Source organism: Nocardia sp. NPDC057353, assembly GCF_042667085.1.
GTDB lineage: Bacteria > Actinomycetota > Actinomycetes > Mycobacteriales > Mycobacteriaceae > Nocardia.
The window spans coordinates 1-56,819 of the sequence record NZ_JBHVAK010000017.1 but is presented as its reverse complement, the minus strand read 5'-3'; the positions used below and the strand labels follow the sequence as shown (position 1 = coordinate 56,819).

The 56,819-nt window shown below is 72.3% G+C and carries 50 protein-coding genes, 1 pseudogene and 1 riboswitch (1 of these 52 running past the window's edge); of the genes and pseudogenes, 28 read left to right on the top strand and 23 right to left on the bottom strand.

What is annotated here, in order from left to right; all coding sequences use genetic code 11:
- The 9 genes from ACFUUZ_RS11460 to mnhG all read left to right on the top strand — a co-directional run.
- A protein-coding gene (locus tag ACFUUZ_RS11460; protein ID WP_378695022.1) for a wax ester/triacylglycerol synthase family O-acyltransferase crosses the window boundary here: on the top strand, positions 1-587 show its end. Its footprint begins 820 nt before the window's first position; only the last 587 of its 1,407 coding nucleotides appear in the window; its start codon lies beyond the left edge, outside the window; it ends in the stop codon at positions 585-587.
- Positions 588-658: 71 nt separating this feature from the next.
- Positions 659-1,093, top strand: coding sequence for a hypothetical protein (locus ACFUUZ_RS11455; protein ID WP_378695020.1), 435 nt, complete (start codon positions 659-661; stop codon positions 1,091-1,093).
- 177 nt (positions 1,094-1,270) lie between these two features.
- On the top strand, positions 1,271-3,703 hold the full coding sequence (locus tag ACFUUZ_RS11450; protein ID WP_378695018.1) for an AAA family ATPase: 2,433 nt from the start codon (positions 1,271-1,273) through the stop codon (positions 3,701-3,703).
- Between the two features lie 138 nt (positions 3,704-3,841).
- A complete protein-coding gene (locus tag ACFUUZ_RS11445; RefSeq protein WP_378695016.1) occupies positions 3,842-6,664 on the top strand; it encodes a Na+/H+ antiporter subunit A in 2,823 nt (940 codons plus the stop codon).
- Positions 6,661-7,041 carry a Na(+)/H(+) antiporter subunit C gene (locus ACFUUZ_RS11440; RefSeq protein ID WP_378695014.1) on the top strand — a complete coding sequence of 127 codons (381 nt, stop codon included), beginning with the start codon at positions 6,661-6,663 and terminating at the stop codon, positions 7,039-7,041. Before ACFUUZ_RS11445 ends, ACFUUZ_RS11440 begins: the two co-directional genes overlap by 4 nt.
- Complete coding sequence (locus tag ACFUUZ_RS11435; RefSeq protein ID WP_378695013.1) at positions 7,038-8,642, top strand: Na+/H+ antiporter subunit D; 1,605 nt, start codon at positions 7,038-7,040, stop codon at positions 8,640-8,642. Before ACFUUZ_RS11440 ends, ACFUUZ_RS11435 begins: the two co-directional genes overlap by 4 nt.
- Positions 8,639-9,175 (top strand): Na+/H+ antiporter subunit E, encoded by a 537-nt coding sequence (locus tag ACFUUZ_RS11430; RefSeq protein ID WP_378695011.1) that lies wholly within the window; start codon positions 8,639-8,641, stop codon positions 9,173-9,175. The genes ACFUUZ_RS11435 and ACFUUZ_RS11430 overlap by 4 nt, the downstream gene beginning before the upstream one ends.
- Positions 9,172-9,432 carry a monovalent cation/H+ antiporter complex subunit F gene (locus ACFUUZ_RS11425; protein ID WP_378695009.1) on the top strand — a complete coding sequence of 87 codons (261 nt, stop codon included), beginning with the start codon at positions 9,172-9,174 and terminating at the stop codon, positions 9,430-9,432. The genes ACFUUZ_RS11430 and ACFUUZ_RS11425 overlap by 4 nt, the downstream gene beginning before the upstream one ends.
- Positions 9,429-9,764 carry a monovalent cation/H(+) antiporter subunit G gene (gene mnhG / locus ACFUUZ_RS11420; protein WP_378695007.1) on the top strand — a complete coding sequence of 112 codons (336 nt, stop codon included), beginning with the start codon at positions 9,429-9,431 and terminating at the stop codon, positions 9,762-9,764. The genes ACFUUZ_RS11425 and mnhG overlap by 4 nt, the downstream gene beginning before the upstream one ends.
- 7 nt (positions 9,765-9,771) lie before the next feature.
- Here the strand turns inward: mnhG and ACFUUZ_RS11415 are convergent, their stop codons facing one another.
- The 5 genes from ACFUUZ_RS11415 to ACFUUZ_RS11395 all read right to left on the bottom strand — a co-directional run bounded on the left by ACFUUZ_RS11415 (position 9,772) and on the right by ACFUUZ_RS11395 (position 14,097).
- On the bottom strand, positions 9,772-11,091 hold the full coding sequence (locus ACFUUZ_RS11415) for a DUF5933 domain-containing protein (RefSeq protein ID WP_378695140.1): 1,320 nt from the start codon (positions 11,089-11,091) through the stop codon (positions 9,772-9,774).
- Positions 11,092-11,158: 67 nt separating this feature from the next.
- Positions 11,159-12,316 (bottom strand): glutamate--cysteine ligase, encoded by a 1,158-nt coding sequence (locus tag ACFUUZ_RS11410; RefSeq protein ID WP_378695005.1) that lies wholly within the window; start codon positions 12,314-12,316, stop codon positions 11,159-11,161.
- 12 nt (positions 12,317-12,328) lie between these two features.
- Positions 12,329-13,012: a superoxide dismutase family protein gene (locus ACFUUZ_RS11405; protein ID WP_378695003.1), complete on the bottom strand. Its 684-nt coding sequence runs from the start codon at positions 13,010-13,012 to the stop codon at positions 12,329-12,331.
- 101 nt (positions 13,013-13,113) lie between these two features.
- A complete protein-coding gene (locus tag ACFUUZ_RS11400; protein ID WP_378695001.1) occupies positions 13,114-13,707 on the bottom strand; it encodes a LytR C-terminal domain-containing protein in 594 nt (197 codons plus the stop codon).
- A gap of 66 nt (positions 13,708-13,773) precedes the next feature.
- Positions 13,774-14,097, bottom strand: a complete 324-nt coding sequence (locus ACFUUZ_RS11395) for a DUF3263 domain-containing protein (protein WP_378694999.1) — start codon at positions 14,095-14,097, stop codon at positions 13,774-13,776.
- Between the two features lie 127 nt (positions 14,098-14,224).
- Between ACFUUZ_RS11395 and ACFUUZ_RS11390 the strand changes: the two genes are divergently transcribed.
- The 6 genes from ACFUUZ_RS11390 (at position 14,225) to ACFUUZ_RS11365 (ending at position 20,057) form a co-directional block, all read left to right on the top strand.
- A complete protein-coding gene (locus tag ACFUUZ_RS11390; protein WP_378694998.1) occupies positions 14,225-14,812 on the top strand; it encodes a peptide deformylase in 588 nt (195 codons plus the stop codon).
- On the top strand, positions 14,812-15,786 hold the full coding sequence (locus tag ACFUUZ_RS11385) for a GNAT family N-acetyltransferase (protein WP_378694997.1): 975 nt from the start codon (positions 14,812-14,814) through the stop codon (positions 15,784-15,786). Before ACFUUZ_RS11390 ends, ACFUUZ_RS11385 begins: the two co-directional genes overlap by 1 nt.
- Before the next feature lie 10 nt (positions 15,787-15,796).
- Entirely contained in the window at positions 15,797-16,612 is an 816-nt protein-coding gene (locus ACFUUZ_RS11380) for an exodeoxyribonuclease III (RefSeq protein WP_378694995.1), read from the top strand.
- 95 nt (positions 16,613-16,707) lie between these two features.
- A complete protein-coding gene (locus ACFUUZ_RS11375; protein WP_378694993.1) occupies positions 16,708-17,334 on the top strand; it encodes a TetR/AcrR family transcriptional regulator in 627 nt (208 codons plus the stop codon).
- Positions 17,335-17,360: 26 nt separating this feature from the next.
- Positions 17,361-17,470, top strand: a riboswitch (TPP riboswitch).
- Positions 17,458-19,083 carry a phosphomethylpyrimidine synthase ThiC gene (gene thiC / locus ACFUUZ_RS11370; RefSeq protein WP_378695138.1) on the top strand — a complete coding sequence of 542 codons (1,626 nt, stop codon included), beginning with the start codon at positions 17,458-17,460 and terminating at the stop codon, positions 19,081-19,083. (Overlaps the previous riboswitch by 13 nt.)
- 179 nt (positions 19,084-19,262) lie before the next feature.
- On the top strand, positions 19,263-20,057 hold the full coding sequence (locus ACFUUZ_RS11365) for a thioesterase family protein (protein ID WP_378694991.1): 795 nt from the start codon (positions 19,263-19,265) through the stop codon (positions 20,055-20,057).
- A 21-nt stretch (positions 20,058-20,078) separates the two neighbouring features.
- On the opposite strand, the gene ACFUUZ_RS11360 is transcribed toward ACFUUZ_RS11365, so the two are convergent.
- Complete coding sequence (locus ACFUUZ_RS11360) at positions 20,079-20,711, bottom strand: TetR/AcrR family transcriptional regulator (RefSeq protein WP_378694989.1); 633 nt, start codon at positions 20,709-20,711, stop codon at positions 20,079-20,081.
- Positions 20,712-20,798: 87 nt separating this feature from the next.
- Here ACFUUZ_RS11360 and ACFUUZ_RS11355 point away from each other — a divergent pair, with 87 nt between their 5' ends.
- Positions 20,799-21,869 (top strand): epoxide hydrolase family protein, encoded by a 1,071-nt coding sequence (locus tag ACFUUZ_RS11355; protein ID WP_378694988.1) that lies wholly within the window; start codon positions 20,799-20,801, stop codon positions 21,867-21,869.
- Here ACFUUZ_RS11355 and ACFUUZ_RS11350 read toward each other — a convergent pair.
- Entirely contained in the window at positions 21,866-22,312 is a 447-nt protein-coding gene (locus ACFUUZ_RS11350; RefSeq protein WP_378694986.1) for a VOC family protein, read from the bottom strand. The two genes, ACFUUZ_RS11355 and ACFUUZ_RS11350, sit on opposite strands and share 4 nt — an antisense overlap.
- Positions 22,313-22,470: 158 nt before the next feature.
- On the opposite strand from ACFUUZ_RS11350, the gene ACFUUZ_RS11345 reads away from it, so the two are divergent.
- On the top strand, positions 22,471-23,097 hold the full coding sequence (locus tag ACFUUZ_RS11345; protein WP_378694985.1) for an NAD(P)-dependent oxidoreductase: 627 nt from the start codon (positions 22,471-22,473) through the stop codon (positions 23,095-23,097).
- Here ACFUUZ_RS11345 and ACFUUZ_RS11340 read toward each other — a convergent pair.
- Entirely contained in the window at positions 23,094-24,458 is a 1,365-nt protein-coding gene (locus ACFUUZ_RS11340; protein WP_378694983.1) for an FAD-binding protein, read from the bottom strand. The two genes, ACFUUZ_RS11345 and ACFUUZ_RS11340, sit on opposite strands and share 4 nt — an antisense overlap.
- 162 nt (positions 24,459-24,620) lie before the next feature.
- Here ACFUUZ_RS11340 and ACFUUZ_RS11335 point away from each other — a divergent pair, with 162 nt between their 5' ends.
- Positions 24,621-25,751 carry a response regulator transcription factor gene (locus tag ACFUUZ_RS11335; protein ID WP_378694981.1) on the top strand — a complete coding sequence of 377 codons (1,131 nt, stop codon included), beginning with the start codon at positions 24,621-24,623 and terminating at the stop codon, positions 25,749-25,751.
- Here ACFUUZ_RS11335 and ACFUUZ_RS11330 read toward each other — a convergent pair.
- On the bottom strand, positions 25,748-26,836 hold the full coding sequence (locus tag ACFUUZ_RS11330) for a GTP-binding protein (protein ID WP_378694979.1): 1,089 nt from the start codon (positions 26,834-26,836) through the stop codon (positions 25,748-25,750). The two genes, ACFUUZ_RS11335 and ACFUUZ_RS11330, sit on opposite strands and share 4 nt — an antisense overlap.
- 51 nt (positions 26,837-26,887) lie before the next feature.
- Between ACFUUZ_RS11330 and thiD the strand changes: the two genes are divergently transcribed.
- A complete protein-coding gene (gene thiD, locus ACFUUZ_RS11325) occupies positions 26,888-27,760 on the top strand; it encodes a bifunctional hydroxymethylpyrimidine kinase/phosphomethylpyrimidine kinase (RefSeq protein WP_378694977.1) in 873 nt (290 codons plus the stop codon).
- A 6-nt stretch (positions 27,761-27,766) separates the two neighbouring features.
- Here thiD and ACFUUZ_RS11320 read toward each other — a convergent pair whose 3' ends face one another.
- Positions 27,767-28,465: a TetR/AcrR family transcriptional regulator gene (locus ACFUUZ_RS11320; RefSeq protein ID WP_378694975.1), complete on the bottom strand. Its 699-nt coding sequence runs from the start codon at positions 28,463-28,465 to the stop codon at positions 27,767-27,769.
- A 74-nt stretch (positions 28,466-28,539) separates the two neighbouring features.
- Between ACFUUZ_RS11320 and ACFUUZ_RS11315 the strand changes: the two genes are divergently transcribed.
- The 4 genes from ACFUUZ_RS11315 (at position 28,540) to ACFUUZ_RS11300 (ending at position 33,100) form a co-directional block, all read left to right on the top strand.
- Positions 28,540-29,193, top strand: coding sequence for a class I SAM-dependent methyltransferase (locus ACFUUZ_RS11315; RefSeq protein ID WP_378694973.1), 654 nt, complete (start codon positions 28,540-28,542; stop codon positions 29,191-29,193).
- Between the two features lie 66 nt (positions 29,194-29,259).
- Positions 29,260-30,510, top strand: coding sequence for a glycosyltransferase (locus tag ACFUUZ_RS11310; protein WP_378694971.1), 1,251 nt, complete (start codon positions 29,260-29,262; stop codon positions 30,508-30,510).
- Positions 30,507-32,669, top strand: a complete 2,163-nt coding sequence (locus ACFUUZ_RS11305; protein WP_378694969.1) for a glycosyltransferase family 39 protein — start codon at positions 30,507-30,509, stop codon at positions 32,667-32,669. Before ACFUUZ_RS11310 ends, ACFUUZ_RS11305 begins: the two co-directional genes overlap by 4 nt.
- Before the next feature lie 104 nt (positions 32,670-32,773).
- Positions 32,774-33,100, top strand: coding sequence for a DMT family transporter (locus ACFUUZ_RS11300; RefSeq protein WP_378694967.1), 327 nt, complete (start codon positions 32,774-32,776; stop codon positions 33,098-33,100).
- Here ACFUUZ_RS11300 and ACFUUZ_RS11295 read toward each other — a convergent pair.
- Positions 33,078-33,812: an SDR family oxidoreductase gene (locus ACFUUZ_RS11295; protein WP_378694965.1), complete on the bottom strand. Its 735-nt coding sequence runs from the start codon at positions 33,810-33,812 to the stop codon at positions 33,078-33,080. The genes ACFUUZ_RS11300 and ACFUUZ_RS11295 overlap by 23 nt on opposite strands.
- A gap of 47 nt (positions 33,813-33,859) precedes the next feature.
- On the opposite strand from ACFUUZ_RS11295, the gene ACFUUZ_RS11290 reads away from it, so the two are divergent.
- Positions 33,860-34,153 (top strand): winged helix-turn-helix transcriptional regulator, encoded by a 294-nt coding sequence (locus tag ACFUUZ_RS11290; RefSeq protein WP_378694963.1) that lies wholly within the window; start codon positions 33,860-33,862, stop codon positions 34,151-34,153.
- On the opposite strand, the gene ACFUUZ_RS11285 is transcribed toward ACFUUZ_RS11290, so the two are convergent.
- From ACFUUZ_RS11285 to ACFUUZ_RS11240, 10 genes are all read right to left on the bottom strand, one after another.
- Positions 34,154-35,116, bottom strand: coding sequence for a linear amide C-N hydrolase (locus ACFUUZ_RS11285; RefSeq protein ID WP_378694962.1), 963 nt, complete (start codon positions 35,114-35,116; stop codon positions 34,154-34,156). It abuts the gene before it with no gap.
- A gap of 102 nt (positions 35,117-35,218) precedes the next feature.
- Positions 35,219-36,382: a hypothetical protein gene (locus ACFUUZ_RS11280; RefSeq protein ID WP_378694960.1), complete on the bottom strand. Its 1,164-nt coding sequence runs from the start codon at positions 36,380-36,382 to the stop codon at positions 35,219-35,221.
- Positions 36,375-41,624, bottom strand: a complete 5,250-nt coding sequence (locus ACFUUZ_RS11275; RefSeq protein ID WP_378694958.1) for an ATP-binding protein — start codon at positions 41,622-41,624, stop codon at positions 36,375-36,377. Before ACFUUZ_RS11275 ends, ACFUUZ_RS11280 begins: the two co-directional genes overlap by 8 nt.
- Before the next feature lie 87 nt (positions 41,625-41,711).
- Entirely contained in the window at positions 41,712-42,317 is a 606-nt protein-coding gene (locus ACFUUZ_RS11270) for a TetR/AcrR family transcriptional regulator (RefSeq protein WP_378694956.1), read from the bottom strand.
- A gap of 4 nt (positions 42,318-42,321) precedes the next feature.
- Complete coding sequence (locus ACFUUZ_RS11265; RefSeq protein WP_378694954.1) at positions 42,322-43,092, bottom strand: enoyl-CoA hydratase family protein; 771 nt, start codon at positions 43,090-43,092, stop codon at positions 42,322-42,324.
- On the bottom strand, positions 43,092-44,252 hold the full coding sequence (locus ACFUUZ_RS11260) for an acyl-CoA dehydrogenase family protein (protein ID WP_378694952.1): 1,161 nt from the start codon (positions 44,250-44,252) through the stop codon (positions 43,092-43,094). The genes ACFUUZ_RS11265 and ACFUUZ_RS11260 overlap by 1 nt, the downstream gene beginning before the upstream one ends.
- On the bottom strand, positions 44,249-46,246 hold the full coding sequence (locus tag ACFUUZ_RS11255; RefSeq protein ID WP_378694950.1) for an acetyl/propionyl/methylcrotonyl-CoA carboxylase subunit alpha: 1,998 nt from the start codon (positions 46,244-46,246) through the stop codon (positions 44,249-44,251). The genes ACFUUZ_RS11260 and ACFUUZ_RS11255 overlap by 4 nt, the downstream gene beginning before the upstream one ends.
- A 58-nt stretch (positions 46,247-46,304) precedes the next feature.
- Positions 46,305-47,903 carry an acyl-CoA carboxylase subunit beta gene (locus ACFUUZ_RS11250; RefSeq protein ID WP_378694949.1) on the bottom strand — a complete coding sequence of 533 codons (1,599 nt, stop codon included), beginning with the start codon at positions 47,901-47,903 and terminating at the stop codon, positions 46,305-46,307.
- Entirely contained in the window at positions 47,900-49,093 is a 1,194-nt protein-coding gene (locus ACFUUZ_RS11245; RefSeq protein ID WP_378694947.1) for an acyl-CoA dehydrogenase family protein, read from the bottom strand. The genes ACFUUZ_RS11250 and ACFUUZ_RS11245 overlap by 4 nt, the downstream gene beginning before the upstream one ends.
- On the bottom strand, positions 49,048-50,760 hold the full coding sequence (locus ACFUUZ_RS11240; RefSeq protein WP_378694945.1) for an acyclic terpene utilization AtuA family protein: 1,713 nt from the start codon (positions 50,758-50,760) through the stop codon (positions 49,048-49,050). Before ACFUUZ_RS11240 ends, ACFUUZ_RS11245 begins: the two co-directional genes overlap by 46 nt.
- A gap of 115 nt (positions 50,761-50,875) precedes the next feature.
- Between ACFUUZ_RS11240 and ACFUUZ_RS11235 the strand changes: the two genes are divergently transcribed.
- Together ACFUUZ_RS11235 and ACFUUZ_RS11230 are read left to right on the top strand one after the other, a co-directional pair.
- On the top strand, positions 50,876-51,028 hold the full coding sequence (locus ACFUUZ_RS11235) for a hypothetical protein (RefSeq protein ID WP_378694943.1): 153 nt from the start codon (positions 50,876-50,878) through the stop codon (positions 51,026-51,028).
- A gap of 177 nt (positions 51,029-51,205) precedes the next feature.
- Complete coding sequence (locus ACFUUZ_RS11230; protein WP_378694941.1) at positions 51,206-51,697, top strand: DinB family protein; 492 nt, start codon at positions 51,206-51,208, stop codon at positions 51,695-51,697.
- A gap of 45 nt (positions 51,698-51,742) precedes the next feature.
- Here ACFUUZ_RS11230 and ACFUUZ_RS11225 read toward each other — a convergent pair whose 3' ends face one another.
- Entirely contained in the window at positions 51,743-52,321 is a 579-nt protein-coding gene (locus ACFUUZ_RS11225; protein WP_378694939.1) for a hypothetical protein, read from the bottom strand.
- A 430-nt stretch (positions 52,322-52,751) separates the two neighbouring features.
- Between ACFUUZ_RS11225 and ACFUUZ_RS11220 the strand changes: the two genes are divergently transcribed.
- The gene (locus ACFUUZ_RS11220) at positions 52,752-54,062 is read left to right on the top strand and encodes a lipase family protein (protein WP_378694937.1); all 1,311 of its coding nucleotides are present in this window, start codon (positions 52,752-52,754) and stop codon (positions 54,060-54,062) included.
- Between the two features lie 11 nt (positions 54,063-54,073).
- The gene (locus ACFUUZ_RS11215) at positions 54,074-55,612 is read left to right on the top strand and encodes an LVIVD repeat-containing protein (protein ID WP_378694935.1); all 1,539 of its coding nucleotides are present in this window, start codon (positions 54,074-54,076) and stop codon (positions 55,610-55,612) included.
- Positions 55,613-55,830: 218 nt separating this feature from the next.
- Here ACFUUZ_RS11215 and ACFUUZ_RS11210 read toward each other — a convergent pair.
- A pseudogene (locus ACFUUZ_RS11210) lies at positions 55,831-56,709 on the bottom strand (adenylate/guanylate cyclase domain-containing protein); the annotation flags it as partial.
- Between the last annotated feature and the right edge of the window lie 110 nt (positions 56,710-56,819).

Here is a 56,819-nt window from a genome sequence, read left to right as displayed (position 1 = left end):
CGCTCCGCGGCTACCTGGCCGAGCGCGGCGAGCTGCCCGCGGACAAGTCGCTGCTCGCCACCATCCCGGTCTCGGTGCACGAGTCGTCGCGGCACACCAGGGGGATCAACAAGGTCTCCTCGCTCTTCTGCCAGCTCGGCACGGATATCGCCGACCCGGTGGAGCGGCTGAAGCGGGTGGCCGAGGCGAACCGGGCCGCCAAGGAAGAGCACGAGGAACTCATCGGCCCCGACTTCCTGCAGGACTGGACGCAGTACGCGCCGCCGAACACCTTCCGGGTCGCCATGCGGCTGTACTCCTCGCTGGAGCTCGCCGAGCGGCACCCGGTGGTGCACAACCTGGTGGTCTCGAACGTGGCGGGACCGCCGATGCCGCTGTACTTCCTCGGGGTGCGGCTGGTCAGCTCCTTCCCGTTCGGCCCGGTCTTCCACGGCTCCGGGCTGAACATCACCGCGCTCTCCTACGACGGCAAACTCGACTTCGGCGTAATCGCCTGCCGGGAGCTGGTTCCCGAGCTCGCCGAGCTGACCGACCGGATCCCCGCCGAGGTCGAGGCGCTGCGCGCGGCGGCAGCGCAGACGGCCTGAGCGGCACCCGGTACAGTGCTGCCGACGCGCCGGAGCCGCCGGCGCCGCGGACGACCCACGGGGGATCCACCATGAAGCGCATCTCCGCCGCCGTGCTCGCCGCCGGTGTGCTCACCCTCGTCGTCAGCGGTTGCGGGCAGGACGAATCGACCGACGCCAGCGGGCTGCGCAAGGGGAACACCGACGTCGTCGCGAGCAGTACGACGACCGCCGCCGCGGCGCCGAGCAGCACCGCGCCGAGCCCGACGACGGAGCCGGGCAGCACCGAGCGCAGCACCCCCGCGGCCGCGCCGAGCGGGTCGCCCGCGGAGATCACCTGCGGCGAGTTCCGCAAGCTCGACACCGAGCAGGAGAAGGTGGTGATCGAGCAGATCCTCGCCGCGAACCCGGACAGCCCGTTCGCGGGCAGCCCGAATGTCGCGCTCGGCACCGCCAAGCTGGTCTGCCTCTCCGGCAGCGTCGCGGACGAGCCGGTCGCCTCGGCGGCGGGGCTCGTCGCCGAGTAGGTCCAGGGCCGAGTCCGAGCGCGGTCGCCAACAGGCAGGCAGCGATCGCGGCCGGGTCGCCGGGCCGGGAGAATTCGCGGCGCGGAGCCTCCCGCAGCGGGCCCGGAGCAGCGGGGATTCGCGCGGCGAGCGCCGCGGCCCGGCGGCCGTACCCGCGCAGCGGGTAAGAATGGGGCGGTGGCCGACCTTTCGCTGACCGCCCGTCTCAACCCCTCCGCGGCCGACGCCCGCAGGGGGGTGGTGCGGCTGCATCCGGAAGCGCTGGCCGCGCTCGGGCTGCGCGAGTGGGACGGGATCGCGCTGACCGGCTCCCGGCGCACCGCAGCGGTGGCCGGGCTGGCCCCGGCGGGCACCCCGCCCGGGGTGGCGCTGCTGGACGACGTCACGCTCTCCAATGCCGGGCTGCGCGAGGACGCCACCGTGGTGGTCGCGCCCGCGACGGTGTTCGGCGGCAAGCAGATCCGGGTCAGCGGCTCGCTGCACGCCACCCGCTCGATTCCGGCGAACACGCTGCGCCAGGCGCTGCTCGGCAAGGTGGTGACGGTCGGCGACGCCGTCTCGCTGCTCCCCCGCGACCTCGGCCCCGACATCAGCTCGGCCGCCACCACCCAGGCGCTCTCCCGCACCTTCGGCATCGCCTGGACCACCGAGCTGCTCACCGTCACCGCCACCGAACCGGCGGGGCCGGTGAGCGTGCAGCCGAATTCGGCGGTGGACTGGGGGCCGGGGGTCGTGACCGGCGCCGACCCCGGTTCAGCGCAGCCGGGCAACGGTTCGTGGCCCCTGTCGGGTGAGCCCGACTCGTGGCCACCGCCCGGCGGATCCGGCCCGCGGTCGCCGTCGGGCGAACTCCTCCCGTGGTCACCGGGCGGACCTGGCTCGCCGTCACCGAGCGGACCTGGCTCGCTGTCACCGGGCGGCCACGGCTCGCCGTCACCCGGCGGCCACGGCTCGCCGTCACCCGGCGAGCACGGCTCGCAGCCCGAGCCGGGTGAGCACCGGGTCGGTGCGGACCTCGTGCCGCGCCCTGCGACGGTGACCAGGGGCAGGCCGGCACCGGCCGCCGCCGATCTGATCGGCGTGCAGGGGCAGTCCGGCAAGCTCGCCGAGTGGCTCGCGCTCGCCCTCGACGAGCCGGAGCTGCTCCGCACCCTCGGCGCCTCCCCGCACCTCGGGGTGCTGATCACCGGCCCGCACGGGGTCGGGAAGGCGACGCTGGCCAGGGCGGTCGCCGCTCCGCGCCGGGTGGTCGAGCTGGACGGCCCGTCGATCGGCGCCACCGAGAGCGGCGCCCGGCTGCGCACGGTGGCCGCCGCCGTCGCCGAGGTGAGCTCGGGGCAGGGCGGCATCCTGCTGATCACCGATATCGACGCGCTGCTGCCCGCCACCGCCGAGCCGGTCGCGACGCTCATCCTGGACCAGCTCCGCGCCGTCGTCGCCACCCCGTGCGTCGCCTTCCTCGCCACCACCGCGCACCCCGGAGAGATCGACGCCAGGCTGCGCGCCCCCGACCTCTGCGACCGCGAGATCGCGCTGCCGCTGCCCACCGCGGCGGTCCGCGAGGCGCTGCTCGACTTCCTGCTCCGCGCCGTGCCGACCGGCGAGCTCCGGCTGGCCGAGATCGCCGCGCGGACCCCCGGTTTCGTCGTCTCCGACCTGGCCGCGCTGTGCCGCGAGGCCGCGCTGCGCGCCGCCTCCCGCACGGGCCGCGAGCACACCGACCCGCGGCTGCTGCAGGCCGACCTGGTCGGCGCGCTGGAGGTGATCCGCCCGCTCTCCCGCTCCGGCAGCGAGGAGCTGGCGATCGGCAGCCTCGGCCTGGACGACGTCGGCGACATGGCGCAGACCAAGCAGGCGCTCACCGAGGCGGTGCTCTGGCCGCTGCGGCACCCCGACTCCTTCGCCCGGCTCGGCATCGAGCCCCCGCGCGGCGTGCTGCTCTACGGCCCGCCTGGCTGCGGCAAGACCTTCCTGGTCCGCGCCCTGGCCAGCAGCGGGCAGCTCAGCGTGCACGCGGTGAAGGGCGCCGAGCTGATGGACAAGTGGGTCGGCGCCTCGGAGCGCGCGGTCCGCGAACTCTTCCAGCGGGCCCGCGATTCCGCGCCTGCGCTGATCTTCCTGGACGAGGTGGACGCGCTCGCCCCGCGCCGCGGCCAGAGCAGCGACTCCGGGGTCGGTGACCGGGTGGTCGCCGCGTTGCTCACCGAGCTGGACGGGGTCGAGCCGCTGCGCGAGGTCGTTGTACTCGGCGCCACGAACCGCCCCGAGCTGATCGACCCGGCGCTGCTCCGCCCCGGCAGGCTGGAGCGGTTGGTCTTCGTCCCGCCGCCGGACGCCGAGGCCAGGGTGGCGATCCTGCGCACCGCGGGCCGCGCCGTGCCGCTCGCGGCCGATGTCGACCTGACCGAGCTGGCGCACGAGCTCGACGGCTACTCCGCCGCCGACTGCGCGGCGCTGCTGCGCGAGGCCGCGCTCGCCGCCATGCGCCGCGACATCGACACCGCCGACGTCACGGCCGCCGACATCGGCACCGCCCGCGCCGCGGTGCGGCCCTCGCTCGACCCGGACCAGGTCGAGTCGCTGCGCCGGTACGCGGAGAATCGCGGCTGACCCGAAGTGTGCCGGGAGATTGCCCGGACACCGACAACGTGACGAACGCCGCTCCCGCCCGCACCGGCAACAGTCCTGGCCACACGCCCAAGTAGGATCGACCCGGACGACCGCCCGCCCGAGACGACGGAGCGTAGTTTGCTCGTAATCCTGCTCGCACATGCCCTTGCCGCTGTGGTGGCCCCGCTGTGCGTCCGGATCGCGGGTCGAAAAGCCTTCTATCCGCTCGCGGCGGTCCCGCTCGCCTGCCTCGGCTGGGTGGTGGCCCAGTGGGGCACCACCCAGCAGGTCAGCGTGGCGTGGGCCCCCGCGATCGGGATGGACATCGACCTCCGATTCGATTCCCTCTCCGCCGTGATGGCGGTGCTTGTCCTCGGCATCGGCACCCTCATCCTCTGCTACTGCGCCCGCTACTTCGACGACGACGAACCGCGGCTCGGCGCCTTCGCGGCCCAGCTGGTCGGCTTCTCCGGCGCCATGTTCGGCGTGGTGACCAGCGACAACATGCTGCTGCTCTACGTCTTCTGGGAGATCACGACGGTGCTGTCGTTCCTCCTGGTCGGGCACAACGCGGACAAGGCGACGAGCAGGCGCGCGGCGATCCAGGCGCTGCTGGTGACCGGCGCGGGCGGGCTCACCATGCTGACCGGCATCGTGCTGCTCGGCCACCTCTCCGGCAGCTTCCTGCTCTCCGACCTGCTGGCGGGCGGCGCCCCGACCGGGGCCGCGGCCAGCGTGGCGGTGGCGCTCATCCTGGTCGGCGCGCTGAGCAAGTCCGCCATCGTGCCGCTGCACTTCTGGCTGCCCGGCGCCATGGCCGCGCCCACCCCGGTCAGCGCCTACCTGCACGCCGCCGCCATGGTGAAGGCGGGCGTGTACCTGATCGCGCGGCTCGCGCCCGCCTTCGCGGAATCCCCGGTCTGGCACCCGCTGGTGCTCACGCTCGGCGCGGTCTCGATGGTGCTGGCGGGCTGGCGCGCGCTGCAGGTGACCGACCTCAAGCTGGTGCTCGCCTTCGGCACCGTCAGCCAGCTCGGCTTCCTGGTCATGCTGGTCGGGATCGGCACCCCCGACGCCGCGCTTGCGGGCATCGCCATGGTGGTGGCGCACGCGCTCTTCAAGGCCTGCCTGTTCATGGTGGTCGGGATCATCGACCACGGCGCGGGCACCCGCGAGCTGGGCAGGCTCTCCGGCCTCGGCCGCAGGGAGCCGGTGCTGTTCGGCGCCGCCGCGCTGGCCGCGCTGAGCATGGCCGGTATCCCGCCGCTGCTCGGCTTCGTCGGCAAGGAGAGCGCGCTGGCGGCCGCGCAGCACGCCGAGGTGCTGAACGCGCCGAGCCGGATCGCGGTGCTTGCGGTGTTCGTGGTCGGCTCCGCGCTGACCGTCGCCTACAGCGCCCGGTTCGTCTGGGGCGCCTTCGCGGACAAGGACGGCGTCGAGCCGCCGCGGCACTGGCACGGCCCCGACCCGGCCTTCCTGGCGCCGCCGGCGCTGCTCGCCCTGGCCGGGTTGGCCGCCGGGCTCGCCGCGCCCTGGGTGGACACGCTGCTCGCGCCGTACGCGAAGACGCTGCCCGGCCCGGCCCCCGAGCACCTGGCGCTCTGGCACGGCTTCACGCTGCCGCTGCTGCTCACCGCGGTGGTGATCGCGGGCGGGCTCGCGCTCTTCGCGGTGCGGGGCCGGATCCACGAGTCGGCGCACCCGCGGCTCGGCAATGCCGACCGGGTCTACGACGCCACGCTCAAGCAGATGGACCGGCTCTCGCTGCGGATGACCGCCGCAACCCAGCGCGGCTCGCTCCCGCTGAACCAGGCCACCATCCTCGGCACCATGACGCTGCTGCCCGCCGTCGCGCTGGCGCTGGCCGGGCCGAGCGAGTTTCGCATGCGGCTCTGGGACACCCCGATGCAGCTGGTGATCGCGCTGGTCATGATCGCCTCCGCGCTGGCGGCGACGGTGCTGCGCAACCGGCTCGCCGCGGTGCTCGTCGTCGGCGTCACCGGTTACGGCTGCGGCGTGATCTTCGCGCTGCACGGCGCCCCCGACCTCGCGCTCACCCAGTTCCTGGTGGAGACGCTGCTGCTGGTGGTGTTCGTACTGGTGCTGCGGGCCTTCCCGGCGGAGATCGAGGAGAACCGGCTGGCCGCCTCCAGGGGCAGCAGGGCGGTGCTCGGCATCGCGGTCGGCGCGGTGGTCGCTGTACTCGGCGCGGTGGCCGTCGCCGCGCGCAGCTCGACGCCGATCTGGCAGCTCATCCCGGAGGCCGCCTACACCATCGGCGGCGGCAAGAACGCGGTGAACGTGCTGCTCGTCGATATCCGCGCCTGGGACACCATGGGCGAGATCTCGGTGCTGGTCGTCGCCGCCACCGGCGTGGCCTCGCTGGTGTTCCGGGTGCGCCGGTTCGGCAGCGCGCCGCGCGCGGTCGACGCCCCGAACTACGACCCGGACCGGGTCGGCTGGCTCTCCGCGGGCAGGCTCATCTCCCGGGAGAACCGCTCGATGATCCTGCAGATCGCCACCAGGCTGGTCTTCCCGACCACCATGGTGCTGTCGGTCTACTTCTTCTTCTCCGGGCACAATGCGCCCGGCGGCGGCTTCGCGGGCGGGCTCACCGCCGGGCTCGCGCTCACCCTGCGCTACCTGGCGGGCGGCCGCTACGAGCTGGGCGAGGCGCTGCCGGTGGACGCCGGGCACCTGCTCGGCGCCGGGCTCACCCTGGCGGCGGGCACCGCGGCGGCCTCGCTGCTGCTCGGGGCGCCGCCGCTCTCCTCGGCGATCATCGAGCTGACGCTTCCGCTCTTCGGCGAGATCAAGCTGGTGACCGCGCTCTTCTTCGACCTCGGCGTCTACCTCATCGTGGTCGGGCTGGTCCTGGACGTGCTGCGCTCGCTCGGCGCGCGCCTGGACAGCGAACTGGACTCGGACGAGCCGGTGAGCGCGAAGGGAGGCGCGGCGTGACCGCCAACCTGACCCTGCTCATCATCGTCGGCGTGCTGGTGGCCTGCGGCGTCTACCTGATCCTGGAGCGCTCGGTCACCAAGATGCTGCTCGGCATGATCCTCTTCGGCAATGCGGTGAACCTGCTCATCCTCACCGTCGGCGGCCCGGCCGGGAATCCCCCGCTGCGCAATGCGGAGGCGGCCGACACGGACATGGCCGACCCGCTGGCCCAGGCCATGGTGCTCACCGCCATCGTGATCACCATGGGGCTCACCGCCTTCGTGCTGGCCCTCGCCTACCGCGCCCGCATGCTCACCACCACCGACGACGTACCCGACGACCCCGAGGACGCCGACGTGGCGGGTCGGCGCGAGCGAGAGGATCCGGAGGATTGAGCTCGGAATTCGGCGTGCTGGCCTTTCTGGCCCCCCTACCCGTCCTGATCCCGCTGCTCGCCGCCGCCATCACGCTGATCTTCGGCCGCAGGCCGCGGCTGCAGAGCCTGGTGACGCTGATCGCGCTCACCGCGGTGGTCGCCGTCTGCGCGGCGCTGCTCTACCTGGCCGACCGCGACGGCACCACCGCCGTCCAGGTCGGCGGCTGGGATACCCCGATCGGCATCACGCTGGTGGTGGACCGGCTCTCCGCGGTCATGCTGCTGGTCTCCTCGATCGTGCTGCTCGTCGTCTCCGTCTACGGTGCGGGCCAGAACATCCGGGACGGCGACGAGCGCCAGCCCACCTCGATCTACCGCCCCACCTACCTGGTGCTGACCGCGGGGGTGAGCACCACCTTCCTCGCCGGTGACCTGTTCAACCTCTTCGTCGGCTTCGAGATCCTGCTCGGCGCCTCCTTCGTGCTGCTCACCGTCGGCGCCACCGCGGAGCGGGTGCGCGCGGGCGTCGCCTACGTCATGGTCTCCATGCTCAGCTCGCTGATCTTCCTGGTCGGCATCGCGCTGGCCTACGCCGTCACCGGCACGCTGAACCTGGCCCAGCTGGCGCTGCGGATCGGCGAGGCGCCGGAGGGCGTGCGCAACGCGGTGTACGCGGTGCTGCTGGTGGCGTTCGGCATCAAGGCGGCGATCTTCCCGCTCTCCAACTGGCTGCCCGACTCCTACCCGACCGCGCCAGCGCCGGTCACCGCGGTCTTCGCCGGGCTGCTCACCAAGGTCGGGGTGTACGCCATCATCCGGACGCACGCACTCTTCTTCCCGGACCAGGGCTTCGACACCCTGCTGCTGGTGGCCGGGTTGCTCACCATGCTGGTCGGCATCTTCGGCGCCATCGCGCAGAGCGATATCCGCAGGCTGCTCTCCTTCACCCTGGTGAGCCACATCGGCTACATGCTCTTCGGCATCGGGCTGGCCAGCGAGGCCGGGCTCGGCGGCGCGGTGTACTACGTGGCGCACCACATCCTGGTGCAGACGGCGCTCTTCCTGGTGGTCGGGTTGATCGAGCGGCAGGCGGGCTCGGTCTCGCTGCGCAGGCTGGGCGGGCTGGCCGGGGCGAGCCCGCTGCTCGGGCTGCTGTTCCTGATCCCGGCGCTGAACCTCGGCGGCATCCCGCCGTTCTCGGGGTTCATCGGGAAGGTCGCGCTGCTGCAGGCGGGCGCCGCGGACGGCGGCTGGCTGGCGTGGGTGCTGGTGGCGGGCGCGGTGGTCACCAGCCTGCTGACGCTGTACGTGGTGGCGCTGGTCTGGAGCAAGGCGTTCTGGCGGCCGCGCTCCGAGGCGCCGGAGGGGCACCTGGCCATGGCCCGGCCCGCGAACCTGGTGGAGGAGACCACCGACGTGCTCTACGACGAACGCACCGACCCCGGCCGGATGCCCGCGCTCATGGTCGCCGCGACCACGGCGCTGGTCCTGGTCGGGTTCGCGCTGACCGTGCTGGCAGGCCCGATCCTCGGCATCGCCGACCGGGCCGCCGCCGAGCTGGACAACCCGGGCGTCTACGTGAGCGCGGTGCTCGGCGATGACCAGGAGGCGTACCGATGAGCAAGGAGAGCCTGGGCCGGATCGGCGTCGTGCTCTGGCTCGCCGTCGTCTACACGCTGCTGTGGGGCACGCTGACGCTCGGCAACCTGGTCGCGGGGCTGCTGATCGGCATCGTGATCGTGCTGGTCCTCCCGCTGCCCGCCATGCCGGTGACCGGGCGGTTCAACCCGATCGCCTTCGCTCAGCTGGTCGTGGCGAGCACCTACTACGCATTGCAGTCCAGCCTGCAGGTGGCCTGGCTCGGAGTGCGGCCGGGGACGCAGCCGGTCTCCGGCGTGCTGCGGGTGCGGCTGGATATCGAGTCCGAGCTGGTGCTCGCGCTCTGCGTCGACCTGCTCAACCTCATCCCCGGCACCATGGTGCTGGAGATCGACCGGGAGCGCCGGGTGGTCTACGTGCACGTGCTCGACGTGGGCAGCGAGGCGGCGGTGGCCCAGTTCTACCGCACCACCCGCAAGCTGGAGCGGCTGCTGGTCTCGTCCTTCGAGCGCCGGTTGGAGCCGGAAACCCCCGCCGAGGAGGCGCAACCATGACCGTCGTCGCCGGAATCGCCGCGGTGCTGCTCTCGGTGGCCGCGCTGCTCACGCTCTACCGGGTACTGAACGGGCCGAGCACCCTGGACCGGGTGGTCGGGGTGGACTCGCTCACCGCCATGGCGGCGGCCGGGCTCGCGGTGTACGCGGCCTGGAGCAAGGACACCTCGGTGGTGCCCGCCATCGTGGCGCTGGCGCTGGTCGGCTTCCTCGGGTCGGCCGCGGTCTCCCGCTTCCGGGTCAGGGACGACCGGTGAGCGCGCTGGAGTGGGTCTCCGCGGTCCTCATTCTCTTCGGCTCCTTCCTGGCGCTGACCGCGGCGATCGCGCTGGTGCGCTTCCGGGACACGCTGGCCCGCATGCACGCCGCGACCAAGCCGCAGGTGGTCGGGTTGGTGCTGGTGCTGCTCGGCGCCGCCATCCAGGTGCGCGGCGACGTGAACGCCTGGATGCTCGTGCTCATGATGCTGTTCGTGCTGCTCACCGCGCCGGTGATCGCGCACCTCATCGGCCGCACCGCCTACCGCGAGCAGCGCTACCGGGACGGGCTGCTCCAGGTCAACGAACTCGGCGACGAGGAAGTGGAGTAGTTCTCGCTCAGCGGGCGGGCTCGGGCACGGCGGGCTCCGCCGTGACCGGATTCGGCGCCGCGAACCAGGTGGCGTGGAAGGCGGCGGCGACGGCGGCGAGCAGGGCGAGGACCGCCGTTCCGGCGAAGACCGGGTACTCCGCCATGGAGACCGCGAGGAAGCGGTAGGCGAGCAGCAGCGCGACGAGCACGGCCGCGGCGAAGAGCACCAGCCGCCAGCGGAACCACCCGTACCCGCGCTCCGGGTCGCGCAGCGCCGACTCGACGGCGAGGCAGAGCACGACGCCCGCGACCAGGTCGACCCCGTAGTGGTACCCGAAGCCGAGCGTCGCGGTGAGCGTGGCGACCAGCCAGAAGGTGCCGCCCCAGCGCAGCCAGCGCGGCGCGGGCGAGCCGTCCGCGGCCCGCCGGGTGTGCAGGAAGACCGCGAGCGCCCACGCGGTGTGCATGGACGGCATGCAGTTGCGCGGCGTCACCTCGTCGAAGGGGAGCACGCCCGGGCTGCGGTCGATCGGCGGCACGAACTGCGGCCAGTAGTTCCCGACCTGCAGCCCCTGCCCGTCCGCGCCGAAGGCGAACATCGGCCCGACCACCGGGAAGATCAGGTACACCACCGGCCCGGCCAGTCCGAGCACGAGGAAGGTGCGCACCAGGTAGTGCCCCGGCCAGCGCCCGGAGGAGACCACCCGCCGCAGCTGCCACACCGCGACCACGATCGCCGCCAGCGGCAGCTCGATGTAGACCCAGTGCAGCACCGCGTACACCACCGGCCCGAGCGCCTCGACCACCCGCCCGAGCACCCAGGACGGGTCGCCGAGCGCGTGGTCGGCGAGCATGACGTACTCGTCCAGCACCCCGGGGTGCGCCAGGATGGTGAGGTGCAGCCAGACGTCGCCGACCTTGGTGGCCAGGATGAGCAGCGCGCCGAGCGCGACCGCGTGCAGCGCGGTCCGGCGGCGCAGCCCGGTCCAGCGCCAGAGCGCGAGCACGGTGATCCCGGTGAGCACCCAGACCGGCCCGTTGCCGATGGTCGGCGAGGCACCGGCGAGCAGCCGGGCGCCCGCCCCGATCAGGTCGATGCCGATCGCCGCACCGGCCGCGACGAAGCGGTCCCGCGCGCGCAGCCCGACCAGCGCGAGGATCAGCCCGGCCCACGGCACCGTCATGGACTTGGGGGTGCCGGCGAAATCGCGCCAGAGGCTGGTCAGCGGCCCTTCGAAGCCCTGTCCCAGCGCTACCGCCTGGAGACCGACCAGCAGCAGGGCGACCGCCGCCACGAGCACGATCGACAGCTGCGTCCGGCGGCTCCGCCGGACAGGGTCCTCCACAAGCACCCGCCCATAGTAAACGGCGTGTGAACAGCACCGGCCCCGGTGCTTGAACGGGAGGGTTCGGTCAGGTATTCAGCTCGCGTACCAGCGAATCGACCACCGCGATCAGATCGCCCTGACTGGCCGCCGCCACCCGGCGCTGCCGCTGGTAGTTGGCGCCGCCGCGGGGGATCTCGGCCACCGCGCGCAGCTCATCGGCGCAGCCCAGCTTGGCCGCGGTCGGCTCCAGCCGGTTCAGCAGGTCGCCCAGGTCGTCGGTGACCAACCGCTCATTGCTGTCCGAATCGGTGATGATGATCGCGTCCAGGCCGTACCTGGCCGCGCGCCACTTGTTCTCCTGCACATGCCATACCGGCAGTGTGGGCAACGTCTCACCGGCCTCGACCCGGTCGTCCAGGTCGACGATCAGGCAGTGGATCAGCGCGGCCAGCGCGCCGAGCTCCCTGCGGGTGGAGACGCCATCGCAGATCCGCACCTCGATCGTGCCCCACTTGGGCGCGGGCCTGATGTCCCAGTGCATGCCGCCGAGCTGCTCGAAGACCCCGGTCTTGAACTGGTCGTGCACGAAACCCTCGAACTGCGACCACTTCTCGAACTGGAACGGCAGCCCCGCGGTGGGCAGCTGCTGGAACATGAGCGCCCGGTTGGAGGCGTAGCCGGTGTCCGAGCCGGACCACATGGGCGAGGAGGCGGAGAGCGCGAGCAGGTGCGGGTAGGCGGGCAGCATGGCGTTCAGGATCGGAAAGACCTTGTCCCGGTGCGAGACCCCGACGTGCACGTGCACGCCCCAGATCAGCATCTGTCTGCCCCACCACTGGGTGCGCTCGATCAGCTCGTCGTAGTGCTCGGAGCGGGTGAGCTGCTGCGCCGACCACTGCGCGAACGGGTGCGTGCCCGCGCAGAACAGGTCGACCCCGAGCGGGTCGGCGGCCCGGCGCAGCACGTTCATGGTGCCGGTGAGGTCCGCCAGCGCGGCGCCGACCGTGTCGTGCACGCCGGTGACCAGCTCGACCGTATTGCGCAGCAGCTCCTTGGTGACCTGCGGGGTGCCGTCGTGCGCCCGCAGCTCGCCGACTTCGTCGAAGACGGCGGCCGCGGTATTGGAGAGATCACGGGTCACCTTGTCGACGAGCGCGATCTCCCACTCGATGCCGATGGTCGGCCGGGGCGAACCGTGGAACTCGACGTGCGTTCCGCTGCCCCTGCGATCAGCCCCGGGCATACCGCTCCCCCTCTAGTGGATGACGCCGCAGGCGACGCGGCCCCCCGCGTCACCGGTGGCGAGCGTGGCCTCGTCCGGGCCCGCGACGCCGTCGGCGCGCTGGTACCGGTTCGGGATGTTGCCGAAGTTGTCGGCGTCGGCGTGCACCACGATCGCCTTGTCCTTGACGTCGTCGAGCGTGACGGTGTCCGAGGTGGTGACCAGCGAGGCGGTGCCGTCGCCGCGCACCTGCAGCGAGGTCAGGTCGCCGCTGGCCGGGTGGCTGTTCGCGCTGCCGACCTGCAGGTGCCCGCCCGCGGAGAGGAAGTCGCCCGCCGGGCCGCCGGTCGGGGCCACCGAGTTGGGTTCGCACTTGCCGACCGAGTGGATGTGCAGCCCGTGGAAGCCGGGGCGCAGCCCGCGCGCCTCCACGGTGATCTGCAGGTGGCCGCTCTCCTCGGCGAAGCTGACGGTGCCGACGGGCTGGCCCGCCGCGTCCTTCAGCTCGGCGGAGGCGCCGGAGTGCGAGCCCGAGTGGTCGTCGCCGTGCCCGGACTCGCTCGCGGGGGCGGGGGAGGCGGTGAAGACCGGCGGAGTCGTCCCCACCGCATCGGTCGACTCCTGGCTGTTGGAGCAGCCGGCCAGGCCGAACGCCGCGATCGCGAGCACCGGGGTCACGATCCGCCAGGACGGGCGACGGGACGGGGACGAGGCCATCGGAATGACTCCTTCACGGATGTGGACGGGGTTCGTACCGTGCACGATCTTGCCACGCGAGGGCAGCCGGACCGTTTCTGGGTGACCCGCGTCTATGCCGCTCAGTTACCCGTCACGATGACGATCACACCCGGTTCGGAGCCGGAGATTCCGGCGAACCGCGGCTCGGCGACCGCGCCGATCTCCGCCGCGATGGCCTCCGCGGCCGCCTGCTCGGCGGGCGAATCCCCGTAGAAGACCGTGGTTTTCGGGAGCGTCCCGCCGGAGTAGTTGCCGGTCGCGACATTGCTCCAGCCGTTCGCGCCCAGCTCGCTCGCGGTGCGCCCGGCCAACCCGGCCACCAGGCTGTTGTTCAGCACCCGGACCGGGACCGCGCGGTTCACCGACGGCGCCGCGGGCGGCGGCGGAGGTGGCGGCGGGGCGACGGTCGTGGTCTCGACCGCGCTCGGGGTCTCCGGCACCGTCGAGGCGGTGCTGGAGGCCGCCGCGGTGGTGGTCGCGCGCGGGGTGGTCGCCGCCGCGGTGGTCGTGGGGGCGGCGGTGCTCGTCTCCGCGCCGGGCCCCTCCGACGCGCTGGAATCGGAGTCCGACAGCGACATCGCACCCAGCCCGGCGAACACGATGGCCAGCGCGATCAACACCATCGCCAGCGCGCGCAGCGGCGGACCGCCGGAGGTGGGATTCGGGTTGCTCACCCCGTCGACCCTAGCCGTTCCGACCGGCGCGCGAGGCCGTCGCCGCCGACACGCGGCGCTCGCGTCTCAGACCTGAAAACCGAGGCGCCGCGCGGCCCTTGCCTTCTGCCTGCTCGCGCGCAGCCTGCGCAGCCGCTTCACCAGCATCGGGTCGGCGGCGAGCGCCTCCGGCCGGTCCACGACGGCGTTCAAGACCTGGTAGTAGCGGGTGGGCGACATACCGAACAGTTCGCGGATCGCCTCCTCCTTGGCGCCCGCGTACTTCCACCACTGGCGCTCGAAGGCGAGGATCTCCTGATCGCGCCGGGAGAGGCCGCTCGCGTCCTCGATCACCGACTCGTCGGCATCCTCCGGGGTACCGGATGGATTCCGAGCAGCTGCGCTGTCCATCTCGCTCCCTCGCCGAGCTTCCACCACGTGCTGGTCCGACCGCATCATTCAACCACGGGGTACGGACGGATTCCGGCCGAGCACCCGGCGTGTTCGCCCGCCGCGACGGAACAGCAATAATTGCCGCATGGCAATCCTCCCGATCGTGATCGTCGGCGACCCGGTGCTGCACAACCCGACCGAAAAGGTCACCGAGCCGCCGGAGGAGTTGGCGCCGCTGATCGCCGACATGTACGAGACCCTCGATGCCGCGAACGGCGTCGGGCTCGCGGCCAACCAGGTCGGGGTCGCGAAGCGGCTCTTCGTCTACGACTGCCCGGACCGGGACGCCGACGGCAACACCGTGCGCCGCCGCGGCGTCGTGGTGAACCCGATCCTGGAGACCTCCGCGCTGCCGGAGACCATGCCCGACCCGGACGACGACGACGAGGGCTGCCTCTCCGTGCCCGGCGAGCAGTACCCCACCGGCCGCGCCGACTGGGCCAGGGTCAGCGGCACCGACGAGAAGGGCGAGCCGGTCGAACTGGAGGGCACCGGGTTCTTCGCCAGGATGCTGCAGCACGAGGTCGGCCACCTGGACGGCTTCCTCTACGTGGACGTGCTGATCGGCAGGCACGCCCGCGCCGCGAAGAAGGCGATCAAGCGGAACGGGTGGGGCACACCGGGGTTGAGCTGGCTGCCCGGCGCGGGGCCCGACCCGTTCGGGCACGACTGATGAGTATCGATCCGCAGCCGCCCGCCCCCGGCGACCGGGTGGTCATGCGGTACCGGCTGCCCGAGGGGTACCCGCAGCCGCTCACCGACGTGCTCGGCGAGCTGGTCTCGGTCGACCCGCCGACCGTGCGCACCACGGACGGCGCGCTGGTCGAGGTGGCGCCGGACAAGATCGTGGCGCTGCGCGCGATCCCGGCGCGGCCCATCCGCACCTCGGAGATCAGGGCGCTGGAGTACGCGGGCGCCGCGGGCTGGCCCGGGGTCGAGCAGACCTGGCTGGACGGCTGGCTGCTGCGCGCGGGCCACGGCTACACGCACCGCGCCAACTCCGCGCTGCCGCTCGGCGACGCGAGCGGCCCGGCGATCGTCGGCAAGGACACGCTGTACCGGATCGGCGCCTGGTACACCGAGCACGGCCTCCCGGTGCAGCTCTGCCTGCCGGACCGGCTGGCAGCCACCCCGCCCGGCTGGCACACCTGGAACGAGACCGTGGTGCTCGGCATCGATATCGAGACCATGGTGCTGCCGCAGGGCCCGTCCATGGTGCGGGTCTCGCCCGCGCCGTCGCAGGCCTGGCTGGAGCTGTACCGCTACCGCGGCGGCATTCCTGACCCGCTCGCGGCCCCGCCGCCGCGGCCCGCCGCCGACGTGCTGAACGCCGTCCGGGACGGCACGCTCGGCTTCGCCGTGCTCGGCGTCCCGCAGCCCATCGCGGTGGCGCGCGGCGCGGTCACCACCGCGCCGGACGGGCGGCGCTGGGTGGGGCTCTCCTGCGTCGCGGTCGCCACCGAGCACCGGCGGCACGGGCTCGGCGCGCTGATCTGCGCCGAGCTGCTGCGCTGGGGTGCGGAGCAAGGGGCGGGGTACGGCTACGTCCAGGTGGCCGCGGACAACCGGGACGGGCTCGGGCTCTTCCGGGAGATGGGGTTCGTGGAGCACCACCGCTACCGGTACGCCGCCCCGCGGCACAGCTGAAAGGGAATTCGTGCGGCTCGCGACCTGGAACGTCAACTCCATCCGCTCCCGGATCGACCGGGTGATCGGCTTCCTGGACCGGCACGACGTCGACGTCCTCGCCATCCAGGAGACCAAGTGTCGGGACGACCAGTTCCCGTTCGAGCGGTTCGACGCGGCCGGGTACGAGGTCGCGCACCTCGGTGTGAACCAGTGGAACGGCGTCGCGATCGTCTCCAGGGTCGGGCTCACCGACGTGGAGGAGGCCTTTCCCGGGCAGCCCGGGTTCGACAGGGACGCCGGGGAGTCGCTGCTCGGGGCGCCGGTGGTGGAGTCGCGGGCGCTCGGGGCCACCTGCGGCGGGGTCCGGGTGTGGAGCCTGTACGTGCCGAACGGCCGCGCGCTGGACGACCCGCACTACCGCTACAAGCTGGACTGGCTCGACGCGCTGCGGCGCACCGGCGAGCAGTGGCTGGCCGCCGACCCGGCGGCGAAGATCGCGCTGGTCGGGGACTGGAACATCGCGCCGACCGACGACGACGTCTGGTCGCCGGAGTACTTCGCGAACAAGACCCACACCTCGCAGCCCGAGCGCGACGCCTTCGCGGCCGTTGTCGACGCCGGGTACGCGGATGTCATGCGGCCCTTCGCCCCCGGGCCCGGCGTCTACACCTACTGGGACTACACGCAGCTGCGCTTCGCCAGGAAGGAGGGCATGCGGATCGATTTCGTGCTGGCCTCCCCCGCGCTCGCGGCCGGGGTGACCGACGCGGTGGTCGATCGGCAGGAGCGCAAGGGCAAGGGCGCGAGCGATCATGCTCCCGTGCTCGTCGACTTCACCGACTGAGACGGATCAATGCTGGTAGGAGCGTTTTCCGTTAAAACCGTCCATATGGTCTTGTTCCGCCACGTGACGGGTCGGCGCTGCTAGGGTTACCGCCCATGGGTAGCGAGTCGGCCGTCCGGCCACGGCAGCGGGCACAGCATCTCGGCCCGCAGCGCAGGCGGCCACAGGTCCTCGACACCGCCCTCTCGATCGCGGTCGCCGAGGGGCTCTCCGCCGTCACCATGGCCTCGATCGCGGACCGCATGCGAGTCACCCGCCCGGTCGTCTACGCCTGCTTCGCGGACCGGGTGCAGCTCATCGACGCGCTGCGCAGGCGCGAGGAGAACTACCTCATCCACGACCTGCTGGCCACGCTCCCCGCCCGCGACCTCGGCACCGACGAGACCGCCCTGGTCACCAGCTTCCGCACGCTGCTGCAGCTCACCTCCGCGCGCCCCGAGTCGTGGCGCTTCCTCGCCGAGACCCCGAACCCGGTGATCTCCGAGGAGTTCGGCCGGGGCAGGCGGATCGCGGTGAACCGCTGCACGGCGCTGCTCCGCGGCAGCATGCTCAGCTGGGGCACGGTCGGCGCCGACCGCAAACTGCCGGTGCTGGTCGACCAGTGGTTGGCCGCGGGCGAGGGGGCGGTGCAGACGCTGATGGCCGGTACGACCGACTGGACGCCGGAGGATCTCGGGGATTTCGTCGGGGGGCAGGTCTTCCGGATGCTGCGCGACGCGTAGCGGTAAGGTCGGCCGCGCACAATTTCATCGTCGATGACGGGGGCTCGCACCAGCGGGCTGAGAGGACGGCTAGGGCCGTCGACCGTATGAACCTGACCGGGTAATGCCGGCGTAGGGAGTGACATCGTGACAGCTGTCGACAGCGTGACCACCGGCCCCATCGAGGGCAGTGTGAAGCATTATCTCGAAGTGGACGAGCTGCGGGTTCCGGTGCGCCGGATCCCGCTGAGCAACGGCGAGCACTTCGACGTGTACGACACCTCGGGGCCGTACACCGACGAGACCGCGGCCATCGACCTGGAGGCCGGGCTGCCCGCGCTCCGGGACACCTGGGAGAAGCCCGCGATCGCGGGGCCGCGCACCCAGCTCGCCTGGGCGCGGGCGGGGATCGTGACCCCGGAGATGCGGTTCGTCGCCGCGCGCGAAGGGGTCGAGCCGGAGCTGGTGCGCGCCGAGGTCGCCGCCGGGCGCGCGGTGATCCCGGCCAACCACAACCATCCGGAGCTGGAGCCGACCGTCATCGGCAAGCGCTTCCTGGTGAAGATCAACGCCAATATCGGCAACTCGGCGGTTTCGTCCTCCATCGCCGAGGAGGTGGAGAAGATGGTCTGGGCGACCCGCTGGGGCGCCGACACCATCATGGACCTCTCCACCGGCAGGAACATCCACGAGACCCGCGAGTGGATCCTGCGCAACGCGCCGGTCCCGGTCGGCACCGTGCCGATCTACCAGGCGCTGGAGCGGGTGAACGGTGATCCCACCCGGCTGACCTGGGAGTTGTACCGGGACACCGTGATCGAGCAGGCCGAGCAGGGCGTCGACTACATGACCGTGCACGCGGGCGTGCTGCTGCGCTACATCCCGCTCACCGCGAAGCGGGTCACCGGGATCGTCTCCCGCGGCGGCTCGATCATGGCGGCGTGGTGCCTCGCGCACCACCGGGAGTCGTTTCTGTACACGCACTTCGAGGAGCTCTGCGAGATCCTGGCGCGCTACGACATCACCTTCTCACTCGGCGACGGGCTGCGCCCCGGTTCCATCGCCGACGCCAACGACGCCGCGCAGTTCGCCGAGCTGCGCACGCTCGGCGAGCTCACGGCGATCGCGAAATCGCACGGCGTGCAGGTGATGATCGAGGGCCCAGGGCATGTACCCATGCACAAGATCGTGGAGAACGTGCGGCTCGAGGAAGAGCTCTGCGCGGAGGCGCCCTTCTACACCCTCGGCCCCCTCGCCACCGATATCGCGCCCGCCTACGACCACATCACCTCGGCCATCGGCGCCGCCGTCATCGCCCAGGCCGGGACCGCCATGCTCTGCTACGTCACCCCCAAGGAGCATCTCGGCCTGCCGAACCGGGACGACGTCAAAGTGGGAGTGATCACCTACAAGATCGCCGCGCACAGCGCCGACCTGGCCAAAGCGCACCCGCACGCGCAACAGCGCGATGACGCGCTCTCCCGGGCGCGCTTCGAGTTCCGCTGGCGCGACCAGTTCGCGCTCTCGCTCGACCCCGACACCGCGCGGGAGTACCACGACGAGACCATGCCCGCGGAGCCCGCCAAGACCGCGCACTTCTGCTCCATGTGCGGGCCGAAGTTCTGCTCCATGCGGATCTCGGCGGATGTGCGGGAGTACGCGGAGAAGAACGGTCTCAGCGATGTGGAGGCGATCGAGGCCGGGATGACGGAGAAGTCGGCGGAGTTCGCCGGCAAGGGGGCGCGGGTCTACCTGCCCGTCGTGCCCTGAAGACGCTCGGTCGGCACTGCCGGGAAGGTCATCGAGGTCGCCACGACCGGACCTCGATGACCGCGACCGCGGAGCGGCCTTCACTCTGCTCCGGCACGGCCTCGATGCCGAGGGCTGCGTACCCGCCGGTTCCGACCGGGGGCAGAATCGGCGGTGACGACCAGCGAGAGGACGACGCCGTGACCGACGCCTTCTACCTACCCGACCCGGACGACGGGCAGCGCTTCCACTCGACCGAGTTGACCCGGGGCCCGTGGTCCCCGGACGCGCAGCACGCGGGGCCGCCGTCGGCGCTGCTCGGGCACGTGCTGGAGCGGTGCGAGCCCAAGCCGGGGTTCCAGATCGGGCGGGTGGCGGTGGAGATCCTCGGCCCGGTGCCGCTGGCGCCGCTGACCGCGAAGGCGCGGCTGGTGCGGCCAGGGCGCAGCGTGGAGTTGCTGGAGGCGACGCTGGAGTCCGAGCGCGGGCCGGTGCTGCGGGCGAATGCCTGGCGGTTCAAGCTGGCCGAGCCGGAGCTGGAGCTGCCCGCCGAGTTCCTGCCCAGCGGCACCAGGCCGGGGCCGGAGCAGGCGCCGGAGCCGGAGCCGTTCCCGTCGACGCAGGCGGTCGGCTTCCACACCGGGATCGAATACCGCTTCGCACAGGGCTCGTTCGCGGAGCCGGGCCCCGCGGTGTGCTGGATCCGGCTGAAGTACCCCATCGTCGCGGGCACCACCCCGAGTCCGCTGGAGCGCACCCTGGCCGCCGCCGACTCCGGCAACGGGGTGAGCGCGGTCCTGGACTGGAACGCCTACCTGTTCATCAACACCGACCTCACCGTCACCCTGCACCGCCACCCGGCGGGCGAGTGGGTCTGCCTGGACGCCGTCACCCTCCCGCAGCGGCACGGCATCGGCCTCGCCGAATCCGCGCTCTTCGACGAGAAGGGCCCGCTGGGCCGCAGCACCCAGACCCTGTACCTCGGCCGCCGCTGACATCTCCGGCCGGGCGGAGGCTCACCGCTTCCCGCGGTACTCCCAGCGTCCGCGGAATTCGCCGGGCGCGGGCGGGGGGCCGGGCAGCTCCGGCCCGACGGACTCCATCCCGGCGACGAGCAGAGCCAGGGTGCGCCTGCGTAATTCGACGGTCCGCACCGGGTCGGGCAGGGTGACGGCCGAGCACGCCTCCAGCACCAGCCCCAGGTCGGACGCGGCGAAATCGCCGCGCAGCCGCCCGGCGTCGTGCGCCCGCCGCACCAGCTCGGTGGCGATCTCCCCGGCCCGCCACACGTCGGGCAGCAGCGCCGCGTCCGGCGCGAAGGTCCCCGCCAACCGCACCGTCAGCGAGTGCACGTCCGCCTCGACCACGGACTCCAGGAACCCGACCAACCCCGCCCACCCGTCGGCGACCTCGAGCGCGGCCGACCCGAGCGCGCAGTACGTCCGCAACCCCTCGTGGCAGAGCGTGCGCAGCAGCACCTCCTTGCTCGGGTAGCGCCGGTACAGCGCACTGATCCCGACCCCGGCCCGCTCGGCGACCGCCGAGATCGGCGCGCCGGGATCGGCGAGGAACACCGCCCGCGCGGCATCCAGGATGAGCCCGTCATTGCGCGCGGCCTGCGCCTTGCGCCCGGAGAGCGATTCGACCATGCCCGCAGATTACCACTTGAACGGAATGATCCATTCCGCTAACGTTGCAATGGAACAAACCATTCCGTTCCAGAGACGAGGCCCGCGATGATCCGCCCCTTCCGCATCGACATCCCCCAGTCCGACCTGGACGACCTGCACCACCGCCTGGCCCGCACCCGCTGGGCGGACCAGCTCCCGGAGTCCGGCGACACCTACGGCGTCCCCACCGACCGCGTCCGCCACCTGGTCGAGCAGTGGCAGCAGCTCGACTGGCGCGCCCTGGAGGCGAAGCTCAACGAGCACCCCCAGTTCAGCACCGAGATCGACGGCCAGAACATTCACTTCCTGCACCTGAAGAGCACGCGCGACACCGCGTTCCCGCTGCTCCTGCTGCACGGCTGGCCTGGCACCTTCGCCGAGTTCCTCGCCGTGGCGGCCCCGCTCACCGAGGCCGGGTACGACCTGGTGATCCCGTCCCTCCCCGGCTACGCCTTCTCCGGCCCCACCACCTCGACCGGCTGGAACGACCAGCGCACCGCCCGCGCGCTCGCCGAACTCATGGACCGCCTCGGCTACGCCCGCTTCGGCGTGGTCGGCAACGACCACGGGGCACAGATCGCGCCGGAGCTGAGCCGGGTGGCGCCGGTCTCGGGGGTGCACGTGTCGCAGGTGTACTCGTTCCCCTCCGGCGACCCGGCCGAGTTCGCCGACCTGACCGAGGACGAGCAGTCCGCACTCGCCACGCTCACCTGGTTCGCGGAGCACAAGATGAGCTTCAACACCCTGCACGCCCAGCAGCCGCAGACGCTGGCGCACGCCATCGTGGACTCACCCGCCGGGCTGGTGGGCTGGAACAGCCAGCTGCTCGGCCCGGACCTGGACGACGAATTCGTCCTCACCCACCTCGCGCTGCACTGGTTCTCCGGCAGCGCCGGCTCGGCCATCAGGCAGTACTTCGAGAACGCGCGGGCGCCGCGGCCGACCGAGCCGACCACGGTCCCGCTCGCGCTCTCCGGCTCGGCGGGCGACTTCCACGGCTTCCGCCGCTTCGCCGACCGCGACCACGGCGCCATCGTCTCCTGGCGGGTGCACGACGTCCCCACGCACTACCTGCACCACGCCGCGCCGGAGCTCGCCGCCCGCGAGATCAGCGAGTTCTTCGCCGAGTACCGCTAACCGCGGGCGGCGTCCGAGCTGCCGCTGCCGCGGGCGGAGATCTGCTGCACCGCCCAGCTGTTCCCGTCCGGGTCGTCGAAGAAGAAGAACCCGACATTGTCCAGCGGATCGGGAACCGCGCGCGGGTTCACCCCGACGATCTGGACGTCGGAGACCGCGACCCCGCGCTCCACCAGCTCGGCGTGCGCCGCGCGGACGTCGGGCACCACCAGCTGCAGCCCCTTGAGCGAGCCGGGCACCATCTCCGGCACCGCCCCGCTGCCGATCACGATCGAGCACCCCGAGCCGGGCGGCGTGAGCTGCACGATCCGGATCGGGGCGCCGTCCGGCGCCTGCCCCGTGGTGTCGTGGTCGATGTCGAACCCGACCCCTTCGGAGTAGAAACGCTTGGCCCGGTCGATATCGGACACCGGGACGACGACGACCTCGAGGGTCCACTTCACCGGCGGCACTCCCTTCACGCGATTGGTGCCGCCGACGCTACTGGAGCACCGCGTATGTTTCCGAGACTCCGGGCCATGTCCCGCCCGCGCCCCCACCGGTGTACTGGAAACACCTCCCGCTCAACCCCTTCCGAGCGGGACCGGACGAGGAGAAGGACATGCGAATCGCGGTTTTCGGAGCGACCGGGACGGTCGGCAGGTTGGTGGTCCAGCAGGGGCTGGAGCGTGACCACGAGATCACCGCCTTCACCCGCAACCCGGCGGGTGTCGGCGCCGCGCACCCGAGCCTGACGGTGGTCACCGGCGACGTGCTGGATGTGGAGTCGGTCCAGCGCGCGATCGCCGGGCAGGACGCGGTGATCGTCGCGCTCGGCAACGGCCGCAAGGGCGTCGTGCGCGCCGAGGGCACCCGCACGGTCATGGAGGCCATGCGCAGGACCGGGGTGAAACGGCTGGTCTGCCAGACCACGCTGGGCGCGGGCGACAGCAGGGCGAACCTGAACTTCCTCTGGAAGTACGTCATGTTCGGGCTGCTGCTCCGCCCCGCCTACGCCGACCACCAGCGCCAGGAGATGTACGTCCGGGAGGCGACCGACCTGCGCTGGACCCTGGTCCGGCCGAGCGCCTTCACCGACGGCCCCGCCACCGGCACCTTCCAGCGCGGGTTCGGGGCCGAGATGTCGGGGCTGGCGCTGAAGATCTCCAGGGCCGATATCGCCGGTTTCCTGCTGGACCAGGTCACCGACGAGACCTACCTGAACCGCGCCGTCGGGATCTCGGACTAGCCGAGCGCGTGGTTCGCCACGAAGCCCGCGCCCGGCGCGACCGCGTCCCTGACCCGGCACAGCCGGGCCCAGTCCTCGCCGTCGTAGAGCTTGCCCGACTCCACCCGGTTCTCCGCGAAGGTCGGGATCAGATTCGGCCGCGACCAAGCGGACATCGCCCTGACCGCGCCGAACGCCGCCGCCCGGCCGGCGACCGCGGCCTGCGGGGTCGGCGCCACCGCCATCGTGAGCAGGGCGAACTCGCCGGGCACGTGCGCGAGAGCGCCGCCGTCGACGGCGGGCCTGGCGAGCGCGCCGCCGAGGTGCCGCAGCTCGGCGAACATGAGCCCGTGGTCGACGCCGTCGCCGACCCTGGCGAGGAAGGCGTCGACGGCGGCGGCGTCCAGCGGGCCGAGCACGCTGTGGTCGCCGACGCAGGGGGTCGGGGCGGGCGGGTCCATGTGTTTGAAGAGCAGCTGGGCCGCCGGGATGCGGGCGAAGGTGTCCAGCTCCGGGGCGAGCGCGCGGAGCGGGGCGAGCACGGCGGCGGCGGTGTCGTCGTCGGCCAGCACGGCGCCGTCGATGATCACCAGGTCGCGGCCTGCGAGGAAGGGTGGCAGCTCGGGCAGCGGCGGGAAGCTCATGATCCGCAGCGCGGTGGTCGCGGACTCCGGCGCGGTGCGGCTCCACGCGGCGTAGGCGATGACCACCTCGGCGGCGCGGGCGCGGTCCCAGAGCAGCATGCCCGCGAAGACGTCGGCGTAGGGCAGCAGCTCGAACTCGACCGCCACCACGACGCCGAAGTTGCCGCCGCCGCCGCGCAGCGCCCAGAACAGCTCGGGGTGCTCGGTCGCGGTGGCCCGGACCAGGGTGCCGTCGTGCAGCACCACCTCGGCGGCGCGCACCGCGTTCGCCGCGACGCCGTGCTTGCGGGCGTAGAAGGAGAGCCCACCGCCGAGCAGGTAGCCGATCACCCCGACGTCGGGGGCGCTGCCGTGCGCCGCGGTCAGCCCGTGCGCGGCCGCGGCCTCGATCACCTGCTGCCACTGCGTGCCGCCGAGCACCCGCGCGACCCGGGCCTCCGGGTCGACGGTGACGCCGGTGAGCTCGGTGAGCCGGAGCAGCAGCACGTCGTCGAGCGGGCGCTCGCCGAGCGGGTTGGCGCCGTGCCCGGTGCTCTGCGGGGCCACCCGCAGCCCCGCCGCGGCGGCGGCGCGGACCAGCCCGGTGACCTCGTCGACGCTGCGCGGCAGCGCGACGGCGGCGGGGCGCAGGTCGACGGCGAGGTTCCACGGGGTGCGGGCGCGGTCGTACCCGGGCTCGCCGGGCAGGTGCAGCTCGCCGTGGCCGCGGAGCGAGTCGAGCGGGAGGGTGCTGGTCATGGTGGGGACCTTTCGATCGGTGCGATGCGGCCAACTCTCCGCCGCGCGCCGGTCGCGGGACATCCCGGCGCGCCGGGGAAAACCGACCCGTGGGTTCTGGTGGGTATCGCTCCCCAGAGTTCTGGGATGGCGCAGGTGGGAGCTCTGCCGCACACTGATTTCATGGCCAGAGGACTCACCGCCGCCCGCGTTCGACAGGATGTGGACGTCGTCGCGCGCGCCGGCCTCGACCTGGACACCTTCCTCGCGGAGGCCAGCGCCTCGGTGGCGCGGGCGGTGCCGTGGGTGAGCGCCTGCATCGCCACCCACGACCCGGTGACGCACATGCTCACCAGCGCCCGCAAATACGGCGACCTGCACGCCAGGAACAGCCACGACGTCGAGTTCGGGCTGATCGAGTACGGCACCGTCGAGCCGACCGCCTTCACCGAGCTGGCCCGCGCCGACGTCCCCGCGGCGGGCGTGCACCTGATGACCAACGGCGAGGTCGAGCGCTCCGGCCGGATGAGCACCTTCATGAAGCCGCGCTTCGGCTACGCCGACGAGGCCAGGCTCGCCTTCCGCGACGGCACCGAGGTGTGGGGCGCGATGGCGATCTTCCGCGGTGACGAGGACGCGCCCTTCGACGCCGCCGAGATCGAGTTCCTCGCCTCGCTCGCGGCGCCCTTCGCGCACGGGGTGCGCACCGGCATGCTGGCCCAGCTGGCCGAGGCGCGCCCGCCCGCCGCCGTCACCGGCCCCGCCGTGGTGATCGTCGGCGCGGACGACCGGATCGTGCAGATGAGCCTCGGCGCCGAGCAGCGCATCGCGGACCTGGACACCGGCGCCAACAGCGGCGACCCGCTCGCCCCGATCGGCGCGCTGATCGGCGCCGCCCGGCGCTACGGCCGCGGCGAGACCACCGTCCCGCCCCGGTGCAGGCTGCGCACCGGCTCCGGCATGTGGCTGGTGCTGCACGCGGGCCCGCTGACCACCCGCGACGGCAAGCAGGGCGAGGTGGTGATCACCATCGAGGAGGCGCGGCCGCCGGAGATCGTCGCCATCGTGGTGGCCGCCTACGGCCTCTCCCCGCGCGAGCGCGACGTGGTGCAGCTGGTGCTGCAGGGCGTCGACACCAAGGAGATCGCGGGCACGCTGCACCTCTCCACCTACACCGTGCAGGACCACCTGAAGTCGGTCTTCGACAAGGCCAATGTGCGGTCCCGCCGGGAGCTGATCTCCAAGGTGTACTTCGACCAGTACGTGCCGCGGATGGGTGCGGAGCTCTCGCCGACCGGGTGGTTCGTCGCCTAGTGCGCGTGCGCCACGTCCCACTCCGGGAACGGGTCGGCGTAGCGCCGCCACGCCTCCGGCCCGGCCAGGAATTCCGCGTCGGTGAGCAGGGCGCCGTCCAGTAGCCCGCGCAGCCGCCGGCGGTCGATCCGGATCCCGATCAGCACGAGCTCCTGCCCGGTCGGGTTGGTTCCGGCCGGTTCGAAGACCAGGTTCGGGCCCGCCTGCGACCAGTGGGCGACCAGCTCGGGGCGGCTCGCGATCCAGCAGAAGCCCTTGCTGCGCAGGATGCCCTCGAGCTGCTCCAGGGCAGCGGCGAGGCGGCCGGGGTGGAAGGGGCGGTCGGCGCGGTAGGTGAGGCTGCCGATGCCGTACTCCTCGGTCTCCGGGGTGTGCCCGCCCGCGAGCTCCTCGGCCCAGCCTTCGGTCTCGGCGGCGGCGATCGGGTCGTAGCGGCCGGTGTCGAGCACCTCGGCCAGGTCGACGGCGCCGTGCGTGGCGCGGATGAGCCGGGCGCGCGGGTTCAGCCTGCGCACGGTGGCCTCGACCGCGCCCGCCACGGCCGGGCTCACCAGGTCGGTCTTGCCGAGGACCAGGACGTCGGCGAACTCCACCTGGTCGACGAGCAGGTCGGCGATGCCGCGCTCGTCGCCGTCGGCGGCCTGCAGCTCGCGCGCCGCCAGCGAGTCGCCGCGGGTGACCTCGGTCAGGAAGGTGGAGGCGTCGACCACGGTGACCATGGTGTCCAGCCGGGCCAGCTCACCGAGGCGGAAGCCGTCGTCGAACTCCCACTCGAAGCTCGCCGCCACCGGCATGGGCTCGGAGATGCCGGTGGACTCGATCACCACCTGGTCGAAGCGGCCTGCCCGCGCCAGCTCGCCCACCGCGGTCACCAGGTCCTCACGCAGGGTGCAGCAGATGCAGCCGTTGGTCAGCTCGACCAGCTGCTCGTCGGTGCGGACCACGGCGGCGTCGATATTGATCTCGCTCATGTCGTTCACCACGACAGCGACGCGGCGGCCTTCGCGATTGGCCAGGATGTGGTTGAGCAGCGTCGTCTTGCCCGCGCCGAGGAAGCCGGAGAGGACGGTGACGGGAATGGTCATGCCTTAATGGTAACCGTTTTCATTAGTTGCCGTCCCGTAGGGTTCCATCCCGTGAACATGCTGCCCTTGCCCGGTGACGGGCAGACCCCGGTCCGCGTTCTCACCATCGCGGGCACCGACTCCGGCGGCGGCGCCGGGATCCAGGCCGACACCAGGACCATGGCGCTGTGCGGGGTGCACGCCTGCGTGGCGGTGGCCGCGGTGACGGTGCAGAACACGGTGGGGGTCAGCGGGTTCCACGAGATCCCGCCGGAGGTGGTCGCGGCGCAGGTGCGCACGGTGGTCGCCGATATCGGGGTCGGCGCGGCGAAGACCGGGATGCTCGCCTCCACCGCGATCATCGAGGCGGTGGCGGCGGTCTGCCGCGAGGTCGGGATCGGGCGGGACGCGGCGGTACCGCTGGTGGTCGACCCGGTCGCCGCCTCCATGCACGGCGACCCGCTGCTGCACGCCGAGGCGCTGGATGCCGTGCGGCACACGCTGATCCCGCTCGCCACCCTGGTCACCCCGAACCTCGACGAGGTGCGGCTGCTCACCGGCATCGAGGTGGTCGACGACGCCTCCGCCCGCGCGGCCGCCGAGGCGCTGCACGCGCTCGGGCCGCGCTGGGCGATCGTCAAGGGCGGGCACCTGCGCTCCTCGGCGATCAGCAAGGACCTGCTCTTCGACGGGGAGCGGTTCCACGAGTTCAGCGCGGCGCGGATCCCGACCGGGAACGACCACGGCGGTGGGGACACGCTGGCGGCCGCGGTCGCCTGCGCCCTGGCGCACGGGTACGGGGTGCCGGAGGCGGTGGAGTTCGGCAAGGAGTGGACCCGCCGCTGCCTGCAAGCGGCCTACGACCTCGGGGCCGGGCACGGGCCGGTGTCGCCGCTCTGGCGGCTGGGGGTTGCGCCCGGCGCGCCCGCCCGGGGCGAGCGCTGACGCGGCTCAGCCGCGTTCGACCGCGTGCGCCAGCGAAACCTCGAGATCCAGCACGATCCCGTGCAACCCCGACCCCGCCTCGACCAGCGATGTGACGATCGCGCCCAGGTAGGCGACGAACCGTTCGACCGGCATGGGCGCGGGCTCGGCGCGATCCGTCCCCAACCACCAGTCGGTGGCCGAGGCGACCGCCCCGAACACCGAGTAGTTGACCAGCTCCAGCCCGGAGACGTCGATCCCGGGATCGCCGACCACGGCGGCGACCAGCTCGGCCGCCCAGCGCGCGGAGCGCCGGGCCGAGCGCAGCGCGCGCTCGGACTCGCCCGCGTTCCTGGTGAAGTGGCTGTGCAGCAGGAACCGGAAGACGTTCGGGTGCTCGTCGACCACCAGCACGTACTCGGTGACGGAGCGCCCGATGAGCACGCGTACCGGGTCGGCGGTGAGGTCGGCGGCGTCGGCGATCCTGGTCCAGAGCAGCTCGCGCATCCGGTCAACGACGGCGTCGTAGAGGTCGGTCTTGTCCTCGAAGTGCCGGTACAGCTTGGGCTTGGCGGCGCCTGCCTCGCGGGCGATGTCGCCCATGCTGACGCCGGGGCCGAGCGCGTCCAGCGCGCGGATCGCCGCGTCCACGAACTCCTCGCGCATGCGCACCCGATGCGCCCGCCAGCGTTCGGTGCGGGCGTCGACCCGGGTGCTGCGCGTCATCCCCGCAGCCTAACTTTTTGCTGGTTCGGCACGGAAAGTGGCGGGACCGGAGCGGCCGGCGGCACCATGCGACCATGCATGATCACCACGCCGCCCCGCCCGCCGACATTTCCACCCGGGAGCACTGGGACACCTTCTACCGCGACCGCGACCAGGTCTGGAGCGGGAACCCGAACCCGATCCTGGTGCGCGAGGCCGGCGAGCTGACGCCGGGTACCGCGCTCGACCTCGGCTCCGGGGAGGGCGGTGACGCCATCTGGCTGGCCGGGCTTGGCTGGCGGGTGACGGCGGTCGACGTCTCCCAGGTCGCGCTGGACCGCGCCGCCGGGCACGCCGCCGCCGCGGGCGTCGGCGACCGCATCACCTGGGCCGCGCACGACCTGCACACCGACTTCCCCGCCGGGCAGTTCGACCTGGTCTCCGCGCAGTTCCTGCACTCCCAGGTGGCGCAGCCCGGTGAGCGCGACGCCATCCTGCGCAAGGCCGCCGCTGCCGTCGCCGTCGGCGGCGCCCTGGTGATCGGCTCGCACCAGGGGTGGCCGAGCTGGATGGACGAACCGCCCTTCGCGCACGAGTTCCCCACGCTGGAGCAGGTGCAGGAGGGGTTGGCGCTCGGCGACGACTGGCAGGTGGTGACCGCGGAGCTGATCGAGCGCGACGCCCCCGGCCCGGAGGGCCGGCCCGGTACTCGCGCGGACAGCGTCCTGCACGTGCGCCGCCTGCGCTGACCGTTCGCAGGAACCTCACAGCCGCACCCCAGCGGGGTGGCAGCGGCGGCCACGAGTCTCGACCCCATGACCGAGACCGTGACCGTCGCGCTGCCGGCGGACCGAACCGCGACCACGGAGCACCCGCCCGTCCTCGACGTGGTGATCCCCGTCTACAACGAAGAAGCCGACCTCGGCCGCTGCGTCCGCCGCCTGCACACCCACCTGCGCGCGGGCTTCCCCTTCCCGGCCCGCATCACCATCGCCGACAATGCCAGCACCGACGCCACCCTCGCGGTCGCCGAGGCGCTCGCGGGCGACCTGGACGGCGTCCGCGTCACCCACCTCGACCGCAAGGGCCGCGGCCGCGCCCTGCGCACGGTGTGGGAGAACTCCGACGCCCGCGTGGTCGCCTACATGGACGTCGACCTCTCCACCGACCTGAACGCCCTGCTCCCCCTGGTGGCCCCGCTGGTCTCCGGCCACTCCGACCTGGCCATCGGCACCCGGCTGGCCGGGGCGTCCCGGGTGGTGCGCGGCCTCCAGCGCGAGGTCATCTCCCGCTGCTACAACCTGATCCTGCGCACCTCGCTGCGCACCCGCTTCTCCGACGCCCAGTGCGGCTTCAAGGCCATGCGCACCGAGGTGGCGCGCAGGCTGCTGCCGCTGGTCGAGGACGGCGAGTGGTTCTTCGACACCGAGCTGCTTGTGCTCGCCGAGCGCGCCGGGCTGCGCATCCACGAGGTCCCGGTGGACTGGATCGACGACCCCGATTCCCGGGTCGACATCCTCGACACCGCCCGCAAGGACCTGCTCGGCGTCTGGCGCGTCGGCCGCGGCCTCGCCTCCGGCGCGCTCCCGGTCGAGGAGCTGCGCCGCGCCATCGGGCGCGAGCCGCTGGTGCCGGGGGTGCCGCTCGGCATGGTCGGCCAGCTGGTGCGGTTCGCCGTGATCGGCGTCCTCAGCACCGCCGCCTACCTGGTCCTCTACCTGCTGCTGCAGCCGGTGACCGGCCCGCAGGGCGCCAACTTCGCCGCCCTGCTGCTCACCGCCGTCGGCAATACCGCCGCCAACCGCGCCTGGACCTTCGGCGTCCGCGGCTCCACCGGCATGGCGGCGCACCAGTTCCAGGGGCTGCTGATCTTCGCGCTCGGCCTCGCGCTGACCAGCGGCTCGCTCTTCGCCCTGCACCACGGGGCGCCCGGCGCCCCGATCGCGCTCGAAGTCGTCGTCCTCGTGCTGGCCAACCTGCTCGCGACGCTCAGCAGGTTCGTCGGCCTGCGCTGGGTGTTCCGCCACGCGGGCGCCCGCCCGACCACCACCGGAGGAACCCTGTGACCGCCACCCTCGCCCCGCCCGTCGCCGCGCCACCGGTTCCGAAACGCGAACTCCGCTGGGAGCGGCCCGCACTGGGCGCGCTGCTGCTCGGCACCCTCGTCGCCTACCTGATCAACCTGAGCGCCAACGGCTGGGCCAACAGCTTCTACTCCGCGGCCGTGCAGGCCGGTTCGGAGTCGTGGACCGCGTTCTTCTTCGGCTCCTCGGATGCCGCCAACTCGATCACCGTGGACAAGCCGCCCGCCTCGCTGTGGCTGATGGAGCTCTCGGTGCGGCTGTTCGGGCTGCACAGCTGGAGCATTCTGGTGCCGCAGGTGCTGCTCGGGGTGGCCACGGTCGCGGTGGTGTACGCGGCGGTGCGCCGGGTGTTCGGGCCAGGTGCCGGGTTGATCGCGGGGCTCGTGCTCGCGGTGACGCCGGTGGCGGTGCTCATGTTCCGGTTCAACAATCCGGATGCGCTGCTGGTGTTCCTGATGGCGGCGGCCGCGTACGCCCTCGTGCGGGCGGTCGAGGACGGGCGGACCCGGTGGTTGGTGCTGTGCGGGGCGCTGATCGGGTTCGGCTTCCTGGCCAAGCAGTTGCAGGTGCTGCTCGTCGTGCCCGGGTTGGCTCTGGTCTACCTGTTCGCGGGGCCGCCGCGGCTCGGCAAGCGGGTGTTGCAGCTGTGCGCCGCGGGTGCGGCCATGGTGGTCGCGGCGGGGTGGTGGTTGCTCGCCGTCGAGTTGTGGCCCGCGGATTCGCGGCCGTGGATCGGTGGCTCGCAGAACAATTCGATCCTCGAGCTGACGCTCGGGTACAACGGGCTCGGCCGGTTGAACGGGGAAGAGACCGGCAGCGTCGGGCCCGGCGGGGAGCTGCCCGCCGGGGGGAACGGGATGTGGGGCAGTACCGGGCTCGGGCGGATGTTCGAGGCGGCGCAGGGTGGGCAGATCGCCTGGCTCGTTCCGGCCGCCCTGGTGGCGCTGGTCTTCGGGGTGGTGTTGCGCGGCAGGGCCGCTCGCGGTGATCGACAGCGTGCCTCGCTGCTGCTGTGGGGGAGCTGGTTGTTGGTTACCGGGCTGGTGTTCAGCTTCATGGCCGGGATCTTCCACCAGTACTACACGGTGGCGCTGGCGCCCGCGGTTGCCGCGCTGGCCGGGATCGGGGCGGTTCTGGCCTGGCGCAACCGTTCTCGGCGGTGGGTCCGGTTCGCGACCGCGCTCACTCTCGCGCTGACCACCGCGACCGCGTGGATGCTGCTCTCCCGCAGTGCCGAGTTCCTGCCCTGGCTGCGCTGGGCCGTGCTCGCCGCCGGTGCCGCCGCGACCCTGCTCGCGCTCGCCGCCCTCCCCCGCCGCGCCGCCGTCGCCGCCGCCCTGCTCGCCGCCTTCGTCGCGCTCGCCGGGCCGGTCGCCTACAGCGTGCAGACGATCGGGTCCGCGCACACGGGTTCGATCCCCTCGGCCGGGCCGAATGTCGGCCGCGGGATGGGCGGGCCGGGTGGACCCGGTGGCATGCGCGACGGGCGGGACGGTGGCGTCCCGGGTGCCATGCCCGACGGTGCGACCCTCGGCGTGGCGCCGGATGGGACCTCCCCGGGCGGCACCTTCCCAGGCGGCACCTCCCCGGACGGCACCTTCCCAGGCGGCACCTCCCCGGGCGGCACCTTCCCAGGCGGCACTGCACCGGGTGGCACCGCACCGGGTGGCACCGCAGGCGGAACGCCGCCCAGCGGGACGGCCCCCGGCACCGTGACCGGCGGACCGGGGGCAACCGGCACCGACGGCACCCGCCCGGACGGCGGCGGCATGATGGGCGGCCTCCTTGGCAGCTCCGCCCCAACCCAGCAGGTCGTCGCCCTCCTGGAGAGCGACGCCGACACCTACACCTGGGCCGCCGCCGCGGTCGGCTCGAACAGCGCCGCGGGCTTCCAGCTCGCCACCGAACTCCCGGTCATGCCCATCGGCGGCTTCAACGGCAGCGACCCCTCCCCCACGCTGGAACAGTTCCAGCAGTACGTCCGCGACGGCGAGATCCACTACTTCATCGGCGGCAGCCGGGGCGGCCCCGGCGGCTCCACCACCTCGGCCAGCTCCCGGATCGCCACCTGGGTGGAGCAGAACTTCACCGCCACCGAGGTCGACGGAGTCACCCTCTACGACCTCACCGCGAGCAAGTAGTACGCGAACACCGACCGGCGCGAGCAGCCCCACCGCTCGCGCCGGTCCCGCGGCCCCGGACGATGGACCTGCACGCCCGTCCCCATCCGTCCCCAGGAGAGCCAGTGACCCCCTACCTCTTCCTCGCAGGCGCGATTATCGCCGAGGTCTTCGCCACCAGCCTGCTCGGCAGCACCGAGGGGTTCACCCGGCTCTGGCCGACGGTGGCGGTGCTGACCGGGTACGGGATCGCGTTCGCCATGCTCTCCCAGGCCATCGCGCGGGACATGCAGGTGGGGATCGCGTACGCGCTGTGGTCGGGGGTGGGCACGATCCTGATCGTCGGGATCGGCATCCTGTTCCTGAAGGAGCCGCTCACGGCGGCGAAGATCGCGGGCGTTGCGCTGGTGGTGGCGGGCGTCGTGGTCCTCAATCTGGCCGGGACGCACTGAGGTAGTCGGCGCCGCCGATGTAGACGGTGTGGCCGTCGGGGTGCTCGGCGCGCAGCGCGGCGGCGACGGCGGCGCCGAACTCCGCGACGGTGGGCAGCGGCCCGCCCGCGCGCCGGGTGGCGACGGCGTCCGGGTCGCGGCGTTCGAGCAGCCGCACGATGATGGTGCCGTCGATCATGTCCCCGGAGACCACGGTGAACCCGACCCCGCGCGCGGCGAACCGCGGAATCAGCGCACGCAGCGCGTCCTCTCCCGCCCGTTTGCTCGCCGCGACCGGCGCGTAGTCCGCAGGCAGCGGTCGCCCGCTGCGCGCGAAGTGCGCCTGGTGGCTGGTCACGAAGACGATCCGGGACCCCGCGGGCATGAGCGGCAGCGCCGCGGTGGCCAGGTGCACCTGCGCATCCCGGTTGAGCCGCATGGCGTAGCCCGGATCGGCGCCGCGCTCCATCCCGCCGGAGGCATTCAGCACCAGCCCGTCCAGCCGCCCGACCCGCGCGAGCAGCGCGTCGACCGCGGCGGGGTCGGCCAGATCGGCCCCCTCGGCCGCCGCGCTGCCGCCCGCGGCGCAGATCTCGGCCACCACGGCCTCCGCGCGCTTCCGCTTCTCCCGGTAGTTCACCAGCACATGCGCCCCGCTCCGGCCGACCTGCCGCGCGGTCTCCGCGCCGATTCCCCTGGACGCCCCGGTCACCAGCACCACGCGCTCCGTCATCGCCACCCTCCACACTTCGGATTTCGAAGCAACTATGGTGCTTCGAAATGCGAAGCGCAAACCACGCCGCCATCCTGGCCGCCATCGACCTGCTCGGTCAGCGCTGGATGCTGCGCGTGCTGTGGGAGCTGGAGCCGGGCCCGCTCGGCTTCCTGGAGCTGCGCAGACGCATGGGGAACTGCTCGTCGAGCGTGCTCTCCACCCGGCTGCAGCAGCTGCAGGCCGCGGGGCTGGTGGACAAGCACGGGACGCGCGGCAGCTACGAGCTCACGCCCGCGACCGGGCGGCGGCTCGCCGAGGCGCTGCAGCCGGTGTGGGACTGGGCCGAGAAAGAGGGCTGATCAGCCGAGCACCCACTGCGGCTCGGCGGCGGGGCGGTACTCGCCGCTGACGTCGCCGACCAGCCCCGGCTCGACGGTCAGCTTGCGGCACTCGGTGAAGTCCAGCTCGGAGAGCCGGGTCCAGATGATGTCGGGGCTGAACGAGGACTCGTAGGCGTAGACCCCGCGGTCCAGGTCGGCGAGGGTGCGCCAGATGGTGGCCGCGATGTTGGGGCGCGCCGGGTCCGGCTCGCCGAACGGCTGCGCGGCATTGCGCATGACGCTGAGCAGCGCGGCGTAGGCGCGGCCGGGGGTGCCCGCGGGGGGCAGTCGGTCCAGGTAGTACCCGGCCCGGACGAAGCGGTCGGCCGCCTCGGTGGTGCCGGGCAGCGGCAGGTCGCCGCCGAAGCCCGCGTAGCGCCGGCGCAGCTCGAGCTGCTGGTCGAAGGGCGGCGAGTTGGTCATCACGGTGTAGGCGCGGTCGTGGTGCAGCACCGGCTTGCCGTCCAGGTGCTCGATGACGAGCGAGTCGCCGCTCGCGTCGTCCAGCGCGAGGTGCACGGTGCCGAGCCGCCCTGACCGCGGCTCGACCAGCGGCACCACCTGCATGGGCTCCTCCGCCAGCAGCCGCACGCACTCGGCGACCGTGGCGCAGCGGTCGAGGAAGTACTGCGCCCAGAGCGAGACCGCGAGCGCGGGCAAATCCGGGGCACGCTCGCCGAAGTCGGACTCGGCCAGCCAGAGCACGTGCGCGCCGAGCCCGCGCTCATTGATCCCGTCGGTGCTCGCGCCGTCCCACACGGTGGCGACCACGCTGCCGTAGGTCGCCGTCCACCGCAGCGGATTCGGGTCGCTACCGTGCCCGATGCGGGCTACGCCCCGGGGAAGCGCCCAGAGGTTGGTGTCCATCTCCTCGGGCCAGTCCATATTCCGCCCGACCAGTGCGCCCTGCTCGCTCGCCGTCCACAACGCCCGTGTGCACATGCGCTCTCCTCGCGCTCGGCTACCGCTGAGTTACCAGGAGGGCATGGTACCGCCGATCAGCCGTGTGGCGAGGTACGTAGCCTGGCGAACACCGGGACTCGGTCAGAAGTCGAGGTACCGCGCCACCTGCCGTAGCAGGTCGTCGTCGACCGGCACCCGGTGCGCGAGTTTGTTTCGCAGCCGGGAGAAGGTCTGCAGCCTGGCCCGCTGTGACCGGCCGAGGTCGACGCGGCCCTGGTCCACCAGCCACCGGAGGGTACCGATCTCGATGACCTCGGCGCTGTCGATGACATCGACCAGCCCCGCAGCCCCGATCCGGCCGCGGATCGCCTTCTCGAAGTAGGCACGCTCGTCGTCCACGTGCGGGATCAGCGTCCGATTGTGGGCGAGCCACACGCGCTGATCAATCTCTGCCTGCCCGAGGTCCGCGGGCGCGCGGCGGACGGTGTGGCCCCACCGATTCACCCGCCCGGAACGCCAGCCGTCCTCGACGTCGGCGGGTGGAACCGCCGTCGAACGCACTCGACGATCGAGTGTGGGTTCAGGGGCACCGTTCCCGCTCGCCGTGCGTCCGTTGCACCGGAAGCGCGCGAGCGAGTTCGCGAGCCCCGCGGTCGTCCGGTCCCAGTCATCGACCAGGAAATCGATGCAGGACAGATCCCACGCGGCCAGTTCGGCGATGACGGCTGCGGCGACCGGTCCCAGCTCGGCGGTTCCGCTCGTGGCGGCGAGGTGCGTCTCGGTATCCAGCCGGTCCACTACACCCCACCACCAGCGCACCGTAGTCGTCAGCCGGTCCACCCGGTCCAGAGCCGACCGCGAGAGTTCGGCGAGCGACACCCCGACCAGTAGCTTCGGACGCTGCCGCTCGGGCAGCCCGCAGGCGATGACCTGAGCGGGCCACCGATCGACGACGGTGCCCACATCGGCATGCGCCCAGCCGGGCAACAGCACGCACATACCGTGCCACGGCTCCCACCGTGCCACCGTGTCCCACTCCTCGTAGTGACGGTCCGCCACCGGATCGGCGCCGAAGGTCGAGAGCACCCGGCTCGGGAACGGCGCGGCGGTCTCCGCGCAGAACGCGGCGCGCGGAATCTCCGCCTCCAGATCGAGCAACACCGCGTCGGCCAGCCCGCTGCGCACGGCCGCGTCCGGGAAGACAACGACGACGGACTTGCCCGCGACGGTATCGGCGGCCACCGCGCGAACGAAGCGCGCGGGTCCCGGCAACCTCAGGTACTCCCGGAAGTCGTCGTCAGGCATCGGCACGGCGTAGCGCGCGGTACACCACGGGGTCGATCGCATACTCCCCGTCCCGCTCGGCAAGCACCTCGATGACCTCCAGCCGCTGCGCGACCCGCTGAACCTCCTGCACCGGGCGTTCGAGGACCGCGGCGACGACCTCGATGCGGGCCCGGGCGTCGTCCCCGAGCTGCGCCCAGTGACTGAGAACGGTTCGCTGGTCGTCGCGTACCCCCACATCCCGCAGGAACTCCTCCGCGCGGTCGCGGCTCTCGGGGAAATCGGCGAGGATGTCGCACACCTGAGCATGGCTGAGGTCGGTCGAGGAGACCTCGACGACGGCGCGCTCGACCAGCTGCGGCCAGCCGCTGGAGACCCCAAGCAGCTTCTTGCGCTCGGTCGGGGTGTTGAGCGGATTGTCGTGCCACGCCCGGATGGCATCGCCCGACCACCGTTCCAGCCGGATCGACGTGAACCGCGGCCCGGATCCGCTGAGCGACTGGGCCGCGGTGACCCCGTCGGCACCGAAGACTGCGATCAGGTGCCCGCGCCTGCGCTTGGCCAAGCCGCGCAACCCGGCGGCGAGCCTGCAGGCCGATGCTTGATCGGCGCCCGAGGCGTCGATGACGAGCGCGCGCGGAGCACTGGTGCCCGTGCCCGCGAATCGGAAAGCCTCAATCAGGGCGGGCACGTCCGGCGGTACCCCCTGCTGCACCGTCAGGTCGACGTTCCGCTCGCCCGCGACAGCGCGCAACACGGTGTGCACGTCCCCGATGCCGAGCGCGGCGCTGCCGACGACCACGAAGTTCGACGAGTCGTACTTATGGCTTACCGGGAGGAGCAGGCCGAGGTCGTGCTCACTGAGCGGACTCCGAATCGTCCCCGTCGCGCTCTGCTGCACCGTTCTCCGGGTCGAGCGCGGGTTGTACTCGTGTGGCAGCTCGAACTGCCTGCTCTCCTCGAGTTCGGTGATCAACTGGATCTTGCTGCCCAGCATCGTCACGATGTTCGGCGACCGGACCATGTAGCACTGCTCCGCGGTGCGGATCAGGACGCCGAGCCCCACCAGTTCGTCCAGGTAGACGGCGAACTGGGCGCTGGTGAGGTCGGCGAAACCAGCCTCCCAGTACAACTCGCACCAGATCCGGATCTCGCTCGCGGAGTAGTGGCTGCGGAAGCGGTCGTCCATGCTGATCGCGGCGACGGTGAGCGCGATGACCCGGTAGCGGATATCCAGATCGATTGTCAGTCGCAGCTTCTCGGCGATCCGGTCGCGGGTGGCCTTGCTCTTCGTCACCACATCCACATCGGAGTCCTGGATGACGATCAACGGCTCGCCTCGGCGCGGTGCCCTCGACTGCAGGTGCTTGATCAGGTCGGTGCAGACAATCTGGATCAGGCCTGCCTGCAGGTTGGTGAAGGCGAGCAGACGCCAGACCGACTCCGCGTTCTGGAAGCGGTAGCCGAGCGCCTCGAGCGGCCGGACCACGAGGTCGCGCGCGGGCGCCGCTTCGAGGGGGCCGATGAGGATGTCCCGGCCGCCGTGCGCGAGCGGGGTATTGGACACGTTCTGCAGGCGCTGCACCTTGTGCAAACCGGCGAAGACCGGCTTGAACCGGCCTTCGGAGTCGTCGAAGAGGCGCTTGAGCGGTCCGATATTGGCGAACTGCGAGGTCGATTCCTTGTCCAGGAAAGCATCTGCTTCATCGAGCAGCACCAGCAGTCGGCGGGTTTCCTTGCCCCTCAGCCAATCGCGGATCTCGCGAACCACGCGATCGGCCTGTCGCACCCCGGAGAGCCCCTTCGGGACGATGCCACCGGCCGCCCGCAGCTCCTCGAAGAGCACCGGCCACAGCTTCGCCGACTCCGCCCATGTGCCGATGCCGTGCGAATTGAGGTCGATGAACACGGCGTGCTGATCGGGTACCGCGCTGAAGTCGCGTTGCAGCTTCCGCAGCAGTGCCGATTTGCCCAGCTGCCTGCCGCCGTAGACGAAGAGGCTCCCGTCCCGCGCCTCCAACATCTTCAGCTCTTCGGCGCGGCCGACGAACACCTCGTCCGGCACATTCCCCGCCACCACGGTGTAGTGTCCGAAGCAGGTGAACGGGAGCGTCAACTGCTGTACCGCTCGGAACGACTGCGGATACCGGGAGGCGACGAAGACTGCCACCGCGTGATCGATGACGATGGCGCTGATTTGTTTCGTCCGGCACGTTGCCAGGCACTGGTCGCGCTGCTCACGCGTGAGCACCCCGTCGAACAGCACCAGGTTCGGCCCGTTTCCCGCGGGGAACGCGGAGGTCAGCGTCTGCTTGAGCTGCGTCGCGTCAGCGGTGACGGCGACCGAGTAGCGCGTCGCCTGACTGCCGAGACCGGGCACCAGCGACCCGTCGATCGGCGTGGCGGCGAGCTTATAGAGACGGTAGTGCCGCACTCCGCGCGCCGTGCAGTCGTTCAGGTCGCCACGCACGTCGATGCCGAGCGCGCGCAGGATCGAGTTGATCGTCTGTGTGGCCAGCTTGCCGGACCGCACGTTCAGTGTGCGCAGACGGTTCCAGCCCTCGAGCCTGTCGAGATCACTCTTCGCGATCGGCTTGCGGATGCCGTGCTCGGTGAGCTGGGCGACGACGTCCTTGATTCCGGCGGCCCGGTCGTGCTCGATGCGTTCGAGCGCGGCCGTGAACGCGTCGAAGACATGCGCACCGGCGGCATCGTCACGATCGCCGATCGGCGGCAAAGGCTGATCGATCCTGGCCAGTGCCAGGAGTTCGTTCGCCCCGATGAAATCCTCGTTCGCGATCAGCGCCGCTATTCGCTTCCGCTCCTCCGCGCCCTGAACCACCTCCGCCGCGTCGGCGGTGAGCCGCCGCGCGATTCCACTCCGGTGGTCGGCCAGCTCGTTCCGCATCTGTTGCAGCGACTCCAGCTCGAGGTCGAACCGGTCTCCGCTGTAGTTCTCCGGCGTCACCAGCCGCGCTTCGAAATCCGAGAACGTCTCCTGGGACGTGTCGTCGACGTAGGTGCGGCCGAGGTCGGCGCGCAGCGCCGTTACCTCTCTGGTGAGCCGGTGCCCCCAGTCGATCCGGCACGCGGCGAACTGGTCCGCCAGCTCGGGGCTGCGTACCGCGAGCACGCCCGCGCTGAACAGGTCGCCCCGGCCCGCGTAGGCCTGGAACAACTCGGCGTCGGGCGCGGGCTCCCGCAGCGCCGCGACCACCTGCTCCGCGTCGCACCCCGCCAGCACCGGCAAACCGGCAGGCCCGCGCTCGGCAGAAGTTACCGGCAACGCCGCCTGCACCAGCAGGTCAGCGGTGGTCAGGACGCCCTCCGGCGAGGCCGGTGCCAGGATCCACTCGACCAGTCTGCCGAGCGCGAGCTCGCCGACGCTGCCTCCATCCGCACCGGTTCGCACCGCCCGAGCGGCGAGGACCAGTTTCCGGCCGGACTCCTGCGCGGCGCCGGGCCGGCTGTCCCTTGCTGCCCGCAGCTCTGCTTCGAGCGCCTCGTTGACGCAGAGGTACACATCCTCGATGCTCCGGACCAAGGCACTTCGCGCCCACGCCACGATCTTCGCACGCAGCTGCTGCGGCGAGCTGACTCGCGCGTCGACCTCCTCGATCAGGTCGTCCGCGTTGCCGATCCGGGCCAGGGCACCGGCGAGGGCGGCGCGGCGGGCCTCGCCGCCGCTCGCCATCACCACCGCCTCCAGCGCGGCCCCCAGCGCTTCGGAGCTCCAGAGCAGGACTTTGAGAACCTTATCGGCCCTCGGGTATCCGATTTGTCGGTTCTCGAGCAGGGTTCGCAGAGCGCGGGCCCGCTCGCGTGCATCGTCGTCGGCAGAGTCGACGAGCCCGCGAACGCCGACGACATGCTGGTAATGCCGATCGCACGCATGGATCGACTCGTCGACCAGGTCCTTCCAGGACGGTGCCGGATTCGCCTGCCTGACCACCGACTCGAGCTCGGATCGGGGCACCCAACCGGCGAGCAGCGCTGCCCGCAGCGCGGCGGCGAGCGCGACGGCAGCGAAGCCTGCGGAGGAGAATTCGCCGTCCGGCAGACTGGTCAGGGCCACCAGGGCCTCGGACGAATCGATGCTGCCCGGGCCCGAGTTGAAAGCCATCGCGGCCAGCTCGAAGGCCGCCACATCGAGGGGCGGCAGGCCACCTGCTTGGGCGATCAGCCAGGCGGCCGCGAAGTTCCCTGTCCCCACATGCCGCGCCAGCTCGGCATCGAGCACATCGGCCGGTGCAACGCTGTCTGTTCTCGATGAAGCGATCTCGTCGGCCGGACCGTCCTGGTCGTCGCCTTCGACGGGCTGAGGTTCCGGGGCGAGGTCCGCGCGCACCTCGGCGACCTCCGGGGTGTCGAATTCGGCGGGGGGTGGCGCCAGGTCGTCGAGTTCCGCCACCGCCGCGGTCTCCACGTCGGCCACGGGTGCCTCCGCTGGTGCGGGCGGCTCGATGCCGAGTTCCGCTTCGAGCGCCTGGATCTCGGTGGTGGCCCGCTCGTGCGCGTTCCGATAGAACTCGTCACCGATCAGCGGCTCGAATCCGCGCGCCGCGCCACGCAGGTTCTCCAGCCGTTCCCACTGCTGGGCTCGACGCTCCGTCGCCGCCGCCAACTCCGCCTCCCGCGCCGCCGCAGTACGGACGGCGTGATCCATCGCTTCGAATCCGGCGATCCCCTCGCTCCCCTCCACCTCGCGCAGCGTGGCGGCGACCGCCTCTACCGCCGCGTTCCAGGACTGGAGTTCGGCGAGTGAGAGCTCGAGCGGCATGCCGTCGCGCACGCGGCCGGCCATGGCGGTCAGGTGCGCCGCGAACTCGGACGCTGTGGCCCGGAGAACCTCGATCTGCTCGGAGAGTTCGGCTGCGGTGGCGGGTGGATCCGCGACCTCCCCGCTCGGCGCTTCGCGCAGGCGACGGAGATGGTCGACGAACTCGTCAACGGAGATATTGCCCTGCCGCGCGGCGAGAAACAGCACTGACTGTTCGCCGACGCTGTGCGCGATCGCCGCCCCCTCGACCGAGCGCGTCTCCATCTCGGACGCGTACAACTGCGGAAGGCCGTTCAGCAACCGGTCGGACTGCCCCGGAATCTTCAGCCACTGCCGGAAGCCACGGACATCTATGGTGGCGCCGCGCGGCCGGTGGCCCGTGACCCGGATCGTTTCGCGTAACTTCTCGCTCGACAACAGGAGTGCTTCGATCTCCGCGTCGGACAGGTGCAACAGGCACTGCCGGACTATCGAACTCTGCATCCGGCGAACATCCCACGCCGGGACACCGGTTCCCATCGTGTGTTCGAACGACTACCGAACTATTCCGTCCGCAAGGAAAATAGGGGGCTATCCGTGCAGCGCGGTATGCAGCGTGGCGGCCCACTGCTGCACGATCAATTTCCGCCGCACCGAGTCGTCGGTGAGCACGTCGGCCAAGCCCAGCCCGCGGGCCAGGTCCAGCGTGGCCTGGACCAGGTGGTGCGCCACCGGGTCGGAGTCGTCGATCTCGAGCGCCTCGACGGCGCGCCGGTGCACCGCCCGGCCGAACTTGGCCTCCAGCGGGACGATGCGCTCGCTCAGCGCCGGGTCGGCGGCGGCGTGCGTCCACACCTGGAGCGCCGCCTTGAAGAGCGGGCTGGTGTAGGACTCGACCAGCCCGGAGACGACCGCCTCGGTGCGGGCGGGGCCGGAGGTGGCGGCGAGCGTCGCCGCCTCCGCTCTGGCCTGGCCGTCGCGCACGTCGAACATGTACTCCAGCGCGGCGGTGATCAGGTCCTCGCGGGTCGGGAAGTGGTGCTGGGCGGCTCCGCGCGAGACCCCGGCGCGCTCCGCGACCACCGCGACCGTGGCTGCGGCCCACCCGAATTCGGCGAGACAGTCGATGGTCGCCTCGAGCAAACGCTGCCGGGTGGCGCGGCTGCGGTCCTGCTTGGGTTCGTGCGGAGTCACCATGCGCTCATTCTGCCCAGGAGGGCGGGCGGCGCTGTAGGAAGGCGGTCATCCCCTCGCGCACCTCGGCGGTGCCGAAGAAGCTCGCCGAACGCTCCGCGAGCTCCTCCGCCGTGCTGTCGAAACCGGCCAGGATATCGGCATTGACCAGGCGTTTCGCCTCGGCCAGGCCCTGCGGCGCTCCCTTGCGCAGCTCGGCGAGCAACCGGGCGATCTCGGCGGCCGGATCCTCGGCGGCTACGGTCACCAACCCGATCGCGGCCGCGACCTCCGGACCGAACTTTTCACCGGTCAGGTAGTAGCGGCTCGCGGCGCGCCGATCCAGCCGGGGCAGCAGGGTCAGCGAGATCATGAACGGCGCCAACCCGATTCGCACCTCGGTGAGCGCGAAGCTGCTGGCAGGCCCGGCCACGACGAGGTCGCAGCCCGCCACGATTCCCATGCCGCCCGCGCGGACGTTCCCGTCGATCCGGGCCAGCACCGGCTTGGGGATCTCGACCAGCCTGCGCAGCACCCCGATCATGCTGCGGGTGCGCTGGTCCGCCGCGACCGCCGGGTCGGCATCGCTCGCCTCGCTCAGATCCGCACCGGCGCAGAAGGTGTTGCCGGTGTGGGTGAGCACGATGCCGCGCACCGCCTCGTCCGTGGCGGCGGCGTCCAGCCCGGCCAGCAGCTCGGCGACGAGCCTGCTGGAGAGCGCGTTCCGGTTGTGCGGCGAGTCGAGGGTGACCGTGGCGAAGCCGGCGCTCACCTCGTACCGCACCAGCGGCTCGGCCATCAGTACGACTTCGGCAGGCCCAGCGAGTGCTGGGCGACGAAGTTGAGCACCATCTCCCGGCTCACCGGCGCGATCCGCGCGATCCTGGCCGCGGCCAGCATGGAGGCGAGCCCGACCTCCCTGGTGAGCCCGGAGCCGCCGTGCGTCTGCACCGCCTGGTCCAGCGCCTTGATGCTGGCCTCGCCCGCGGCGTACTTGGCCATGTTGGCGGCCTCGGCGGCGCCCATCTCGTCGCCGGTGTCGTAGAGCACGGCGGCCTTCTGCATCATGAGCTTGGCCAGCTCGACCTCGACCTTGGCCTGCGCCAGCGGGTGCGCGATGCCCTGGTGCGCGCCGATCGGGGTCTTCCACACGGTGCGCTCGCGGGCGTACTCGACGGCCCGGTCCAGCGCGTAGCGGCCCATGCCGACGGCCATCGCGGCGCCCATGATGCGCTCCGGGTTGAGCCCGGCGAAGAGCTGCATCAGCGCGGCGTCCTCGCTGCCGACCAGCGCGTTCGCGGGCAGCCGGACATCGTCGAGGAAGAGCGTGAACTGGGTGTCCGGCTCGATGATGTCCATCTGCTGCGCGGTCTTCTGGAAACCGGGGGCGTCGGTGGGGACGATGAAGAGCGCGGGCTTGAGCTTGCCGGTCTTGTGGTCTTCGGTGCGGGCCACGATGAGCACCGCCTCGGCCTGGTCCACGCCGGAGATGTAGACCTTGCGGCCGTTCAGGATCCAGTCCTCGCCGTCCCGGCGGGCGGTGGTGGTGATCTGGTGCGAGTTGGAGCCCGCGTCCGGCTCGGTGATGCCGAAGACCATCTTCGCCGAGCCGTCGGCGAGCTTGGTCAGCCACTCGCGCTTCTGCCCCTCGGTGCCGTACCGGGTGATGATGGTGCCGCAGATGGCGGGCGAGACCACCATGAGCAGCAGCCCGGCGCCCTGCGCGGCGAGCTCCTCCATCACCAGCGCGAGCTCGTACATGCCCGCGCCGCCGCCGCCGTACTCCTCGGGCAGGTTCACCCCGAGAAAGCCGAGCTTGCCCGCCTCGTCCCAGAGTTCGTGCAGCGGTTCGTGGTTGCGCGCCCTGGGCAGCACGTAGTCCAGGTAGGAGTACTTGGCCGCGAGCGCCGCGACGGCCTCGCGCAGCGACTTCTGCTCGTCGGTTTCGATGAAACTCATGCGTTCTCCTCGGATTCCGCGGGGTCGACCACCGCGAGGACGGTGCCGACGTCGACCTGGTCGCCGACGCCGACGTGCACGGCGCTGAGTACGCCGTCGGCGGGGGCCGCGATGGTGTGCTCCATCTTCATGGCCTCCAGCCAGAGAATCGGGGTGCCCGCGGTGACCGCGGCGCCCACCTCGGCGCCGAGCCGGATCACGGTGCCGGGCATGGGCGCGAGCAGGGACCCGGTGGCCACCTGGTCGGCCGGGTCGGTGAAGCGCGGCAGCTTGCGCAGCGCCACCGGGCCGAGCGGGGAGTCCACCGCGACCAGGTCGCCGTACCTGGCGATGGCGAACTGCCTGCGCACCGGCCCGCGCTCGCCCGGCACCGCGAGCACCACCCGCTCCGGGGTGGCTTCGAGCACCGCGAGCCCGTCGTGGCCGTCCACCGCGGTCACCCCGCGGGTGACCCGGTAGCCGACCTCGTGCACGGTGCCGTCCCTGCCCTCGAACCGCTTGACGGTGGACTGCGAGGGCAGGTTCCGCCAGCCGCTCGGCAGCCCGGGGACCGCCCGCGCGGCCGCGCGGTTGGCGGCGGCGTCGGCCAGCGCGGCGGCGACGGCGGAGAGCTCGGTGCCGTCGGCGTCGGTCAGCGGCGCGGCGAGTTCGGCGAGGCCGTGCGTGGCGAAGAAGGCGGTGTCGGTGTCGCCCGCCAGGAAGGCGGGGTGCCGCAGCACCCGGACCAGCAGGTCGCGGTTGGTCACCAGGCCGTGGATCTCCGCGCGCTGCAACGCGTTCGCGAGCAGCCGGGCGGCCTCGGCGCGGGTCTCGCCGACCGAGATGACCTTGGCCAGCATGGGGTCGTAGTGCACGCCGACCACCGAGCCGTCGACCACGCCGGTGTCCAGCCGGATGCCGGAGCGCGCGGGCAGGTCGAACTCGGCGAGCACGCCGGGCACGGCGATCCGGTGCACGGTTCCGCTCTGCGGCTGCCAGTCCTGCGCCGGGTCCTCGGCGTAGAGCCTGACCTCGATGGCGTGGCCGCGCTGCGCGGGCGGCTCGGCGGGCAGCCGCGCGCCGTCGGCGATCTCCAGCTGCCACCGGACCAGGTCGAGCCCGGTGGTGCACTCGGTGACCGGGTGCTCCACCTGGAGCCGGGTGTTCATCTCCAGGAAGAAGAAGTCGCCGCGCTCGTCGGCCAGGAACTCGACGGTGCCCGCGCCGGTGTAGCCGATCGCCTCGGCGGCCAGCCGAGCCGCCTCGAAGAGCCGCTCCCGCATCCCGTCCACCCGCTCGACCAGCGGCGACGGCGCCTCCTCGACCACCTTCTGGTGCCTGCGCTGGATCGAGCACTCGCGCTCGCCGACGGCCCAGACGGTGCCGTGCGTGTCGGCCAGCACCTGCACCTCGATGTGCCTGCCGGTCTCCAGGTAGCGCTCGCAGAAGACGGTGGGGTCGCCGAAGGCGGACTGCGCCTCCCGGCGCGCCCCCGCCAGCTGCGGCTCCAGCTCCGAGAGTTCCCGGACCACCCGCATGCCGCGGCCGCCGCCGCCCGCCGACGCCTTGATCAGCACCGGCAGCATCTCGGCGGTGACCTGCGCCGGGTCCAGCTCGGCGAGGACCGGGACCCCGGCGGCGTCCATCATCTTCTTGGCCGCGACCTTGGAGCCCATCTGCTCGATCGACCCGACCGGCGGGCCGATCCAGGTGAGCCCGGCCTGCTCGACCGCGCGGGCGAATTCGGCGTTCTCAGAGAGGAAGCCGTAGCCGGGGTGCACCGCGTCGGCGCCCGCGGCGAGCGCGGCCTCGATGATCAGGTCACCGCGCAGGTACGTCTCGCCGGGGGTGTTGCCCGGCAGGCGAACAGCCGCATCGGCCTCCGTCACGTGCGGCGCGGCCGCGTCCGCGTCGGAGTACACGGCGACGGTGCCGAGCCCCGTGCGGCGGCACGTCGCGAACACGCGCCGCGCGATCTCGCCGCGGTTGGCCACAAGGACGCTGCTGACAGTCATGCCGACCTCACATTCGTGCGCGCGACGGCGCTCAGGACGGTCCTGCTCATTTCGCCCCCTACATCCGGAAGACGCCGAAGCCCGCGGCGCCCTCGATCGGTGCGGTGTGCACGGCGGAGAGCGCCATGCCGAGCACGGTGCGGGTGTCGCGCGGGTCGATCACGCCGTCGTCGTAGAGCCGCCCGGACATGAACATGGCCAGCGACTCCGCCTCGATCTGCGCCTCGATCATGGCCCGCATCCCGGCATCGGCCTCCTCGTCGAAGCCCTGCCCGCGCGCCTCGGCGGCGGCCCGGCCCACGATGGAGATGACCCCGGCCAGCTGCGCCCCGCCCATGACCGCGGATTTGGCGCTGGGCCAGGCGAAGACGAAGCGCGGGTCGTAGGCGCGCCCACACATGCCGTAGTGCCCGGCCCCGTAGGAGGCGCCCATGAGCAGCGAGATGTGCGGCACCGTCGAGTTCGAGACGGCGTTGATCATCATCGAGCCGTGCTTGATGATGCCCTTCTGCTCGTACTCCTTGCCGACCATGTAGCCGGTGGTGTTGTGCAGGAAGAGCAGCGGGGTGTTGCTCCGGTTGGCCAGCTGGATGAACTGGGTCGCCTTCTGCGACTCCTCGGAGAAGAGCACGCCGCGCGCGTTCGCCAGGATGCCGACCGGGTAGCCGTGCAGCTCGGCCCAGCCGGTGACCAGGCTGGAGCCGTAGAGCGGCTTGAACTCGTCGAACTCCGAGCCGTCCACGATCCTGGCGATCACCTCGCGCGGGTCGAACGGGATCTTGAGGTCGGGGGGCACGATGCCGAGCAGCTCCTCGGCGTCGAAGAGCGGCTCCAGCACCGCCGCGCGCGGCGCAGGCCCCTGCTTGCGCCAGTTCAGCCGCCGGACGATGGAGCGGCCGATCCGGATGGCGTCCTGCTCGTCCACCGCGTAGTAGTCGGCCAGCCCGGAGACCCTGGCGTGCATGTCGGCGCCGCCGAGCGATTCGTCGTCCGACTCCTCCCCGGTCGCCATCTTGACCAGCGGCGGCCCGCCGAGGAAGACCTTGGAGCGCTCCTTGATCATGACCACGTGGTCGGACATGCCGGGGATGTACGCCCCGCCCGCCGTCGAGTTGCCGAAGACCAGCGCGATGGTGGGGATACCGGCCGCGGAGGCGCGGGTGAGGTCGCGGAACATGCGCCCGCCGGGGACGAAGACCTCCTTCTGCGTCGGCAGGTCGGCGCCGCCGGACTCGACCAGCGAGATCACCGGCAGCCGGTTCTCCCGCACGATGTCGTTGACCCGCAGCGTCTTGCGCAGCGTCCACGGGTTGGAGGTGCCGCCGCGCACGGTGGGGTCGGGCGCGACGATCATGCACTCGACGCCTTCGACGACGCCGATGCCGCAGACGGTGCTGCCGCCCACGTGGAACTCGCTGCCCCAGCCCGCCAGCGCGCAGAGCTCCAGGAACGGCGAGTCCTCGTCGATCAGCAGCTCGATGCGCTCGCGCGCGGTCAGCTTGCCGCGCTTGCGGTGCCTGGCCAGCTTGTCCGGGCCGCCACCCGCGACGGCCTTGGCGAATTCGGCGCCGACCTCGGCCAGCTTCTCGGTCATGGCCTCGGCGGCGGCGCGGTACTGCGGCGCGGCGGTGTCGACGGTGCTGCGCAGCACGGTCATGACTGGTACCCCAATCGTTTCGCGGCCAGTGCGGTGAGGATCTCGGTGGTGCCGCCGCCGATGCCGAGGATGCGGATGTCACGGTACTGCCGCTCGACCTCGGCCTCGCGCATGTAGCCGAGCCCGCCGAAGAGCTGAACGGCCTGGTTGGCGACCCATTCACCGGCCTCGACGGCGGTGTTCTTGGCGAAGCAGACCTCGGCGATCAGGTCGCTCTCGCCCGCCGCGGCGCGCTCGACCACGCTCCGGGTGTAGACCCGGGCGACGTCGGTGCGGCGGGCCATCTCGGCGAGCGTGTTCTGCACCGCCTGCCTGCTGATCAGCGGCCGCCCGAAGGTCTCCCGATCGCGGCACCACTGCAGCGTGAGGTCGAGGCAGCGCTGCGCCTGGCTGTATGCCTGCGCGGCCAGCCCGGCCCGCTCGCTCACGAAGGCCTGCGCGATCTGGGCGAAGCCACTGTTCTCCGGCCCGACCAGGTTGCCGACCGGCACCCGCACGTCGACGTAGGAGAGCTCGGCGGTGTCCGAGGCGCGCCAGCCCATCTTGTCCAGCTTGCGGCTCACGGTGAAGCCGGGCGTTCCCTTCTCCACCACCAGCAGCGAGACCCCGCCCGCGCCCTGGCCGCCGGTGCGGACCGCGGTGACGACGAAGTCGGCGCGGCAGCCGGAGGTGATGTAGGTCTTGGCGCCGTTCACGACGTAGTGGTCGCCGTCCCGGACCGCGCTGGTGGTCAGGTGCCCGACGTCGGAGCCGCCGCCGGGCTCGGTGATGGCGAGCGAGCCGATCAGCTCACCGGCCAGCGTGGGCCGCACCCAGCGCTCGATCTGCGCGGGGTCACCGGCGGCGACCAGGTGCGGCACCGCGATGCCGCAGGTGAAGAGCGAGGCGAAGAGCCCGCCGGAGCCGCCCGCGTAGTGCATCTCCTCGCAGACCAGCGCGGCGTCGATGCCGTCGCCGCCCGCGCCGCCGACCGCCTCCGGGAACTGGATGCCGAGCAGCCCGAGCGCGCCCGCCTTCTTGTGCAGCTCGCGCGGGATCTCGCCGTCCCGCTCCCACTCGTCCAGGTACGGGAGCACCTCGCGCTCCACGAAACCCTTGACGGTGCCGCGCAGCGCGCGCCGCTCGGGGGTGTTCCATGCGTTGTTCACAGCAGCTCCGTGGGGATCTCGACGTGCCGGGACCGCAGCCATTCGCCGAGCCCCTTCGCCTGGGGGTCGAATCGGGCCTGGTAGGCGACGCCCTTGCCGAGCAGCCCGTGCACGACGAAGTTCAGCGCGCGCAGGTTGGGCAGGACGGTCCTGGTGATGGGCAGCTCCGCGGTCTCGGGGAGCAGGGTGCGCAGTGCGTCGACGGTGAGCGTGTGCGCCAGCCAGCGCCACTGCTCCTCGGTGCGCACCCAGACGCCGACATTGGCATTGCCGCCCTTGTCGCCGCTGCGGGCCAGCGCGATCGTGCCGAGCGGGAGGGTCTTGGTGTCGCCGGGGGTGAGCGGCTCCGGCAGCGCGGGCTCGGCGACCTCGAGCAGGTCGCGGGTGGCTCGCGGAGCACCGATCCGCACCACGGCGCCGTCCGGCAGGACCGCGGTGTGCCTGACCGCATCGGCGGGCACGTACCCCGGCGTGAAGACGCCGTAGGGGGCGCCGTTGCCGGGCGGGGAGGTGAGGGTGAAGCCGGGGTAGCTCGCCAGCGCCAGCTCCACCGCGACGGCGGAGAAGGCGCGGCCGACCTTGTTCGGGTCGGGGTCGCGCACCACGCAGCGCAGCAGCGCGGAGCCGCGCTCCTCGGTGTCGGCGTCGGGGCGGTCCAGCCGGGCGAGCGACCACTCCAGCTCGGCCGGGCGGGTGGGCAGCCAGGACTCCAGCTGCCGCCGCGTGAGCTCGGCCTTGGCCTCGATGTCGAGGCCGGTGAGGACGAAGGTCATCTCGTTGCGGAAGCCGTCAAGGGTGTTCAGCGAGACCTTGGTGGTGGGCGGGGGCGCCTCGCCGACCACGCCGTCGATCCGCACCCGGTCCGGGCCGTCCTGGGTGAGCCGGATGCTGTCCAGCCGGGTGGTGACGTCCGGGCCCGCGTAGCGCGCGCCCTGGATCTCGTACACCAGCTGCGCCGCGACGGTGTCCACGGTGACGGCGCCGCCGGTGCCCGCGTGCTTGGTGATCACGCTGCTGCCGTCCCGGCGCAGCTCGGCGATCGGGAAGCCGGGGCGGTCCAGGTCCTGGATCTCGGTGAAGAAGGCGAAGTTGCCGCCGGTCGCCTGGGTGCCGCACTCGATCACGTGCCCGGCCACCACCGCGCCCGCCAGCGCGTCGTGGTCGTCGGCGGCCCAGCCGAAGTGCGCCGCCGCCGGGCCCGCCACCAGCGCGGCGTCGGTGACCCGGCCGGTGACCACGATGTCGGCGCCCGCCTGCAGGCACTCGGCGATACCCCAGGCGCCCAGGTAGGCATTGGCGGTCAGCGGGGTGCCGAGGCCGAGCTCGGCGGCGCGGTCCAGCAGGTCGTCGCCGGTGACGTAGGCGATCTTCGGCTCCAGCCCGAGCTTCGCCGCGACCGCGCGCAGCTGCTCCGCCAGCCCGGCCGGGTTCAGCCCGCCGGCGTTGGCGACCAGCTTCACGTTCTTGTCGATGGCGAGCCCGAGGCACTCCTCGACCTGGCGCAGGAAGGTCTTGGCGTAGCCGCGCGCGGGGTCCTTCATCCGGTCCCGGCCCAGGATCAGCATGGTGAGCTCGGCCAGGTAGTCGCCGGTCAGGACGTCGAGGTCGCCGCCTTCGAGCATCTCCCGCATGGCGACGGCGCGGTCACCGTAGAAGCCGGAACAGTTGCCGATCCGGAGCAGCTCCGGGTCGGCCGCGAGACTGGTCACGCGATGCCTCCTGTGCAAGGGCGCGGCCGCCTCGCCGTGCCGGTTACAGGGTCACATCCGCGGTCGGTAAAAAGCAAGCCCGCGTGCTTGTTAATTGCCCGGGTAGGCTGCGGCCGTGTCCTCGAACATCACCGTGCTCCTGCTCCTCGCACTGGCCGGCTTCCTGCTCGGCGGGGCGATCACCCTATGGAAGACCACGCGGTGGATGGCCGTCTCGCTCGGGGTCTGCGCGGTGCTCGCCGGGGTGGCAGCGTTCGTCTGGAGTTAGTTCGGCCCGCGACCTCGCGGCGAGCTGATAGATTCACCAGCGGCCCGCCGCCCTGCTTCTGACGCAGGCACCACCTTCTTCGGCGGCCGATCCAGGTTCCCGGTCGCACAGCCGACCACACCAGCAGCTCGGCCTGCCCGGTGTGCGCGTCGGACCGGCCGGAGAGGACCGACCGTCATGACCTCCACACCGCCCGCCTGCACCGAACGCGAAGTTCTGGAAACCCTGCTCGACCAGGCACGCGCCGACCTCATCGGCACGGTGCGCGGCCTGAGCGAGAGCGCGGCCAGAAGTAGGCTCGTCCCCTCGGCGACCACACCGATAGCGCTGATCAAGCACGCCACGTTCGCCGAGCGGCTGTGGTTCCAGCGCACCCTCGGACAACTCCCGGACGAGGAGTGCGACGGCCCGCTGTGGCCGCACGGCGGGTTCGAGGTAACCGACGCGGAGACGGTCGCCGGGGTGGTCGCCGAGTTCGAGGGCGCGAGCGCGCTGGCCCGTTCGATCGCCGCGCGCATGCCCCTGGACGAGACCCGCGAGCATCCGCACACCGGCGCTGTCATCAGCCTCCGCTGGATCTCCGTCTTCATGACCGCCGAGTTCGCCAGACACGCGGGCCACGGCGACATCCTCCGCGAGCAGATCGACGCATCGAACGGCATGCGGTAGCCCCGGCGCGGCCCGTGACTCCACGAACCGCGCCGGGAGTGCCCACTACCCCGCCGGAGCGAGCTCCAGCAACCGCCGGGCCCCGGTGACCTCCGCACCGGCCCAGAACGTCTCCGTACACCCGTCCCCGGACGACCCCGCGCCCGAGGCGCGCACCGCGCAGGACTTGAAGGCCCGCCCGGCGACGCTCACCCGGTGCCGGGCGGGGAACATGCGCCTGTCGAGCTCCTCGGGCGGCGTTCCGCCCCAGATCACGGTCTCGGAGTGGCCGCCGCCGAGGTGCGGGACCATGTCGGCCCGGTAGCTGTCGACCGCGATGGCAAGGACGTCGGGCCGGATCTCCCGGACGGCGGCGGCGGGCCAGTGCGCCAGGTCGAGGGGGGTGGCGCCGAGGATTTCCAGCGGGCGGACGGCGGCGGGGTCGGAGACGGGGACGATCACCTCCCACCCGGATGCCCGCATGTCGAAGAGCCAGCCGCCGAGGTGGCGGACCACCTCGGCCACGGCGGGCGCGACCACCACCAAGCGGTAGCGGAGTTCGCACCGGCGGGCGTGTGCCCGCCATTCGGTCGGTGAGTAGCTGCCGAAACCACGTTCGGGCAGGTGCGCGGATCGTATCGCCATGTTCCATCCGTTCTCGATGCCACACCGGCGGCAGGCTCGCCCGAGCCACGATCGCGGCGCACGGGGGCGCGCGCGATCCGCCTCGACGAGGAGAAGGCGACGACGCACCGGGACTGGGGGCTGGGCGTCGCGCTGGGGCGAAAGCGTGCCGTATCCACGGTAACGGGGTTACTGCGGCCTGAGGGCGAAACGGCGGATTCCGACCGATCGGCCTGGAATCGGGACCGATCGGTCGCACGACTCACTGACCGATTACGCCAATGAACTGCGAAAACCGCGATCCACTGTGATTGACACCGGGGGGACCCACTCTCTGGTAACCGTGTTACTGTGCAGTAGATCGCGACCGTGACCCGCCGCACTCGGCGGCCGCGTGGTGATCGAGGACATCCCGGCGAAGGGGCCGGGGTGGTGGCCAGGGAGAGTTCGGATGGTTGACAAGCAGCGCCGTTGGCGGGGGCGGATGACGGCGGCGGCGCTCGCGGTCGCCTGCGCCGCCGGGCTCACCGCGGTGGCGGCCCCCGCGCAGGCCGCGCCGGTGAGCGACTTCTACGTCCCGCCCGCCGCGGTCCCGGCCACGCCGGGGGCGGTGATCAAGACGCAGCCGATGTCGCTGTTCGCCACCCTGCCGACCGAGCAGGGCTGGCCGGGCAAGGGCGAGCTGATCATGTACAGCAGCACGCTGCAGGACGGCACGCCGGTCGCCACCACCGGCACCTACATCGCCGCCGCAGGCCCGTGGGTCGGCCCGGGTCCGCGCCCCACCGTGGTGATCGCGCCCGGCACCTCGGGGCAGGCCGACCGCTGCGCCATGTCGGTGGCGTTCTCCACCGGGCTGACCGCCTTCGCCGACCCGTCGCCGAGCATCTCGGCCAACCAGGAGCTGCCCTCGTCGGCGGTGTGGTCGGGGCTCGGCGCGAACGTGGTGATCCCGGACTACATCGGGCTCGGCACGCCCGGCATCCACACCTACGGCAACCGGTTCGAGCAGGGCCACGCCGTGCTGGACGCGGCGCGCGCCGCCAATACCCTCGCGGGCGTCGGCCCGGAGACCCCGCTGGTCTTCTGGGGCTACTCGCAGGGCGGCGGCGCCACCGCGGCCGCCAACGAGCTGCTGCCCGAGTACGCACCGGAGCTGAACCTCAAGGGCACCTGGGCGGGCGGCCCCACCGCCGACCTCTCGGCCATCCTGCCGCAGATCGACGGCGCGCTGATCGGCGGCGCCATCGGCTACGCCGTCAACGGCATGCTGGCCCGCTTCCCCGACCTGCAGCGCGCCCTCGACCGGGTGAGCAGCCAGCCCGGCCGGGACATGCTCGCCACCCTGAGCGAGACCTGCATCGGCGACCTGATCGTCCGGCACCCGTTCCTGCGCACCAACTCGCTCACGGTCGACGGCCGCTCGTTGAGCGAGCACCTGGCCGACATGCCGGAGGCAGGCCCCGTGCTCGCCGAGCTGAAGGTGGGCCAGTTCAAGCCGCACGCGCCGGTGCTGATCACCAGCGGCCGCAACGACGACACCGTGCCGTACGGCCAGGCCAAGCAGCTCGCCCAGGACTGGTGCGGCCGCGGCGGCACCGTCGAGTTCCGGACCAACGAGCTGCCGCCGATCCTGTCCGGCACCACCATCCCGAACCACTTCGGCCCGGAGCTGATCGACGGCTTCAGCCCGAACAGCGTGATCGCGTACCTGCTCGACCGGCTCGCGGACAAGCCGATCGCGGGCTGCTCGATCAACTGACGGAGTAGGCGATGCGGGTGCGCAGGGTAGCGGCGGTACTGGCCGGGGCGGTGCTGCTTCCGGTCGGGGTGGTGGCGGCCCAGCCGCCGCCGTCCGGGGTGCGGCACATCGCGGCGGTCGCGGAGAGCGCGGCCGCCCCGGCGGAGTGCGGCCCCGGCTCGGCCCCGGAGACCGGGCTGCAGGGCGAGGTGCCCGCGGCGGACCGGGCGAGCGGGCGCAGCGCCGAGGGGTACCGGTGCAATATCACCCGGATCGGCGGCTTCGACGGCCCCGGCGGCGGCATCGTCTCCGCGGCCTTCGAACACTGCGTCTACGTCGGCAGCTTCTTCCCCGGCAGCCTCACCGGGCCGAGCCCGGGCGTGCAGGTGCTCGACGTCTCCGACCCGGCGCACCCGGTGCCCACCGCGATCCTGACCGAACCGGCCATGCTGGCGGGCACCTGGGAATCGCTCAAGGTGCACGAGGGCCGCAGGCTGCTGGTCGGCGCGGGCGTCCCGCTGCTCACCGGGGCCGGGCTGCTCTCGGTCTACGACCTCTCCGACTGCGCGCACCCGCGGCTGCTCAACCCTGGCCCGGGCACCGCACCCGACCAGCCGCTGCCGATCATCGCGCACGAGGGCGGTTTCTCCCCCGACGGCCGCACCTACTGGTCGTCCGGGACCGCGCCCGGCCTGCTCAGCGCCGTCGACCTCAGCGACCCGGCGCAGCCGCGGATCGTCTGGCAGGGGCTGCCCGGGCTCTCCGTGCACGGCATCGGCTTCAGCCCCGACGGCGACCGGCTCTACCTGGCCAACAACTTCGGCGGGCTCACCGTGCTCGACACCTCCGCGGTGCAGCGCCGCGACCCCGACCCGACGGTGCCGACGCTCTCGGCGACCACCTGGACCGACGGCTTCGCCACCCAGCACGCCGTCCCGGTCTCCTACGGCGGGGTCCCGCACCTGTTCGTGGTGGACGAGGCCGGGTCCGGCGGGGTGAAGATCTTCGACGTCGCCGACCCGGCGCAGCCGAAACCGGTGAACTCGATCAAGCTGGAGATCAACCTCCCCGCCAACCAAGACACCGCGCTGGCCTCCAGCTTCGGCGGGTCGCTCTTCTCCTACGACGCGCACTACTGCACCGCCGACCGCCCGCGCGACCCGACCGCACTGGCCTGCGGGTGGCTCGCCTCCGGCATCCGGGTCTTCGACGTGCGCGACCCCGGCGCGGTCCGGGAGATCGCCTACTACAACCCGCCCGCGCGCACCGGGCAGCCCGCCGGGGCGAACTCGCCGCAGTCGCTCTTCTCGGTCGCCGGGGTGCCGCTGCTGAACGCGGGCGCGCTCACCCAGGCGCTCGCCGCCGGGGTCTTCGACCCCGCGCAGGCGCTCGGCGGGCCGCGCTCCGACCGGCTGACCGGTGACCAATCCGCCGACCTGTGCTTCTCCCCGCCCGCGTGGCGCGGGACGCAGCTCTGGGTGACCTGCTCGGACAACACCTTCCAGACGCTCCAGCTGGACCCGGCGGTGTACACCCCGCCCGCCGACCAGCAGACGACGGTCGGTTCCTAGTCCCCGCCGGAGCCCCGCTTACGGCCGGGTTTCGCCCGCCGCTCGGCGGTGCCCGCCGCTTTCGCGGCGGCGGGATCGTGCGGCGGCTCCGCCGGTGCCGCGCGCCCCGCCCGCGCTCTACCGTTCCGCGCGGCCTTGTCCGGCTCACCCTTCGACCGGCCCGCGCCGGGTTGCGCCGCCCCCGTGCGCCCCTTCGGCGCGGCACCAGCCCCTGCGGCCGGTTCGCCCGCGCTCAGCACGAAGAGCCGCAGGTCCTCCGGCACCCCGCTCAGCGGCGCCGCGAAGAACCCGCGCCGGTACGGCTTCACGCTGCACCCGAGCAGCTCCAGCGCCTCCGGCTGCAGCGCGCGCAGCGTCGCCTCGGAGAGCATGGTGTTCCCGTTCCCGCCCGCCTCCATGACCCTGGCGGCGATGGTGACATCGACACCGAGCCAGTCGCCGCCGATCTCCCGGGGCGAGCCGGTGTGCAGCCCCATGCGCATGCGCGGCCGGTAATCGCCGAAGTCGACCGCGGCGAGCGCGCGCTTCATGGCGACGGCGGCGGCGAGCGCCTGGTCCGGGGAGCGGAAGACGGCCATGAGCCCGTCGCCCATCCGCTTCACCACCGACCCGCCGCGCTCGACGACCGGCGGCTCGATGGCCAGCGCGACCCGGCGCAGCAGGTCCAGCGTCGCCTGGTCGCCCGCGGTGAGCGACCAGCGGGAGAAGGCGACCAGGTCGGTGAAGAGCACGGTCACCTCGGTGCTGCCGCGGCCCCGCCCGACCCGCTCCAGCATGGCCTGCCAGACCTGCAGCGCGCCGAACCCGACCTCGCGGGCGGCGCTGGGGGTGTCGCCGACGAGCCGGTCGGCGGCGCGGGCGACGGCGCGCGGCCCGCCGGGGCCGGTGACCGAGAGCGGATCCCCGAACGCCGGGTCGCCGGGCAGCTGCCGCCTGGCCCGGCGCAGCGCGCCGATGATGTCCGGCCGCCGGTTTGCCGAGTGCACCAGCTCGGCGAAGCGCTCGCGCGGGAGCCGCGCGCGGCCGCCGGGCGCGGCGCCATCGGGAGCCGCCGCCTGCTCCGGCTCCGGATCGGCACCGCCGGATGTCGGTCTCACGGTGCGAGGGTAGCGCAGCGCCGCGCCGAATAGCGGGTCCGAAGGTCACAGGTATCGCGAAAACGGCAGCGCAACGGCGGAAAAGGGCGATGCACGCACCCGGCCCTGTC

Coding starts and splice junctions, on each gene's coding strand:
- ACFUUZ_RS11290 (WP_378694963.1), top strand. CDS start 33,860: ATGCGAAGCGCAAACCACGCCGCCATCCTGGCCGCCATCGACCTGCTC.
- ACFUUZ_RS11295 (WP_378694965.1), bottom strand. CDS start 33,812: ATGACGGAGCGCGTGGTGCTGGTGACCGGGGCGTCCAGGGGAATCGGC.
- ACFUUZ_RS11345 (WP_378694985.1), top strand. CDS start 22,471: ATGCGAATCGCGGTTTTCGGAGCGACCGGGACGGTCGGCAGGTTGGTG.
- ACFUUZ_RS11245 (WP_378694947.1), bottom strand. CDS start 49,093: ATGGCTGCGGTCCCGGCACGTCGAGATCCCCACGGAGCTGCTGTGAAC.
- ACFUUZ_RS11315 (WP_378694973.1), top strand. CDS start 28,540: ATGCATGATCACCACGCCGCCCCGCCCGCCGACATTTCCACCCGGGAG.
- ACFUUZ_RS11430 (WP_378695011.1), top strand. CDS start 8,639: ATGAGCAAGGAGAGCCTGGGCCGGATCGGCGTCGTGCTCTGGCTCGCC.
- ACFUUZ_RS11225 (WP_378694939.1), bottom strand. CDS start 52,321: ATGGCGATACGATCCGCGCACCTGCCCGAACGTGGTTTCGGCAGCTAC.
- ACFUUZ_RS11270 (WP_378694956.1), bottom strand. CDS start 42,317: ATGGTGACTCCGCACGAACCCAAGCAGGACCGCAGCCGCGCCACCCGG.
- ACFUUZ_RS11405 (WP_378695003.1), bottom strand. CDS start 13,012: ATGGCCTCGTCCCCGTCCCGTCGCCCGTCCTGGCGGATCGTGACCCCG.
- ACFUUZ_RS11310 (WP_378694971.1), top strand. CDS start 29,260: ATGACCGAGACCGTGACCGTCGCGCTGCCGGCGGACCGAACCGCGACC.
- ACFUUZ_RS11335 (WP_378694981.1), top strand. CDS start 24,621: ATGGCCAGAGGACTCACCGCCGCCCGCGTTCGACAGGATGTGGACGTC.
- ACFUUZ_RS11455 (WP_378695020.1), top strand. CDS start 659: ATGAAGCGCATCTCCGCCGCCGTGCTCGCCGCCGGTGTGCTCACCCTC.
- ACFUUZ_RS11360 (WP_378694989.1), bottom strand. CDS start 20,711: ATGGTCGAATCGCTCTCCGGGCGCAAGGCGCAGGCCGCGCGCAATGAC.
- ACFUUZ_RS11275 (WP_378694958.1), bottom strand. CDS start 41,624: ATGCAGAGTTCGATAGTCCGGCAGTGCCTGTTGCACCTGTCCGACGCG.
- ACFUUZ_RS11230 (WP_378694941.1), top strand. CDS start 51,206: ATGACCTCCACACCGCCCGCCTGCACCGAACGCGAAGTTCTGGAAACC.
- ACFUUZ_RS11395 (WP_378694999.1), bottom strand. CDS start 14,097: ATGGACAGCGCAGCTGCTCGGAATCCATCCGGTACCCCGGAGGATGCC.
- ACFUUZ_RS11390 (WP_378694998.1), top strand. CDS start 14,225: ATGGCAATCCTCCCGATCGTGATCGTCGGCGACCCGGTGCTGCACAAC.
- ACFUUZ_RS11355 (WP_378694988.1), top strand. CDS start 20,799: ATGATCCGCCCCTTCCGCATCGACATCCCCCAGTCCGACCTGGACGAC.
- ACFUUZ_RS11375 (WP_378694993.1), top strand. CDS start 16,708: ATGGGTAGCGAGTCGGCCGTCCGGCCACGGCAGCGGGCACAGCATCTC.
- ACFUUZ_RS11320 (WP_378694975.1), bottom strand. CDS start 28,465: ATGACGCGCAGCACCCGGGTCGACGCCCGCACCGAACGCTGGCGGGCG.
- ACFUUZ_RS11215 (WP_378694935.1), top strand. CDS start 54,074: ATGCGGGTGCGCAGGGTAGCGGCGGTACTGGCCGGGGCGGTGCTGCTT.
- ACFUUZ_RS11255 (WP_378694950.1), bottom strand. CDS start 46,246: ATGACTGTCAGCAGCGTCCTTGTGGCCAACCGCGGCGAGATCGCGCGG.
- ACFUUZ_RS11425 (WP_378695009.1), top strand. CDS start 9,172: ATGACCGTCGTCGCCGGAATCGCCGCGGTGCTGCTCTCGGTGGCCGCG.
- ACFUUZ_RS11260 (WP_378694952.1), bottom strand. CDS start 44,252: ATGAGTTTCATCGAAACCGACGAGCAGAAGTCGCTGCGCGAGGCCGTC.
- ACFUUZ_RS11250 (WP_378694949.1), bottom strand. CDS start 47,903: ATGACCGTGCTGCGCAGCACCGTCGACACCGCCGCGCCGCAGTACCGC.
- ACFUUZ_RS11330 (WP_378694979.1), bottom strand. CDS start 26,836: ATGACCATTCCCGTCACCGTCCTCTCCGGCTTCCTCGGCGCGGGCAAG.
- ACFUUZ_RS11410 (WP_378695005.1), bottom strand. CDS start 12,316: ATGCCCGGGGCTGATCGCAGGGGCAGCGGAACGCACGTCGAGTTCCAC.
- ACFUUZ_RS11285 (WP_378694962.1), bottom strand. CDS start 35,116: ATGTGCACACGGGCGTTGTGGACGGCGAGCGAGCAGGGCGCACTGGTC.
- ACFUUZ_RS11340 (WP_378694983.1), bottom strand. CDS start 24,458: ATGACCAGCACCCTCCCGCTCGACTCGCTCCGCGGCCACGGCGAGCTG.
- ACFUUZ_RS11220 (WP_378694937.1), top strand. CDS start 52,752: ATGGTTGACAAGCAGCGCCGTTGGCGGGGGCGGATGACGGCGGCGGCG.
- ACFUUZ_RS11385 (WP_378694997.1), top strand. CDS start 14,812: ATGAGTATCGATCCGCAGCCGCCCGCCCCCGGCGACCGGGTGGTCATG.
- ACFUUZ_RS11280 (WP_378694960.1), bottom strand. CDS start 36,382: ATGCCTGACGACGACTTCCGGGAGTACCTGAGGTTGCCGGGACCCGCG.
- ACFUUZ_RS11265 (WP_378694954.1), bottom strand. CDS start 43,092: ATGGCCGAGCCGCTGGTGCGGTACGAGGTGAGCGCCGGCTTCGCCACG.